The following is a 57,671-nucleotide window of genomic DNA, read 5'->3' as shown; positions in this document are numbered from 1 at the left end:
TCCATAAGGAGCACCTCCAGTTCGAGGAAGCTCATCTCGCCGTGCGCAGCTACGTCTGACCGTGCCGCCTGTCCTTAAGTCAACCTTCCAACCGTCGTTCCCCATGGCCCGCACTCTGAACCTGCATCTGAAAATCTGGCGTCAGCCCGGCCCCCAGGCTGAGGGGTGGTTTCAGGAAATTGAAGCCCCGGAGATTCCCGAGACCGCCTCCTTTCTGGAGATGCTGGACATCGTCAACCAGAAGCTCATTTCCACCACCGGGGATCCGGTCGTCTTTGACCACGACTGCCGGGAAGGCATCTGCGGCACCTGTGGCATGGTCATCAATGGGATCCCGCACGGTCCACAGGGCGGCACCACCACCTGCCAGCTGCACATGCGGACCTTCCACGATGGTGACACCATCTGGGTGGAGCCCTTTCGCGCCAGCGCCTTCCCCGTCATCAAGGATTTGATGGTGGACCGGACCGGGTTTGATCGCATCATGGCCGCAGGCGGCTTTGTAAGTGTGCGCACCGGCTCCGCGCAGGATGCCAATGCCCTGCCCATCTCAAAGGAAGTGGCGGACTCCGCCATGGACGCCGCCGAGTGCATTGGCTGCGGTGCTTGCGTGGCGTCGTGCAAGAACGCCAGTGCCATGCTCTTCACAGCGGCCAAAGCGGGCCAGTTCAACATGCTGCCCCAGGGCCAGCCCGAGAAACACCGTCGAGTGCTAGGCATGGTGAAGGCCATGGATGATGCGGGTTTCGGCAATTGTACCAACCAGTACGAGTGCGAAGCCGCGTGTCCCAAACGGATCGGCATACGATGGATCTCCAAGCTCAATCGAGACTATACGGTTGCGGTGGTGCATTCCGCCCTGCTTGCTCCGCTGACAAAGGGGGCCGGGGATGGGGCGGGGTAGGGTTCGTTTTTCTGGAGAGTGTGATCCCCTGACCTTCATGCTTTCGAAGTACGAAACAAGAGATGCATTTAAGAAGCGGCCAAGGCGGCCTGACAGTGGGCAGCGGGCGGTAATCACGGCAGATCTGCCTGAGCCCAAGATGCGTCCCCAGAAGAGGCCGTGCAGAGGTTGGCCAGAATTGCGGATTCAGCCGACTCCATCGGGTACGCGCAAGGGGGCTTGATGTCGTTCGTCCACCTGACAGCGCCTGGAGGGACGTATTGTGGTGCACCCAGCAGGAATCGAACCTGCATCGGCGGTTCCGGAAACCGCTGTTCTATCCGTTGAACTATGGGTGCAAATGGTCTCTTTCCGCAGAGCGGTGGACAGGGGGGCAATTTGTACGTGAGAGGCGGCAAGTTTGCAAGCGATGTTTCGTGCGGAGTTCAGTTTGAAGGCGAACGGGGCGGGGGAGTGGCTGGCTTTGGGTTGGCAGGGGAGCTTTGCCCATTTTCTGGTAACCATGGGAGGGCCACAGTCGTCATCTTGGCTATCTGCCTTGTCATGACTTCCCGGACTGCCCCCTCCGCCAGCCTTTCCCGTCGTTCCTTTGGACTTCTCCTCGGCTGCTTTGCCAGCCTGGCCCTCTGGGGACAGGCCGTTTGCGCGGAGTCGCGGGAGGTAGTCGCCTTTGGGGACAGTCTGACAGACATGGGCAACCGTATGGCGGAGACCCGGAAGCCGGATCTCAAGTTCAAGCTGAACTGGGTGGCTCAACTGGCCGGCCCCAGCATGCTGAACGCTGCGGAGTTCAAGCCTTCCGGCATGTCCTATTTCTACGGAGGTACCAACTACGCAGTGGGTGGCGCTACCACAGAGTACACAGCGAAGATCAGCAGCGACCGGAACAAGGGGCAAAACCTCACCCAACAGGTGACGCGGCGGTATCTCAATGCCCAGTTCAACCCCGGCGGACCCAAACCCGAAGCTCTGCATGTGGTGGTGATCGGGGCCAATGATCTGATGCGGGCCTGCATCTCCCCGGAGCAGATTCTCAGTCGCTGGGCCACGCTGGATGCTGTGGGCGTAGAGGTGGCCAAGAGCACCGAGGCTCAAGTGACCGCCTTGGCCAAGGCGGGCGTGAAGCAGGTGCTGTGGGGCAACCTTTTCGATGTAGGAAAGGCTCCATCCCTCGTGGGCAAGGTCACCCTGCTCGGCGGTGCAGAGGCTCCCACTGTGCTCAAGGCGGTGTCCAAGGCGATCGACGCCCACAATCGTGAGATGGATGCCGCCATTGGCAGGCTACAGGCGGCCTACCCCCAACTCCAGATCATCAAACTGGATCTGCATGCGAAGTTCACGGACGTGGCAGCCGATCCCGGCAAATATGGCTTCGCGGACGTGAGCACCGGAGCCAACGATGACCGCCATCTGTTCTCTGCCGATGGCCTGCACCCAACTGCCAAGGGACATGAGATGCTGGCCAAGTTCGCTTATGAGACGGTGAACGCTCAGACGGCAACGGGACAGTAAGTGGGCGGCAAACAACCGGTGGGGGGCGGGACAACAGGAACGGGTTGTAGTTAACCCCTTTGCGAGTGGTCATCCTGACGCATCCACTTTCCGGATTGTCCCGATCCGGTAATGGGCGGGTGGCTGTGGCCATCGCCTGCACTTGTCGTCTCAACCCTTGTCGCTCTTTTTGCCATGCGTGCCATCTGGAAGGGATCCATCAGCTTCGGACTGGTGAACATTCCCATTGCTCTCTATCCGGCCACCCACCGCGAAGAACTTCGATTTCATCTGTTGCGATCGAAGGACCTGAGTCCGGTGAACTACAAGCGGGTGGCGCAAACCGATGGCAAAGAGGTGCCTTGGGATCAGATCGTAAAAGGCTACGAGTATGAGAAGGGGAAGTATGTGGTCATCAAGGACGATGACTTCAAACGTGTGGACGTGGAGGCAACCCAGACGGTGGACATCCAGTCCTTTGTGAATCTGGAGGAGGTAAGCCCACTGTTCTTTCACAAACCGTACTACATGGAGCCGCAGAAGGGCGGGGATCGCGCCTATGTGCTGCTGCGCGAGGCTCTGGAGGGTTCGGGCAAGATTGGCATCGCCAAAGTGGTGATCAAGACCCGGCAGCATCTGGCGGCAGTGAAGCCCCAGGATGAGGGGTTGATGCTGGAACTGATGCACTTCCCTGATGAACTTATGGACGTGGATGAGTTCAAGAAACCCCGCGAGGCCAAGATCAGCAAGAAAGAGAGCGATATGGCCCGGTCGCTCGTGGACTCGATGACCGAGAAGTGGGATCCGGCCAAGATTAAAGACGACTATCGCGAGGCTCTGGAGGAGATGATCGAGGACAAGATCGCCCATGGCGGCAAGTCGGTGGGCAAGGCACCAGTGCGCAAGCATCCGCCGAACGTGGTGGATCTGGTGGCTGTGTTGGAGCAGAGCCTGCGCCCAAGCGGAGGGGGATCCAGCAATGCCAAACGCAGTGCTGGCGCTCGTGCCAAGGCCAAGAAGCCTGCGGCAAAGAAGCGGACTTCCGTGGGAGCGAGTTCGAGGAAGAAAACCTCCCGTGCGAAGAAAGCCGCCTGATCTGACCTGAACGGATGGGCCACCTCCAGCAGCCATGCCCCTCAAGGAGTACAAGCGGAAACGCAACTTCAACGTGACCGCGGAACCTTCCGGCAACCGGAAGGCATCGGGCACTCGCAAGGCGCTACCGAAGAAGGCTGGTTCGGGGAGAAGATTCGTGATTCAACAACACGATGCTTCCCGGCTGCACTTTGACTTCCGGCTGGAACTGGGCGGTACGCTGGTGTCCTGGGCGGTGCCGAAAGGCCTTCCGTTGAAGCATGCTGAGAAGCACCTTGCCGTAAAGGTGGAGGATCATCCCTTGTCCTACTTCGACTTTGAAGGCACCATTCCGAAAGGGCAGTACGGTGGCGGCACGGTACAGGTGTGGGATGTCGGGACCTATGAGCCGCTCAGCAAGACGCCGGCCAAGGAGTTGAAAGGGGGAAAGCTTCACTTCATCTTGCATGGCACAAAGCTGAGCGGTGAGTGGTACCTCGTGAGGCTGCGGGATGAGGACAACTGGCTCATCATACGAGGTGGCCCCAATCATGCCCGGATTGCCAAAAAAACGGCCTCCAGTTCAGCCCTCACCGGGCGCACGCTGCCCCAGATCGCGAAGCATGAGAAGCCAGCCAAACGCACGAAAACCGTCTCCATCATCAGGGCTGCGGACGAAAAAGGGAAGGCTGAGGCCGAAGCGGAGGACACGGGCAGGGTTCCGCACAACCGGGCGAACGACCACAGTGAAATCTTGAAGTTGAAGGTTCTGCAGGCGGATGAAGTGAAGTTCATAGAACCCATGAAAGCGCGTCTGGTAGACGAGGCTCCACAAGGGGATTGGGAGTACGAGGTCAAGTTCGATGGATTTCGCGCCGTGGCCTATCGTCAGGGCGGCGGTATCTGCCTGCTCTCCCGAACGCGGCACGATCTGACGGGAAAGTTTCCTGAAATCGCCCATGCACTCATGGAGTTGGAGAAAACAAAATTTGTGCTGGATGGGGAAATTGTGGCGCTGGATGCCCAAGGGCGCTCTTCCTTCCAACTGCTACAGGCCTATGAATTGGGGCAGGAGAAGCCTCCGCTGTGCTACTATATTTTCGACATTCTCTCTGTAGATGGCAAATCTCAGACCGCTCTGTCTCTGCACGAACGCCGGAAGAAGCTGAAGGAGATCTTGCCCACGCGCAGCTCAATCCTGCGTCTTTCCGCCAGTCTGGGAGAGGATGCTGCACCCGTGCTAAAGGAAATACAGAGGCACGGTCTCGAGGGCATTATCGGCAAGCGCAAGGGCTCGACCTATGAGCCCGGCCGCCGGAGCGGAGAATGGATCAAGCTCAAGGTGCATCAGCAGCAGGAATTTGTGATCGGCGGCTACACCGAGCCCTCGGGGGCCCGGTCTCATCTGGGGGCTCTCTTGGTGGGAGTGCTGGAGAAAGGGAAGCTGATCTATTCAGGCAAGGTGGGCACGGGATTCACCGCTGCCACGCTGAAGGAGCTGCACCAACAAATGGCGAAGCTCAAACGAACCACCTGTCCGTTCTCCGACTTGCCCGAGGAGCGCGAAGGTCGCTACGGTCAGGGCATCACTGCGGCCGTGATGAAACGCTGCCACTGGGTGAAACCGGTGCTGGTCTGTCAGGTGAAGTTTGGCGAATGGACGCGTGACGGTCGACTCCGGCAGCCGGTGTATCTCGGCCTGCGGGAGGACAAACCAGCTCGTGAGGTCGTTCGCGAGCTGCCTGACTGAATGAATAAGCAGTAGAACCTCTTGCCAAGATGCCTTCTTCCCGACACACACAGGCCAAGATCCGGGGCAAGGTGGTCACCTTGTCCAATCTCGACAAGGTCTTTTATCCCGCCACCGGTTTCACCAAGGGGGATGTCATCGGCTACTACAGCGAGGTTGCTCCGGCCCTTTTGCCCCATTTGAAAAACCGCCCCATCACGCTGAAGCGGTATCCCGACGGGGTGGAGGGAAGCTTCTTCTATGAGAAACAGTGCCCTTCCCATGCTCCCGAGTGGATTAAGACCACGCCAGTGGAGAAGGGCAACGGAGAGATCATCAACTATTGCCTTATCCAGGACGAGCCTTCCTTGGTGTGGGCGGCGAACATCGCCAATCTGGAATTGCACCCCTTCCAGCATCGGGCCCGGGCGCTTACCCGACCCACTGCGCTCGTGTTTGACCTCGATCCCGGCCCCCCGGCGGATGTGCTCGACTGTGGACGTGTGGCGGTACGCATTCGAGGTGTCTTCAGTGGGCTGGGTCTGCAGTCCTTTGTGAAGACATCGGGCTCCAAGGGGTTGCAGTTGGTGCTGCCGCTGAACACGCCGGTCACCTATGACCGCACCAAGGAGTGGGCTCTGGCGATCGCCCAGCTGTTGGCAGCGAAGTTTCCCAAAGAGGTGGTTTCAAAGATGACCCGCAATCTGCGCAAGGGGAAGGTCTTCATCGACTGGAGCCAGAACGATGACACGAAAACGACTGTGGCCGTCTATTCCCTGCGCGCCAAAGAGCGGCCCACCGTCTCCACCCCGCTGGAGTGGGGGGAGCTCGAAAACGCCCTGCGGAAGAAGAAAGCCTCCTTGCTGGTGTTTGAGACCCAGGATGTCATCAAGCGAATCAAGGCCAAAGGAGACCTCTTTGCAGAAGTGCTGACCTTGAAGCAAAAGTTGCCCGCGCTGGGGAGGAGCGAACTGGCCTAAACAGAATTTTGTGAGAGGGGATGACTCTATAAAGTGGCACTTCAAGTGAAGTGAGGTGGAAATCTGCGAATCTCCGCACGCAGGAGAAATTGTGCCAGCCACGGCATGGATTATCTGCGCGGGCTACGTGTGGTATATAAGCATGTATCCTGAAGGAGCTAAGCAAAATGCTTGTCCACATTAGTTCTTTCTGAAACAAATGGCGTTTCGCACGTTACAGCGTGGCTGTAGTGAATCCATCGTAATTACAAACCGAGGTATCGGACTGCCTTGCGACTCGTTCTCGAGAAAGAGACAGGGTCTAGGGTCGGCTGGGAAAATTTTGTAATGATATGGAGGAAGCAACGCTTCGCACCGCGGTCTCGCGGTTACCCAAGACGCCATTTTGATCTCTTTTACCCAATCCCCAGCTGTTCCCATGAGCAAAACATCCCGCCCCCGCTCTTCCTACGCTGGAATTATCGCCGCCCTGGCCACCTGCTGGCAATTTGCTCCGCTCCCCCTTAAGGCCGCTACCTACGTGTGGGATCCAGCCGGGAATCAGAGTAATTCCGGTGGCGTTGGCAGCTGGGATCTGAGCAGCTTTTTCTGGAATGACGATGCGAGCGCGCCCAACATCATCTGGCCGAACGCAGCGGATTCGATCGCCCGGTTTCATGGGGGCGGCGGGGACGTCACCATCACTGGCGGTACCGGAGTGACTGCCAATGGCCTGGAGTTTCTGGTGGATGGATACATCATCAAGTCGGCCGTATTGGCGGATTCCCTCAACCTTGCGGGCACCGCTCCAACGCTTTCTGTAGCCAATCTGGGCCACACCGCGACCATCCAGTCCGTCATCACGGGCAACTCGGGATTGGTGAAGACTGGAGCCGGGCGTCTCGTCTTGTCGGGAGTCAATACCTATACGGGCGGCACCACAGTGAGCGCTGGTATCCTGCAGGCGGCGGTGGCCACGGGGGTCAATCCTTTGAGCACAGGGGCCATCACCCTCAGCGGTGGTACGCTGGCGCTGGATCCCACGGCCAACACCTCCACCCAGGGAGCTTCCTTCCGCATTGGTGGTGGTGGCACCAGTGCGGTCAGCTCGGTCAACTTTGGCACCCTCACCAGTGTTGTCACAGGTACTGCGGCCAACTTGAACCTGCCGTCCATGAGCACCGGTACAGCCTTGGGTCCCAATGCCTTGCCGGGCCAGGTGGCTCTGGTCAACTATGGGGTGGAGTTTCGTGGGAAAGTCAATCTGACTACGGGCGGAAGTGTGACGTTTGCCCTGGCCTCCGATGATGCATCCCGTCTCTTCATCGATGGAGTTGCTGTCATTAACAATGACATTGGCCAGGGGATCACCACCCCGGTGACAAACACCATCACCCTGAGTGCGGGTTTGCATGACATCCGGATTCTTTCGGGTCAGGGGACCGGAGGAGCGGGGGTGACGCTCACCTGGATCCCTCCAGGCGGGTCGAGCGAGGCGCTTGGTACTACGGCAGGCACCTTGTATGCGGCAGAGTCCGTCTCCGCCGGGTCCACGAGCAATGCCATCGTCTTGGGAAACAATGTGGGTCTGACCGCCTCCTCCAGCATTGACTTTGGCACCAATGCAAACTTCACCGAGGTGGCCTACGGCAGCCTCACCCGTGCCACGGGCACCACGCTCACGGTGAATGGGCTGGCGGGCAAGTTGCTCCGCTTTACCGGCACCACGCTCAATGGTGGCGGGCTGCATACCTACGACAGCCCTATGGATGTGGCGGTGGGCCAGATCTCCGACGGAGGCACGACGGCCACCATTGTGAAGACGGGCACGGGGCGCCTCGTCTTTGACCAGGTCACCGCAGTAAACAGCCTCGGTGCCACTAGCATCATCCGCATAGACCAGGGCTCCGTGGTGGGCATGGGAAGCACCGCAGCGGGTGCCAACAACCCGTTTGGCTCCGCCCAGATCCAGCTCAACGGCGGGAATCTGGTCCTCGACTCCTATGTCGGGGGCCCCACTTTCAACAACATTATCGCCGTGAACCAAAGTGGGCGCATTTCCGCCCAGGCGGTTGCGGCGCAAGTTACGATTCTTGGTGGCACTGTTTCCCTCGCCAATGGAACGGTGCTGACGCTGGATCCGGCGGGCAATACCACCACTGGCACGGGGGCTCGTGGGGCGGTGCTTCGGTTGAACGGGGTGATCTCTGGAGCTGGCTCCATCGTGCAGAACAGCAGCTCCTACGGATTGGTTGCGGGAGCTTACACCCGGGGTGAAGTGTTTCTGGCAGGGGCAAATACTTTCTCTGGCGGTTACACCGCGCTGAGCAACAGCATCATCCGGCTGGGGGTGAACAGTGCTGGAACCTATCCCACGATCACCAGCGGGGCATTTGGCACTGGGGTGCTGACGCTGGGGGCGGGTTTGGGAGGCACCACGACGATCACCTCCATCGACGCGACCGCCCGGTCCGTGGCCAACGAGATTGAATTTCTGGACAACCTAATCGCTGGATCAGGCACCACCTTTACCGGGACACTTGCTTTCAGCGGGCCTGCCGATCTCAATGGGGCGGTGCGAACGATGACGACGAATGTGCAGACCACCTTTTCCGGGGTGATCTCGAGCTCCAGCAGCAATGCGACGGCGGGCATCCTCAAGACGGGGGCTTCCATTCTCCAGCTGGATGGTGACAACACTTTTGGCGGCGGCGTCAATTTCAGCAACGCCAATAACGGAGGAGCCATCCGTGTTGGACATGACAACGCACTTGGAACTGGGACTCTGGTGTTCGACCTCAACACCAACAACTCGACCATCTTCTTCCGGGCTTCCACCGCAGCAGCGCGCGTGTTGAACAACGCCGTCACCATCACAGGTGCCAACACGAACGCCCCAATTGTCTTCGGAGCGGCTGGCAGCGGCGCATTGGAGTTCAATGGCAATTGGGATCTTGGAACGGCAGCGCGCATCTTCCAGATGGATTCGAATGTCACCATTGATGGAGTGATTTCGAATACTGCCAACTATGCGAAGCGTGGGTTCAGCACTCTCACCCTTACGGGAGCCAATACTTACACCGGGTCCACCACTGTGCATGATGGTGCCCTTGTCGTGGCAGGCAATGATGCCAGCATTTCAGGCAGCTCTTCCATCTTCGTGCAGAACCGCATCACCACCAGTGGTTCGAGCCTCGTGATCGGCAGCACTTCGGATGCTGTCGCGGGTGCATTGAACCGTCTGGGCAATGCGGCGGGCATCACCTTCAACACCACCAATGGCGGGGGCAACATGGGCAATGTGGCTCTGACCTACAATGGCCCTGCGTCAGTCGGCTCCGGCGGATTCATTGAGACTATTGGAAACCTGGCTTTCCAGGGTGGCGGTCTCGTGACTCTTACCTTGAACCCCGCATCTGGCCAGGAGCTCACCCTTTCGCAGACGGCGGGCGGTACATGGACAAACTCGGGAACTACGGTGCTGGTTCGTGGCACCAATCTCGGCTCCGCGCCCGGACCCGACACCACCCGGCTCATCCTGGGCTCCGTTCCCGTCACACGTCTAACAGGTGGCATCCTCTCCTCCGTGATCGCATCCCCGAGCGCCACGGGCACCGGGACCACCTTTGTCACCTATGACGCCGTGAATGGCTTGCGTGCTCTGACGGACGCCGAATACTCCGCCTCATTGGTCGCGGATGATGACATCAGCCTCAGCGCCAGCACCAGCCTGGCAGACGACCTTGCCATCAACTCCTTGCGTTTCACTGCTGGCGGAGTGAACCTGGATCTGGGGGGCAATCGGCTGTGGGTGAAATCTGGAAACGTACTCTTCAATGGAGCCTCCACCATCAGCAACGGGGTCCTCGACTTCGGCGTTCAGACGGGCAGTGTTTCGCTCATGGGTGGCGCTTCGGCGCTCAACCCGGTGACTCTCTCTGCTGATCTCTACGGCATGCGCGGGTTGAACTTCGCCAGCGATCTACTCACCAACCGGGCTATCCTTAGCGGGGACAATCGCCGCCTGCTGGGGGCAGTGACCGTGGCCAACCTCACTGTCACGCTCGGCAGCACCCATGCCCTCAATGACTTCCTGCCGCAAGACCTCAACATCGCCCAGTCGGGTGCCATCCTTCAGCTTGGAGGAAACAACACTCTGACCGGAAGCCTCAACCGTGGCCTCGTGGATGGAACCGGCTCTGGCGCCATCATTGAGAATGCCAGTGCCAATGCTGCGACTCTCACGCTCCAGCAGTCTGCGAATGGCACCTTTGGTGGCACCTTTCGCAATGGCGCCGGCGGCGGATCGCTGAGTCTCGTCAAAACTGGTGCGGGCACGCTCGACGTTCAGGGGGACAGCAGCCAGGGAACGGTGAATGGCATGACGGGGACCCTCTCCATCAAGCGTGGGATCCTGCAGCTCTTCCGAGCCGGGGACTTCGATGACGTCACGGCCATCAATATCATGGGAGGTGGCACTCTCCGCCTGGCGAACCGTGCCAGCCCCAACAACAACACGGACCGGCTTCTCGACAGTGCGCCGGTCAATATGAGCGGGGGCACCTTTGACTTCGACAACGACGCTGCCGCAGCCACAAACTTCGCTGAAAACGTGGGCACACTCAACATTCTAGCTGGGGCCAACACGGTCAGGTCAGATCGAGCCACCACCAACCAGACTACCACACTGACCTTCTCCCAGCTCAATGGCCCTGCTTTGTCGGGCGGGTCGACATTGAACTTCACCGGTGACGGTGCCGCCATTGGGGATGACACTCGCAACCGCATTGTATTCACCACTGCGCCGACGATTCCCACCGCCAACAACTCCCTGGTGGGCGGGTGGGCTTTTGTGAACGGCACAGACTTTGCCATCTACAACACCACCGGCACGGTTTCCATACGCTCTGCCCAGGCGGCCAACTACCAGACAGGGGCCGAAACCACCTGGACCTTTGACCAAAATGCGGCGCCGGCGGCAGACGTCACCACCACAGCCAGCAGGAACGTCAACGTGCTGAAACTGGGCGACGGCATTGACATCCTGATGGCTCCTACCCATGCACTCAATATTGAGCTGGGTGGCCTGGTGAAATCTGGCACCACCGCCAGCGTGATTCGCGGGGGCACCTTGACGGCGGGGAACACCAGTGCGCAGAACCTGTATATCTTCACCAGCACGGGCCTGACCCTGGACACCGACATCATCGACAACAGCGGCGGTGCCGTGGGCCTGGCCAAAAGTGGCGGCAGCACGCTCACCCTTACTGGAGCGAACTCGCACACCGGTGGCACCTTTTTGAATGAGGGTACCTTGATCATCAATGCCGATGCCAGGTTGGGCGCCGCCTCCAGTGCGTTGCATCTTCGTGGGGGCACATTGCAGGTAGGGGCAGGGGCCACGGGGGTGCCTTCGCTACGCCCCCTCATTCTGGCTCGCAGCGTCACCATCAACGATGCTGGTGGCACCATTGACATTGGTACGGCCAACACCGTCATCATCGACGGCACTCTTAGCGGTACCGGGGACCGTGGCACCCTGGGGCTGGTGAAGACGGGCGCGGGCACTCTGGTCCTCGCAGGAAACAACACTTTCACCGCACCGGTTACCGTCACTGCTGGCGTTCTTTCCATCAGCGCGGATGCCAATCTCGGTACCGCTCCCACCACGGAAGCAGGGGATTGGCTCACCCTGAATGGAGGAACTCTCAACACAACAGCCAGTTTCACCCTTCATGCGAACAGGGGAGTCAATGTGGCGACCAGCAGCACCCTTGATGTGGCAACTGGCACGGTCTTGAATATTGGCGGTGTGTTGACAGGAACGGCCACTCTCACCAAGGCGAACAACGGCCAGCTCAACCTTCAGCAGGGGCTGATGTATCAGGGCTCCATCATCTGGCAGCGTGGCAGCGGCAGCCTCGCTGGTGCTCGCAACGACGTCCTCGCGAGCTTCCGCGTGGGAGACAACACGGTCAACACCGCCACTGATGTTGGAGCTGCCACGGTGACTTACAATACTGCGGGCGGCATCTTGACCGTGGGCAGCGGCAGCAGTGACAACCTGGATGTCGGCGTGCGGAGCGGCAACGTGGCTGGCATCACTCAGGGCAAACTGGATCTCTCAGGAACGTCCATGCTCAACGCTAACGTTGCCCGGGTTCGCATCGGGGTGGAAGCCGGTGGCAATGGCAGTGGTGATGTCTCCGGCACCCTTCTGCTTGGCACCAATGCCACCATTGTTGCCAGCGTAGAAGTTCTGATTTCCGACAGCAATGCTGTGGGCATAGTGGCTCAGAGCGTCGTGCAAACAGGGTCGGGGAGCACGGTGATTCAGACACCGACGATGACGGTGGGGGGGCGCAAAGGATTCGCGACATTTACGGTCGCGTCAGGCGGCACCTTGACCCTGGACGCTGGTGCTGCCGGTGCGACCGACCTCTACATTGGCCGGAACCCGATCAACACCGCCACGTGGTCCCGAGGGTTGCTAGACGTCTCCGCCGGCACGTTCGTGGCCAGCCTGGACGAAGTTGTCCTCGGCGACATGGGCAGCTCTGGCAATACTGGTGTGGCAACCGGGGTGCTGTTGGCTGGCAGCAGTGCGGGGAATCAAGTTACCGCGAACTCGGTTGTGCTGGGGCGCATGGGCGCCTCTTCGTCGCGGAATCTGGCCGGTGAGACGTCCGGGACCCTGGTTTGGGGGGGCGGCAATCTGACGGTGGCGGGAGACGTGGCTCTCGGAGTCGATCTGGGAGGCAATGTCGGCGGCTATGTGAGCGGGGTGCTCACGGTCAACGGCGGGGTGGTCACGATTGGTGGCAACATTACGCACACAGCCTCCGCCTCCAGTCGCGGTCTGGTAAATCTCAACGGCGGACAACTGGACATGACTTCCGGAAGCATTGCTGCCAACACCTTTGCTCACCGGGGCGGACTGCTGTCCAATGTGAGCTCGGTCACGGTGAGCGCAGCCCATGATGCCTTCATCTTTGGGGACATAAACGTCAACTATTCCGTCAATGTGACCTCCACCGGCTCGGCCAACTACAGCTATGTAGGCACAGGGGCCGGCGCGACCTACAGCAACGGCATCGATTTTGGAAACTACTATCGTGACTTTGTGGTGGCAGATTCCGCAGGGGCGGCGGCAGACCTCACGGTTTCCGGTGTGCTGACGGGCAGCGGCGGCTTTAGCAAATTAGGAGCCGGTACGATGGTGCTGACCGCAGGCAACACTTACACAGGACGCACCCAGGTGCTCAACGGCACCCTGGTGGTGGGAGATGGCGGAACTTCCGGGAGCCTGGGCAGCTCCACCGCGCCCATCGTGGTAAATGGGCAGTTGGTTTACAACCGTACGGGCGTGGTCACCCTGGCCAATCAGGTGACTGGCTACGGTTCGCTCAACCAGACCGGTACAGGCGGCACCTTGGTGCTCACCGGGGCCAACAACTACATGGGCACCACGTTCATTGGATCCGGCTCAATCTTGCAAGTGGGCGATGGTGGAGCTGCGGGCACCTTCGGGGGTGGCAATGTGGAGAACAACGGGAGTCTCATCTTGAACCGTTCTGACAGCTTTGTGGTGGGCAACGCAATTTCAGGCTCAGGGACCCTCACGAAAAATGGGGCTGGCGTGGTAACATTGGAGCTTCCATCCACCTACACAGGGGCGACCAGTGTCACCGCAGGAACGCTGGCGATGGGGCGAGGAGCCCGGTTCTACAATGGTGCCAATGCCCTCGCCAGCAGCATGTTGTCTTCCGGTATGGCCGTCGATGTGGCCAGTGGGGCGACGTTCTCGGTGACCGACAGTCGCAATCGTGTTTTGAAAATTGGCAGTTTGACAGGCACCGGCAACGTTGTTGTCGGCGGAGCCACCGCCAGCGCAGGCGGCTTGATCGTCGAGACCAACAGCGCCAGCGCGATCACCTTCGGAGGCGTCATGCAGAACAGCGCCGCTGCCGGTTTCTTTGTCAAAGCTGGCATCGGCGAGATGATTCTCACTGGATCGAGCACCTACACCGGCTTCACACGGGTGGATGACGGCACACTTACGGTAAATGCCGCTACAGGTGCGCTTGCCGATGTTACAGCCTTGGTGATGAGCAACCGCAGCACCGCAGTTCTCAATGTCGCGTCATCTGAAACGGTAGGGGCGTTGCTTGGAGGTGGGAGAAACATGGCCTACCAAGGAGTTAACACTTTCGCTCCGACGCCCACAAGCACGGCACCACAGAGTGTGGCCTCGACCGGCGGGGGTTCCGCCACCATCAACATTGCGAGTGGACAGGCGCTGACGTCCAGCACGACCACCAACTCCACGTTTGGGGGCATCATTGCGGGAGCAGGTTCGCTGACTATCACCGGTGGCAGCCACAACCTGCTTCTCTACGGGGCCAGCACTTTTACTGGAGGTCTGCGTATTGGTACTTCGGGCGTAGATGGGGGCAATGTGTACCTTGGTGTTGCGGGACGGGCAACGGGGGCGGGGGCGATCTTCGGCTCGGACTTCCGCGGCAGTCTGGCGGACAACCTTGTCATCACCTTTGAAAACAGGGCCAACACGAGCTTCAATCTTAACAGCGCCAGCGAGACGATTGGAAACATCACAGGCGGCGGGTCGACTGGTGGGAGTGTGGGACTAGGGACAGGTCTGGCGGTGCTTACCTTGTCGGACGGCAACGGGACCTACGGTGGAGTGATCAGCGGGAATGGCGGTGTCATCAAGCAGGGCACGGGCACGCTCACCCTTGCCGGCAACAGCACCTTCACCGGTTTTCTCCGGATCAGCGGTGGCAGGCTGGACATGAATGCGACACTTTCTGATGCGCTGCAGGTGATCGTGGAATCCGGCGCCGAGTACCGTGTTCTTCAGAATGATGCCATCGCCTCACTCGAAGGGGCTGGTACTGTGAATTTGAACGGCGGCACGGCCCGCACGCTCACTCTTGCCAATCCCAATGGCAAGACGTTCACGGGCAACATTGTGGGGACGGGCGGGTTGCTCACTGTGGGTTCGGCAAACAACTGGGGCGGTTCCATCACCTTGAGCGGGGCCAACACCTACACCGGGGCCACCACCGTGACGAATGCCACTATGATACTTGACCAGAGCGGCACGGGAGGAAATAACATCCTGGGTGCCACCGCCATGACCTTCAATGGTGCCACGATCGACATGAGAGGGCTGCTGGGGACGGAGACCGCCGGGAATACTACCCTAGGGGCGGGAGCCTCCACAATTCTCCGCTGGGGAACCGCCGGCTTTGAGAATCACACGGCCCGTCTCACGCTGGGTGCCATCACACGGAATGCAGGCTCGGCCTTGTATGTGTACAACACCTCAGCGGAGACGACTCAGGCCAATGCCGCCGGGCTCAACATTGTGGGCGGCTATGCTGTATATGAAGGTAGCACCTGGGCAGTTGCGAATGGTGCGGGTGTGGCCATCTCCGGTCTTGCGTCGGGTGGTTACTCTGCCGACACCTTCGGTACAAACGTCCACACTGACATCACTCAAACCCAGGGCACGGCCGCCACACAGACGGGAACCTTGCGCTTCAACACAAATGCAGGGGGAGCCATTGAACTCACTCTCAATGCGAATATGAATGTGTCTGGCGGAGGTATTCTTGTCACCGCCAATGTGGGAGCAAACACGGTCCGAATTCTCAAAGGTGGGGCTGCCACCACGTTGGGTTCCACGGGATCGACCGACCTTGTGGTCCATCAAATGAATCCTTATGGGGACTTGGAAATCGACGCAGTCATCACGGGCGGCAGCGCGGGGCATTTCACCAAGAGCGGCAATGGCCGAGTCATCCTGACCGGGGCCAACACGTATGCAGGTACGACTTACATCCTGGGTGGGGTGCTTCAGATTGGCAATGGCACCAGCGGCTCGATCAGCGCAGCCTCACTCATCGACAACCGCGGATGGCTGGTGTTTAACACTGCGGCCGCGACAGACCAGACTGGCGTGATCAGCGGCTATGGCTGGCTGGAGAAGACGGGAACCAATATCGTCAATCTGAATGCCACCAATACTTACACGGGCCGCACCCGCGTCTTGGGCGGAACATTGCAGACGAACAACGTGGCGGGCTTCGGCAGCGCTGCAAACAATCTCACCACCGTCGCATCCGGTGCCACGCTTTCCTATGTGCTTACCGGGGCTGGCAACGTGGATGAGAACATTCATCTCCTGGGGGGCACCCTCGCGGTGGGCGGCACAGGTGATCCCACTTTTAGAACTCTGCTGGGGCTTTCTGCGGACAGCACCATCAGCGTCGCCGCCGGGCGTACGGCCTTCTTCAACACTGCCTCGTTCCTTCAGGGCGGGGTGGAGGCAGACGGCACGCTCGCTGACCTTACGGTACAAGGCGGGGGTATCGTCACCATCCAGGGGACATCCAACTTTGGCGATCTCGCCATCAAGGGGAACTCTACGGTCAACGTGGGACTCAACTCCGTGGGCAATATAGGCTCCGCAGTGTACTACAACAACGGATCAGCAGGCGCGATCTCCATCGAGGCGGGCTCCACGTTTGCCCTGCGGCGGAACTTTGACAGTGGTTTCCACCATGTGGTGAGCGGTGGGGGAACGCTCGCCTTTATCCAGAATACCAACTATGTCAGTCAGAACAACTCGGGACTCACGGGGTTCGTGACCTTGGGAGTTGCGGGATCAAACAATGCTGCCGTCCACTTGGGGATGGAAGGCTTCAGTGGTGACCTGGGCACGGCCACGGTCACCATCACATCCAACGGGGCCAACGCCTCGAGCCTGCGGGTCAACCGCATGGACAATGTGGTGCTTGCCAATAACTTCGTGCTCAATGCCGCCACCTCCAACGCCCAGTTGGTGAAGAACCTTCCGAACGTAGTGGAGTTCAGCGGGTCCATCACCGCAGGCTCCGCCACGACTACAGACGGGCAGACTGCAAGAGTGTTCTCCCAGGCCGGATACCTGCGACTCACCGGCGACTTCATTGACAGCACCAGCAATGCCCTCCGGTTCGAGAACAACTCGGTCATTGATTTTGCGGGGAGCCTCAATCGCGATCTTGCCTCAAACAGCGTGATCTCGGGCGGCGGACTGCTCATTCACAACGGCACAGGAATTACCACCCTCCAGGCCAACAACACCTACACAGGGAGTACGGTGGTGAACCGCGGCACCCTGGTGTTTGACCGCAACGGAGGAGCCATTGCGGACACCAACGCACTCTACGTCGCCGGGCAGGGGATGGCACAGTTCAACTTTGCCGAAACGCTGGGTGTTTTGGGCTCGAACCGCGGGGGACGTGTGGTCCTGAACAATGGGGCAGTTCTCACCATCAGTGGAGCTGTTGGCACCACTGCCACATCTAGCTTCTACTCCGGCACGATATCCGACGCCGGGGTTGGCACTGGGTCTCTAGTCAAGAACAACACGGGCACTACCCTCAGCCTGTATGGCACCAGCAGCTCCTTTGGTGGGGGAGTCGACATCCGACAGGGAACAGTGGAAGTGATGTCCATTGATCTGGTGGGGGCCAGCAGTTCCCTCGGCACTGGCGGCACCGTCATCTTGGGGAACGGGGCTGATACTGGCACGCTTCGCTATTTGGGTGCCGGCAACACCGCCTCACGCACCTTCCAGCTTGCAGGGGCCGCTGGAGGCGGCATCATCGAGGCCAGCGGTACGGGGGCTCTGGTCTTCAATGCGTCGTCCGCAGTCTCGGCCACTACGGCCAATGCCAAGACTTTCACCCTCGGGGGCAACACCGGTGTGTTGGCTGCGGTGGGACCCTATCCCGCAATCATCAACGTCTTCGGCGGTGTCATCAGTGACGGCTCTGCGGTTGTGAGCGTCACCAAGTCGGGCACCTCGGTTTGGGAGCTCTCCAACGCCAACACCTATACGGGTGCGACAACCATCGGGGGTGGCGGCGGACTCCGGGTCACCGCCAACAATGCGTTGGGGACTGCGGCTGGCGTCACGACACTCAACAATGCCACCCTGGATCTCGTCAATGTTGCCTACACAACGGCAGAGGCTCTGACCATGAACAACGCTGCGGCAGTTCTGCGTACGTCCAGCGGTACCAGCACCTTCGCCGGAGCCATCACGCTAAATGTCGCTGGAACCATTCAAGTGGACACTGGAGCCAGTCTGCAGCTCAATGGCGCAGTTGGAGGAAATTTCGCTCTCACGAAGAGCGGCAACGGCCTGCTCATCTTCAACAACGATCTCAACGCGTTGAACAGCGGCTTCACCATCAACAGCGGCACGGTGAGGATCAACTCAGGGAGCACCAACCGGCTCAATGACGCACTGCTGGTGACGCTGGCCAACACTCTGGGTACCGGAGCTGTGTTGGATTTCAGAAACACCTCTGAAACGATTGGTCGTATATCCGGTCAAGTGGGCACGACTGTCACTCTGGACGGCACAGCTCTGACGCTGAGTGTTGGTACGGACACCACATTCAATGGGGTCGTCCAAAATGGCACTGCCGTAGGCAGCGTCATCAAGGCGGGTGCCAATCGGCAGGACTTCAACGGTCTCAACACCTACACGGGGAGCACCACCATCAATGCGGGCACCCTGCGCATCTGGCGTCTGGCCAACAATGGATCTGCCAGTGGTCTGGGCATGGGCGGAGCTGTGCCTTCGGCTTCGGATCTGGTCATCAACGGGGGCACACTCGAATTCCTCGCGCTGGATCCTACCACCATTGGAAATACCGGATTCACCTCATTCAGCACCAATCGGGAGTTTACGGTAGGAGCAAGTGGAGCGACCATCAACAACGGCAGTGCAAGTCCGCTGGCGACTTACAGCTTCACCAACGCCACCGGCGCTGTCGCCATGGCGGGTGCCGGGTCGCGCACGCTCACCTTGGGCGGTGCCAATACGGGCGGGACCACCGGTTTGAGTGCGGGACTGAACGGGAATGACAACTTCTTCAGGCTCTCAATCGGCGACGGGCCAACGCCAGCCTCCGACATTACCTCACTGACCAAGGCCAATGCTGGCACATGGGTGTTGACCCGGTCCAATACCTACTCCGGAATCACCACCATCACCGATGGCATCCTGGTGGTGACCCAGAACAACGGCCTGGGCAATGCCACGGGCGGTACCACGATCAATGGCACCAATGCCAACCTTGAATTCCGCAACGTGACCTATTCCACCGCGGAGGCGCTCACCGTCACCAACGGCAGCATCCGTGGCACCGGCATCAGCACCTTTGCGGGCGACGTCGCGCTGGCCGCGTCCAGCCATGTGGTAAACGTGCTTTCATCTGCTGACTCCCTTACGCTCACGGGTGTGATCAGCGGAAACGCGGCGAGTGGAAACCCGCTGCTGATGAAGCGCGGTCTGGGCACCCTGGTGCTGGCGGGGCAGAACACCTTCCTAAACGCGACTGCCGCCAGCGACAGCATTCGCGTGGAGGGCGGCACCCTGGCTCTGGACTACACGCTGGGCACCCCGAACACCTCGCGCATAGCAGATACGGCCATCATTCGCCTGGGCGGTAACCGCAGTCCGGGGGCCACGCTTGAACTCCGGGGCGGTTCTCATACAGAGATCATCGGCGGTTTGTCGATGTTTGAAGGGGCCCACCGCATCATTCGCACCGGAGTGGGTGCCACCTCGAAGATCAATCTCAATACCATTGGCCGCGCCACTGGTGCCACCCTCAATATTGGAGAGAACGACATCGCCACCACCGACAACACCAACACCAACGGCATCATTGGTGGATGGATCACGGTGAATGGAAAAGACTGGGCCTATAATTCCGGTGTTGCAGATGGGGATATCAAGGCCTTTACCGGCTATTCCAATGATGTCTGGTTGCACAACAGCAACGTCAACATCACCGCAAATGCCACGGAGTCCGGGCAGATCAACTCACTTCGCTTTGCCGCAGCCACCAACATCACCTTGAATTTGGGGGCGGTGATCCTCGACTCCGGCGGACTTCTCGTCTCGTCCGATGCAGGGGCCAGCAACATCTTGCTCAGCGGCGGGACAATCACAGTGAACGCTGGTGCGCCGAACGTGAGCAACTTCACGGTCATTCACAATGGAACGGGCATCCTGGAAATTAACTCCAGCATCATCAACAATGCCGGGACCGCCATTGCCCTGACCAAGGCCGGGACTGGGACGCTGGTGCTCTCCGGTGACAACACCTTCTCGGCCCGCTCCTTTATCACTGCGGGGACCGTTCAGATCGGCAATGGCGGGGCCACGGGTACGCTCGGAAGCAACGCGATGCAGGTCGATCTCTTCACTGGGGCGACCCTCCGCTGGAACACCACCACCGACCAGACTTATTCCGGCGCTTTGGTCAGCCTCGCCACGGTGGATCTCGACGCCAACACGCCTGGAGGCGGCCTTGTAATCAAGGACAACACCAACGCCCTCACCTTCAGCGGAGACAATAGCACCTACTCGGGAGTGATTCGTGTCAATGCTGGCAGGCTGGTGGCCAATCACAACAGCGCGCTCGGTGCTGCCGGCAGCTTTTACACCAACACTGGCTACACCGAAGTCAATGCAGGCGGCGCTGTCGAGATCTTGAACACACGGAACTCTGGTGAATCCATCCTCATGAACAATGGTGGACGCCTTCTCATCAGTACCACCACCACGGCGGTCAGTGGAACCTTCTCCGGTGCGATCAAGTTTGCGGGTGCCAACAACCTCATCGAGGCGCAGACAAACACCACGCTCACGATGTCGGGCGCGCTTCTTGGCTCTGGAGGATTTACGAAGTCAGGGAATGGCATCCTCGTTCTCAGCGGCAGCTATCTTGACGCCAACACCCTCGGCAGCCCTCTGACCGGAAAAATCATTGCGGCCGCGGGCATTTTGCGGGCTGGCACTGTCCGCGGTTTTGGTGCAGGTGGGGTGGGCAACGAAACGGTCATCCAGGCCGGAGCCACCTTCGACCTCAATGACCAGGATCTGAATGTGGCGGATGAGACTGCGACGACGCGGGAGATCTTCCAGATCAGTGGTACGGGTATTGCCTCGAACTACGGGGCGATCACCAACTTTGGCGCGGGTTCGGCCTTCTTGTCCCACATCGAGCTGGTGGGTCATGCCACGGTAGGTGGCAGCTATTTGGGAACCACCGACGGCCGTCTCGATGGTCGTGCGACCGTGCTCTCGGCCTTCGACATCGATCCCAATGCAAACTGGCACAACTGGCAGCAGGCCACCCTCAATGGTGGAGGTTTTAATCTCACCAAAATCGGGGCGAACGCGTGGATCTTGCGCAATGTGGATATCACGAACCTGGGCACGCTCACGATCGCAGAAGGGAGAATCTTCCTTGATGAAATGCGGGTGGTGGATGCTGCGGCATCCGATGCCCAGCTCTATGCGCCCACCTTGTTGAAAGCCTCCCAGATTCAGCGCGTGGTCGTAGCCTATGGCGGTCCAACCGTTGATGCCGTCACCAACACTCTCAACCCGATCTTCGGCGCCAAGCTGGTGTTCAACAACCAGAGCAACACCGTAGGCCAGACCAATGACGTTCCCATTACCTTGAACGATGGCTACATCGAGGTGCGCGGCGACACTGTCGGTCATTCCGATGTGGCTTCCGGCCGGGCCCCCGTCATCACCCGTCTTTCAGGGGAGATCACCTTGGCGGGAGATGCCACGAAGAACTTCTTCAACATTGAAGGCGGCAACTTCACGACTTCAGGAGCGGGTCCAACTGCGCTGGGTGGCACGCTGAGCGAAGTGCCCAACAAACTCGTCATCAGTGGAACGCTGGTTGGGAGCAGCGGCTTCGCCAAAGTTGGCGGACGTGAACTGCGCCTGACAGGAAACAACACTTACACTGGTGCAACCTATCTCACTCGGTCTGCATCAGCCGTGATTCCCTTCTATGATCCAAGCCAGGGCTATGCAGACAACTGGGGTACGGTTATCTCGGGTCCCAATGGTGCATTGACGGCCACTTCAAAGGTCCAGTTTGAGCGGAATGCGCACCTGATGTTGGACAACTCCAACACGTTGGACGCCAGCTCGGGAACCGTCACTGTCGGACCGAACGGTAATCGCATCAACGATTCCGCCGACCTTGTCATGAACGGCGGATTTCTTGAAATTCGGCCCTTCAATTCGGGGGCAACCACCGAGAGCCTTGCCACGACCGGCGGAGCTGCGCTCAGACTGAACAGCGGGACGAACTTCATCGACTTCGACCTGTTTGACCAGGCGTCTGATCTCGCACAGAGCCTCACGCTCACCGTGGGCAGCATCAGTCGCAGCCAGGGGGCGGTGCTCAAGTTCCGAAGCTTCGATGCCACTTCCACCTTCAGCACCAACACGACCGGTGACAATGTGCGCGTGGTGGTGAGCAACACGGCCGGGCTATCCCTTGTCGGCACCGGCAGCGGGCTCACGGATAAGGCGGTCGCACGTGGCATTTTCGGTGGGATTGCGCCCTATTCGCCGGACTTCCGGCTTTCCGACTACCTCACTCAGGAGCGCAACCGTCAGTTCTTCACGGGCACACATTTCATGACCCTGGATGCTGGCAACGTCCTGCGTCCGCTCAATAGCAACGAATATGCGACGAGCCTGATCTCCGGCCAGAACGTGAATCTGAATGAGATGTACACCGTGGCCCGCACGTCCATGTCCATCAACGCCCTGCGCTTCGGTAACCTGCAGGACCACAACTTCACCGGCGCCTACGGCCAGGATCAAAGCAACTTGCTGGAGCAGGAGAACACGACCACCACCCTGGCCATTGACGATGGCGCGACGCTCACCATTGCCTCTGGCATGATCGTGGGGGCAAACATGGGGTCGGCGAACAATGGTACGACCATGGTGATCTTCGGGGAGGGGACCCTGGACTTCGGCACCAATGAGGCCATCATTCAGAGCAATGGCGGGTTCTTCCGTCCTACTGACGGAACCTTCCAGGGACAGAACATGGAGATCCGGGCTCGCATCGCGGGCAGTGGGGGACTGACCAAGACCGGACTCCAGAACCTGGTGCTGCACGGTGCCAGCGCCTACACAGGAAACACCTATGTTTCAGAGGGCACCTTGATCAGCGCCAACAACAAAGGCATCGGCAACTCCCAGCAGGTCTTTGTGGACGGCTCAGGCAGCTTCATTCTGGCTGGCGGCACGAATCAGGGTGCGGGTGCGAAGGTGACTGCGAGGATTTTGAATGGCGACCAGATCGTACTGCGCAGCTTAAGTGGGAACGGCCAGCTCAACACGTGGGCCGGAGATGTGGAGATCGACAACGTGGATGCTCTCGGACATGCCCTCTTCACCCCGCGTCTCCGCGCGGAAACCAATTCGGTCCTGCGGATTGAGGGCAACATCTATGGAGGCAACACGGCCATCACCAACGACCTGTACTTTAGTGACTCGCGCATCCTTTCCACTGCCTCTGACCAGACCGGCAACATCTTCCTGTTCCGTGGGCAGATTCGTGACAAATCGACGGGCGCGGTGAGTGGAACGGTGACGCTTCAACCCACTGGGGCCGGGCTCGTCAATGAAAACGAGGTCTTCCGCCTTCATCTGGGCGGCAGGGACGACACCAATGCCGTGATGTACAGCCAGTACAATGCAGCGGGACGGCTCATCCTCGACCGCGGCTACCTGCGCATTGCATACGATCCCACTGCTGTGGGCAATGATGGCACGGGCTTCTGGACGGACACCGCCCTCTCACGCATTCCGAACGGCAACTCCAACGCTCTCCTGCAAAATGCCGCAGATCCCACCTCAGGGATGACAGGCTTCATCTTGGGGACGAACATTACCGAAGCAGGCGGCACCTCACGGCTGAGTTTGCTGCTCACCCAGGATCAGCAACGCTTCAACATGGGCTTGTGGCGGGTGAACAACAGTTCGAGCGGCACTTTCGTCATTGGGGGCGAGAATACCTCCGGCACCGTATTCTATGGCAATGGCTCCGCGCAGAGCACGATCGAGCTGAACTCTCGTGGCATCCACGTTTTCGCGGGAGCTGGCGGAACGGTGGATTTTCAGACTCGCTTCAACCGTGTGGCGGGGAATGGCGGTTTCACCAAGGTGGGCCGCGGGACGGTGATCATGTCTGGCAGCCTGGCGGGTGCCAGCAGTGCAGATCGTCTCGCAGTCCGGTCTGGGCGTCTTGTGTTTGACTACGGCACTGGTTCCACCGCCCTGAACAACAATCGTGTGGATGCAGCGACGCAGTTGACCTTGGGCGGCGGTACCTTGCATCTCCTTGGGAACGACCAGGCGACCACGACGCAGACCATGACTGGCACTATCGCCATTGCCCGGGGGGGCAGTGAGGTGGCCGTGGAGTCCCGCTCTAGCACAGGCGCTTTCAATACAACGCTGACCATTGGTGGCGGCAGTACCGGCCTCAGCCGGGCAGTCGGGGGCACCGTCAACTTTGTGGAGATCGATCCTCTGGCGGGAGGCTCTGCAATACTCACCCTCCAGACGAACACTGCGGGATTCATGGATTCCTTCCTGGGTTGGGCCACTTATGGGGACGCCCTGGGGCAGGCCAATGACTTTGCGATCTTCAATTCCACGGGTTCCGTGCGAGTGGTTTCCTATGCACGCCCCGCTGGCAGTGAGAAGAACGATGTCTCCACCTGGCTGGCGGCTGAGAACGTGTCCGAGCAGAATACTGCTGGCTCCAACGGCTTTTCCGGCACCTTGGGCGCTTCGCTCGCCGTGAACTCCATCCACTTCGATGTGGCGGCGGACAGCACCATCAATCTGGGCGCGAACAACCTGACGGTCAGCTCAGGAGGCATCCTTGTTTCCACCCAGGTTGGCGGAGCCAACAAGACCATCACCGGCTCTGGCAGCCTCACCGGTACGGCCACCGAGCTCATTCTGCACCACTATGGCACTGGAACGCTGGACATCGCGGCCCCCATTTCGGGTGCGAGTTACAATCTGGTGATCAACGGGGCCAAGGCAACCTCCGGGGATCCTGCTGAGGTCAACTCCGCAGGTGTGGTGCGGCTCAGCGCCGCCAACACCTTCTCCGGCAAGACGCTGCTGAATGGGGCCATCCTGGCAGTGGACAATATCGTCTCTCGGCTCGGCGCTGATCCCGGATCAGTGGTGGCAGACCAGCTCTACTTCAATGGCGGTGCCTTGCGGTTTACCGGCACGACGAGCAACAATTCCATCAACCTCAATCGCGGCATCACCTTGGGAAGCAGCGGAGGTGTTTTGGAGGTCTCTGATCCCAATGGGATCTTGGTGCTGCGCTCTGTCATCGCTCCAGAAAATGGCAGCAGCCAGGGCGACGGGGACTTGATCATCCGGGCCAATGGGGCTGTGCAGTTTGGCGTAGCGACTTCAGCGGCGGACACTCAGGATCTGACTGGGGTTTCCAACACGTATTCCGGTCTGACAGTGGTGGAGAAGGGAACGGTGATTGTCGAAGGCACGCCCAATGATGGCTCAACCATCACTCCCTTCGGCACCAGTGAAAGCTACATCGACAGCACTGTCTTCAAGTCCGGAACCAACTTGATCATCCGCCCGCACGTCGGTGACGGCAGCCGTGACAGCGAAGTCAAGACAGAGGAATGGTTCGTGTTTGAAGGAAACAACGTTCTGACGACTGGCGGGATCGATTCCAATGGCGTCAATTCCACGCGTCAGATCCGGCTCAATGGCGTGCTGGATGTGCGTGGTACACTGACACTCAACACCATCAGTGAACTGGTTCTGAATTTTGACGGGGCAAATGGATTCTTGACCGGCAACGGTACCATCATCAAGCAGGGTGCCAGCACCGTGCAGTTCCGTGAGAACTCACCTGATTGGAAAGGCCAGTTGATCATCAACGAGGGGCGCGTCCTTGCCGGCAGCCAGGGCAATCCCTTGGGCACTGGCACGCTCCCCATCCTCATGGGAAATGACAGCATGCCTGCCGGCGGATCCGTTCAGCTCATGCTGCACCCCGAGAACGGATGGGGGAACTACGAGATCAATCAGAACATTGTCGTTCGCTACAGCCCGCTCCAGGAGAAGCGAATCGGGGCCATCAGCATCAGCGATAGCCACGCCTATTCGAACTTCGCATTTAACGGCAACATCGAGTTGAACGACAACGTGACGTTCATGCTGGAGGATTCGACGACAGCGCCGGGGGGGAACTATGTGCACATTGCCTACAATGGAAACATCACGGACGGGGCTGCTACTTCCGGCAACATCCTGTTCCGTGTGACCGCCTCGGACAGCACGGCCGGGGAGATGTGGAGCTACTTCTATCTGAATGGCAACAACTCCGGTTGGACGGGAGACGCGATCATCAGCGGGAACACCAGCTATGATGATGATCAAAACGCCATTGTCCGCCTCGGGAACATCAATGCTCTCAGCGCTGCCAACGACGTGATCATGAACTTCAACTCCCGCCTGCAGATTGCCGGATTCAACACCACGATTGGCTCCCTCTGGACCCAGGCTGGCACCGGGGTGCTGAGCACGGAGGTTATCGAGAACGGATCCAACACCTCAGCCTCGCTCACCATCACCCAGACAACGCCTTCCACCTACGAGGCGCAATGGGATGCCCTCTTCCAAGACGGCAATCTTGCCAGCCATCTGGTGCGCCCTGATGAGGCCCAGGCGGGCACGGGCAAGTTCAACCTGGTGAAGGCCGGCGACGGCTGGGCCACGCTGACGGTGAACAATGGCTACACCGGCACCACGACAGTGGCTGCGGGCGTTCTCCAGGTCGGACGCGGTGGGATTGGCGATACCGGTGCGGACAACAATGCAGGCGGAATTGTCGTGCAAACGGGAGCCACCCTGGCTGGCACAGGCGTCGTTCAAGGCAAGGGCACTGGCTTCACCCAGCACCTTGTGTCAGGCAACCTGAAGCCGGGTGACCTCGCGGGAGAGTCAACGGGAACGCTCACGTTCAACGGCAACACGAAGTTTGAGAACGCCACCGTGTCCCTTCAGATCTTCCGCGCCTCGTTTGTGGACTACGGTCTGACCGCCTACGACCTGAACAACGACGGTCTCGTCGATTCAACCTATGACAGCCGTGTGGTTGGGTTGCCCAGCACTTACAGCAGTCTGTTGGCGGAGCCAGTCACGCCGAACGCCCACGATCATCTGGAGATCAACGGCACTTTGACGGTAACCGGCACAAAGTTCTCAATCGTGAACACCGGCTACAGCGCGCAGATTGGCGACGTCTTCAATCTGATGGATTGGGTGGGGACTTTGGCCGGATCGCTTAACGTGGGGGATCGCATCCGTGTGGGCGGTGAAACTGGCACCGATCTTGATCTGCCCACCTTGGGTGGCGGCTATCGTTGGGACACATCCCTGTTTGCATCGCAAGGGATCTTGATCGTGACCGCTGTGCCAGAGCCTGGCCGGGCATTGCTGATACTGCTCGGGCTGTTGATGATCACGCGCCGCCGCCGTCGGTAATCTGTAAAATGGCAGGGTAGGGCTGCAACGAGTTCACCACTCTTTGTTGTTTCCTACCTTCCCATCGCTCCCAGCAGTGGCCAGCCCAGCAGGCCATCGACGGCGACGGCCTGATAGCCCACAACAATGATCCAAAAGACGGCTTGAAAGAAGGTCTTGGCCGTCTTGTGGCGAAAACGTCTCTGCGCCAGGTAGGCACCGGGCCAGCCACCCAGCAGGGAGAACAAGTGAAGCCGGGACTCCGGAATGCGCCACTTGCCGGCCTGGGCGCGCTGCTTGTCATAAGCAAAAAGCCCGTAGGACGCCACGCTCATGGTGAGGAAGTAGCTGGCCGCCACCCATGGGCGAGGCATGGCCAGGGCAATCATGAGCACCGGCAGAAGAAGCAGCCCGGCGAGCAGACCCCACTGGCGGAGGGTGAGGGGGCTGGTGGAAAGCGGTGGCATCTGGCACCGCATAGCCCCGGTTTCTCAAGATGCAAGGCCTTCAGCCTGATGTCTTCGGGTCTGGAGTCTGCCGTCCTCCAGCCTGGTGCCTGCGCGAAGCAGGCTTCAGATCCCCATGTTCCCCAGAACGGTCGCGATCCGGTTCACCGTTGCGGTGATCTCGGGGTGTGACGCCTCAAGTTCCTCAACCGAGGAGACCAGGCGGTCGATGCCTTGAGGCTCTTCTGCCGGGGCAGCACTGTCATCGGGCTCTTCCAGTGCGATGTTGGCGTGGCTGGCCTCCATGGCTTCCACGTGTTCTAGGAGATCGGCACGCGTTTCCTCGGGGAGGTTGTCGGCGCGCTCCACCTGCTTGCGAAGTTCGGCCAGAAGGTTTTCGATCATGAATCTAGGTTAACGAGGGGGAGCGGTGGAGACAAGGAAATATGGCACTTCAGTCATGCAAACGATGTGTCACTCGCGCGATCAGTTCCCGGTGGAAACAAAAAAGGCGGCCCGATGAGGGGCCGCCAGAGAGAGTCTGTCTGCTATGAGAGTATCACAGCTTCTTGAGGCTGATCTCCCGGAAGCTCACCGGATCGCTGTGACCGGCGAAGCCGAAGAACCCGTTGGTACGGTCTTTTCCGGGGTGGGCGGAGTTGGCCATCACGGTGCTCATGTCCACCTTGCTCAGGTCGGCGTTGAGGATCACGGTGCCATTCAGTTCTACGGTGATCGTAGATCCCTTCACGGTCACTTCCTCAAAGTTCCAAGTGCCAGCCGGGCGGGTGTAGCCACGCTGGGCGGCCACCATGCCGTAGACGCTACCGTGGAACTGACGCACGTCCAGTTTGGCGTATTTGGGGGCGTCATTGTCCAGCACTTGGAGTTCCGTCATGCCCACGTAGGCGGTGTTGCCTTCGCCGGGGTAGCGGATGGCCAGGCCATTGTTGCCGCCAGGGGGCACATTGTACTCAAGACGGGCTTGGAAATCCTTCAGGTCCTCGTTGAAGTAGATGGTGCCACCTTTCTTCTCCTTGCAGCGGATGGCGCCACTCACCACTTCATAGTTCTCCACCGGGCCTGCCCATCCGGTGAAATCCTTGCCGTTGAAGGCGGACTTGAAGCCTGCGCCACCCTTGCTGGAGAGGATCTTGTTGCCTTCTTCAGCGCCGATCTCACGGAGGAAAATGTTGCGCCAGCGGATCTCTCCGCCGTGGGTCTGGAGCTGGATGGGGCCCTTGGCGGGCACCGGGCGTTGCTGGTCAGCAGGGAGTTTCTTGTCGTAGTAGTTTTCCAGGATGGCGTGGTCCACCACGAGCTGGTCGTTGAGCCAGACGCTCACGCGGCTGCCCACCATCACGATGCGGAACTTGTTCCACTCGCCGAAGGCCTTGTCCGCCTTCACCAGCGGATCCCGTCCGGGTGCGGTCGCCGCGTTGTTCCAGAGTCCGCCGGAGCCCTTGGGCTTGCCCAGTTGCACGGCCTTCTCATCGTTCTCGGTCGAGTCCCAGATCTGCACTTGGGGCACGCCGCGCAGGTAGATCCCGCTGTCTGCTTTGGGAACGGTTTTGTATTCCACCAGCAGCTCAAAGTCGCCGTAGTCCTTCTCCGTGGTGGCGTAGTCACCAAATCCGTCGTTGACCAGTTCTTCGCCTTCCACATACCAGTGGGGCTTGCCAGTCTTGTCGCTCTTCGCGGTCATCGTGGTCGTCCACTTGGCGATCTGGGCTGCTCGGGCATCTTCCGGCATTTCCAGCAGCTTGCGATGGTCAAAGGTGCTGCCACCGCGCCATCCGGTGAGATCCTTTTCATTGAACAGCGACTTGAATCCAGCCGGAGGAGCGCCGGCAAAGGCGGAGCCGGCGACAAACAGCAGGGTGGTGAGGGCGGGGAGCAATTTCATGTTGGGATGATGAAACAAGGGTATCGGGAACAAATACGGAATGTGATAAATGGTGTTTCAGCAATCTCGTGCATCACTGATCACAAAAGTATCAGAACACGACAAGACCCATCAGCCAATGTCCCTCCATGGCGATGCGTAACGCAAAATGTTGAACTTTTCTGCCGCGCGAGATCGAATGCTCACGGGGCACTGCGGACGGCATTGATGAAGGCTTGCACCTTGGCCAGATCCTTCACGCCCGGTGTGCCGCTCTCCACGCCGCTCGCCACATCGACGGCATAGGGGTGCAGGCCGCTTACCGCCGTAGCCACATTCTCTGGAGTGAGGCCGCCCGCCAGGTAGAGCCGGTGGTGGGGATGGCGTTGCTGGAACAGCGTGGCCAGTTCCCACGGAAAAGTGTGGCCCAGTCCGCCCCGTTCCTGCGGGTGGTAGGCATCCAGCAAGATGTCCTGCAGAGGATGCTGGCTGATCGGGGCCAGCATGGCTTCATCCTGCACCTGAAATGCCTTGATCACCGGCAGGCCCAGTAGCTGCGCTTCCGCGCAGAACTCCGGCGTCTCATCGCCGTGCAACTGCAGCGCAGAGAGCACGTTCAATTCCACCACTTCCTCGAGATAGCTCAGGTCCGGGTTCACAAACACTCCCACGAGCCGGGAGGTCCGGGGGACCTCCGCCAGCCAGCTTGCTGCCGCGAGAGGCAGGTAACGTTTCGACTTTGGCCAGAAGTTGATGCCGATGAAGTCAGCACCCATGGCGGCAATCTCCCGGGCCTGATCGGGCTGGGTGACACCGCAAATTTTGATCAACGTGGAAGGCACGGAATGGTAAGGTAAGAAAGGGTAAAGTGTGATTGGCTCAGAGCGCGGGGCCTCTGGGAGGGAGGAGTGGGCCTGCTACTTGCATGAGTACGTCCAGACTCAGGGGCAGGGGTACTGCACCCCGCACCCGGGCATCGCGTTTCACAGCTTGGAATTCCGCGCTCTCGTCCGGCCGAATGAGAAAAATCACGGGTGGTGCCGACAAGATTGCCGGGTGGCAGCGGGAGTATACCCTGGCGATCATCCGGTCCAGCAAGGCTCCATTGATGTCGGGGAGGGTGAAAGCCACCAAAAAGAGAGCGTACTCCCGCTGGGTGATCCGCTCAAACGCATGCTCTCCGCTGGCGGCGTCGTCCACCTCGCAGGCGCAGAAAGCGGTTAGCAGTTCCCGGATGAGGCGCCGGTTGGGCAGGCTCTCATCAGCTACCAGCACGCGGAGGGGGGTCGGCTCAGGCATGGGACGCATGATGTATGGGGGTTCTGGCAAAATCCAGTCCAGACGGACTCCCTCAGGCAGTTTTGTACGTACCTCTCTATGACGACCGATTCTGCACAGAGAATGACGCATGGGTCCCATTTTCCTCTTGCGTTCCCCTGTAGCGTTTCCGAAACTGCCAGTCATGGCGCGCAGCACCCTTGATTTGAGCAACGCAAGACCCAGCACTGACGAGCGGAAGCAACGCGCCCTCTGTGAGAAGACTCGTAAGAGCCTGATCGAGAAGCTCGATAACTGGGAAGACCACAAGGTCTGGGACGAGTTCTACCAGACCTACTGGCGTCTCATTTTCAGCGTGGCAACGAAGTCCGGCCTCACACGTGAAGAGGCCTTTGACGTGGTGCAGGAAACCACGCTCGCCATTGCCCGGCAGGTGAAAAAGGGGCAGTACGACCCCCGCGCAGGGTCTTTCAAGGCCTGGCTCCTGCAGATGACCCGCTGGCGCATTCTGGACGTCTTTCGCGCTCGCAAGCGCCAGCCGTCCCTGGCCGATCAGGGAAACGAGAGCTCCGACAGCGCCGATCTGGCCATGGAGCGCCTCAGCCACGAGAAGGACAACATTCTGGAAAAGGTATGGGACAAGGAGTGGCGCGACAACATCACCTCCGCTGCCCTGGAGCGGGTGAAGTCCCGTGTCTCCCCCCGTCAGTATCAAATTTTTGACTGTTACGTGCTCAAGGGCTGGGGGGTGAAGAAGACCTCTGAGGTGCTGGGTATCAACGCTGCCCAAGTTTATCTCGCCAAGCACCGAGTCGGTGCGCTGGTCAAAAAAGAGGTTCAGGCTCTGGAATCCACGATGCTCTAGGCATTCTGTGGTTGGCGTGAGGATCTTTTCCCGGATCGACGGGGCGGTTCAGGTGCTGCCGTCTTTTTTCTTGCATCGTTCACTGGATGGTAGGGATCATCCTTGCTAGGTTTGCTGCAATCAATGCCCGCCCCTGACGAGCCCAAAGCCCCGACCCCCAACGCTGGCGACAAGTCATCGGAGAAGGGTGGTCGCGCTTCGGCCCTGCCACCGCCGCCGGGCGACGTGAAGCAGGGAGTGAAGATCGAGCCTCGCGGCCAGGTAAAGGCGGATACCCGCATCCCTCCCGAGGAGCCCGTCAGCACTCGGGACAACGACATCCCAATTCCCGACTTCAAGCTGATCCGGCGCATCGGGTCTGGAGCCTACGGGGAGGTGTGGCTTGCTCAGGCCATCACCGGTGCTCTCCGCGCCGTGAAGATCGTCTGGCGGGAGGATTTCGAATACGAAAAGACCTTCCGGCGTGAGTTTGAGGGGATTCAGCAGTTTGAACCCATCTCCCGCGGTCATCCTGGACTGGTGAACGTCCTTCATGTGGGCTGGAATGACGCCAACGGTTTCTATTACTACGTGATGGAGCTGGCTGATGACGCCCAGAGTGGGCGTGATGTCGATATCACCACGTACGTGCCACGCACGCTCACCACGGACTTTCGAAACCGGGGTCGTATCGGCCTCCAGGAGTGCAAGGAGACCGGGATTTTCCTCGCGGACGCCCTTGGCTACATGCACAGCCATGGCTTGACCCACCGGGACATCAAGCCGTCCAACATCATCTATGTAAAGGGAGCCTGGAAGCTCGCGGATATCGGCCTGGTCGCTGTCCACGGGGAGCGTTCCTACGTCGGCACAGAGGGATTTGTGCCCCCGGAGGGCCCTGGCACGTTCGCTTCTGATATCTATAGTCTGGGCAAGGTGCTCTATGAGATCAGTTCCGGGAAGGATCGTATGGAGTTCCCGGAGGTGCCGGAGGATCTGGGGGCGGCAGAGTGGAACTTGTGGCGGGAGTGGAACACCGTCATCTGCCGGGCTTGTGCACCCAGTCTCAAGGAACGCTACGCCAGCTCTGCTGACTTTGCCGCCGCATTGCGCATGGTGGGTGTGCCTCGTCCCGTGCCCCTTTCCCGACGCTTGGTGAATGCCACCTGGCATCTGGCGGTGGGCTCCGTGTTGAGCGGGGCGTTGCTCGCCGTGGTGCAGCGGGAGACTGCCTGGAGCTACCAGATTCAGGCCCCCGAGGCGAAGAAACTCACCCCAGAGGAGATCGCCCAGGCCAAGCTGCCCAATCCGGGGCGCATGTGGCTCAACAGCTTCGACATGCGCTTCACCTGGCAGAAGGATCGCCACGTGGCGGACCGGCCCGTCACTCTAGAACTGTTCAATCAGTTCCTGGAGTCCACCATGCAGTCCTTTGAAGGCGAGGTGGTGCCCAGCTTCCAGAAGGGGGGCAAACCTGAATACTCCGTGGTGGTACCCCGGGCAGATGCGACTGGATTCTGCAACTGGTTGACCGATCAAGACCGCGCGGCTGGTGCTCTTGGCTTGGACATGGAGTACGGCTGGCGGCCAGACACCACGCTCAAGCGCAGCCCGGGCTCGCAGAAGAACTGGTTTGCCATGCGTCTCTCGCTGGAGAAGCTGCAATTCGGCCAGGTACTGGTGGAGAGCCTGCCACCTCATGCTGAGGTCATCAACAACGGCGAAGTGCTCGGCACCACCCCGTTGTCCCTCTCGCGGATGCGGGTGGGGGAGGCCTCATTTGTGATGAGCCTGCCTGGCTACAAACGGGAGATCCTAAAAGGCAAGGTGGAGGAGGGCAAGCTGCTCACGCTGACGGCCAAGATGAAGCCCACCGACGCGGTGGCATTCGGTCGTAAGTGGAAGAACTCTCTGGGCATGGATTTCGTCCCACTGGGAGCGGTCCTCATGTCCGCCACGGAGATTCGCAGGGCGGACTACGCCAGCTATCTGCGATCCGTCCCCATCACCAATCCACCGCCAATTGACCCGGCGGAGGACAGCACCCTGCCCATGACCTTTGTCAGCCGGGAGGATGCCATTCACTATGCCAGGTGGCTCACCCGCACCGAGCAGGCCAAGGGGCTGCTGGAGGAGAATCAAAGCTACCGACTGCCTACAGACGATGAGTGGAGCATGGCCGCCGGGCTGCCTCGAGAGCGCGGCGATACTCCGGCAGATCGCAATCGCCGGATCGAGGGGTTCTATCCTTGGGGGTTCATCTGGGTGCCGCCAGTTGTGCCGGGCAACCTCTGGGACCAGAGTGCGGCAGATGACGCCAAACAGAAGAATGGCATCCCGGGGCTGAATGATGGCTTCGTCGGGCTCGCCCCGGCAGGCTCCTTCACGCCGGATGCGCGCACCGGCCTCAGAGACCTTTCGGGTAACGTCTGGGAATGGGTAGCGGAAGACTTTGGCGGGCCTGAGCCCAAGCAGCAGCGTATGGGCGTGGTGCGTGGCGGCAGCTGGCGTACTCGCGAGCGGGAAGAATTGCTGGCTTCTTATCGGCGACCCATGCCCACCGGCACTCGCAATGATGAAATCGGGTTCCGCCTGGTTCTGGGAGAGAATGGAGTCCTCGCCCGAATGGATGAGTAGTTTCGCAGCCAAGCTGTGAATCCTGGTGAGTCTCTCTGTCAGTCTGCCGGAATGGAATGCGCAACGCAATCCGGCCAGACGGAGCCCTCGAAGGCAGTGGTGGCTGAAAGACGCTTCTATCAGGCCTAAAATTTTCAGGCCTTCTCGTAGTTCGAAAGGTGGATGGGGCTCTCCTAGGGATGTGTGCTCTCAAATGAGAGAAACTAGAACAACGCCTCTTCTTTGTTGTCCAAGTTATCTGGAGAGCCAAATGATTATTCTTGCCATTGGAGAAAATTGTCCCAATCCCGTCGCGCTTGCATGAGAATTGCGGTTTTGTCACATTCCTCGATCGTGTAATGAGATCAGTAATGACTCGCAAATTTGATGCTTAATTCCACTTAACCTTAATTTTCTCAGTATTCCGGGCAGTTTCTCCTTGTCATTTTTTTGAACTTATAGTAATTGTGTGTCACATCGCTGCTAACCAGAAGCGCAGATTTTCCTGCTCATTCCTACGACACGATTTCTCAATCTCCATCCACCCTTTCTCTTGAACACTATGGCTGAAACCTCACCCGAATTGATGACGGTCAAGGAAACCGCGGAGTATCTGCGGATTCCTCTTCCGACCGTCTATTACCTCGTGCAACGGGGCCAGCTTCCCGCTGTGCAGATCGGAGGACGTTGGCGCATCAAGCGCAGCCTGCTTGACCGTGATGTGCTTCGCAAGGAAGAGGAGTCGGGTCAGCCAACTGTGTTGGTCGTGGATGATGACCCTGCTTTGCAGGCGCTGTTCAAGCAGTTCCTCAAGAAGGCCGGCTTCGGTCGTCTTGTCGTCGGCTCTGGTGCTGAAGCCATCTCTCTGGCCAAGAAACAGAAGTTTGACTTCGTGTTCCTCGACCTCAAGCTCCCTGACATTCCTGGAGATGAAGTTTACATCCAGCTGAAGGACATCCATCCGGACCTCCCTATTGTGGTGATTACCGGTTACCCTGACAGTGAGATTCTCAGCAAGATCCTGTCGACGGGGCCAGTCACCGTGATCAAGAAGCCCATCGAGTTCGATCAGCTCAACAAGGCTGTGAAGCAGCTCGGCCACAAGGGCGCTGAGATCGGTCTTTGACCCGATCCCGTGGTCGGCAGAAGCCGTCCTAGATGATTGACTTTTGCAACGGCCAGTCGGGAAATCCGGCTGGCCGTTGTTTTTGTGACGGATCGGAATGTGGATGAAATTACTTCCGTCTGGTTCTTGGTGCACACGATTGCAGAAGAGGGCATATTGACCAAGGCCCCAGTATCGTGCGTCATCCATTTCTCCATTGAACTGCCATGGTTGAATCCTCCCTGCCGATCTCTGTGGACGACGTGGCGCGGCACTATGATCAGCTGGACGGTTTTTATCGCGAAATATGGGGGGAGCATGTTCACCATGGCTTGTGGGAGACGGGGAGGGAAAGCTCTGATGAGGCCGTTCGGGCAATGTCTCATCTGGTAGCGGCCAAGGCAGCGCTGGTGCCGGGGGCGGAAGTATGTGATCTGGGGTGCGGCTATGGTGGGACTTCCCGCCTGCTGGCAGATGAGTATGGGGCTCGGGTCACGGGATTGACAGTCTCTCCCGCCCAGCAGTGTTATGCCGCTGAGGTCACGCATACGCCCGGGAATCCCTCGTATTTGGTGGAGGATTGGATGCGCAATCGGCGTCCTGATGAAGCCTTTGATGCCTTGGTGGCGATCGAGAGCACGGAGCATATGGCGGACAAACCAAGGGTGTTTTCTGAAGCTGCTCGCGTCTTGAAACCCGGCGGTCGGTTGGTGGTTTGCGCTTGGCTGGCAGGGGACGCGCTCAAGCCCTGGCAGGTGCGGCATCTGGTGGAGCCAGTGTGTCGTGAGGGCAGGCTTCCTGCGATGGGGACTGAGGAAGACTATGTGGCATGGATGGAGCAAGCGGGCTTTGCCATGAAGGAGCGGCTGGATGTGACCCGGAAGGTCTCCCGTACCTGGCCCATCTGCGCATGGCGCTTTGTTGTAGGGCTGATCCGGCGGCCGGGCTACCTTCGGTTTCTCCTTGATGCCCGCAATGACAACCGCATTTTTGCGATCACCATGGTGAGAATTTGGGTGGCTTATCGCACGAAAGCGATGCGTTACGTGGTGTTCGTGGCGGAGAAGCCGACTCGCTGACTCTTTCTTGCCCTGGGCTCAACGTCCTCATGGCGACCGTTGTCGAACCGTCGCGGACCAAGGGGGCGTATCTGACACAGAGATTAATCGCTTTCGTCCTCGTGCTCTGTATCGTTCCCAATTGTTTTGTCAGAGTAGAAATATCCCAATCCCCAGGAGATGAGAGAACGCGAAGCTGATCCCCCCATGCCCCGCGCCATGAAGGCCGGACGCGCTTTGCTGACGCTGGCATGCGTCATTGTCGTCATCGCCGGGCTGAAGGCCGGGGCGGGATTTCTCGTGCCTATCGTGGTCGCCTTTTTCTTGAGCGTGTTGAGCTTTCCGCTCATGCACTGGCTCATGTCCAAGAAGCTGCCTCATATGGTGGCGCTTTTTATCACGGTGGGGGCCATCGTGCTTACGCTTGGGCTCACCGTGTATGCCGGAGCCAGCCTGTTGCGCAAGTTTCAGAGTGAGGTGCCTGGTTATGTCCACAAACTCAAGACCTACGTGGATCAGACGGGTGCCTGGCTGGAAGAACGCGGTGTGGAAGGGGCCAAGGATACGGCCAATCAGGTCTTTGACGTGCCCACCATCATCTCGCTGGCGACGAATCAGGATGTGGTGAAGAACGTCGCCTCCATGGTGGGGACCACTTTCGGAACGGTGGCCACCTGGCTGGGGTCGACGATCATCGTCCTCGTAGTAATGATGTTCATCCTCATGGAGGCTCCCGGCACCACGAGTCGCGCCTCTGTGGTGGAGCAGGCGGGCGGGCCGAATCTTGCCGTCCTCTTGCAATCTGCCACGGACATCCAGAAGTATCTAGGAGTCAAAACGCTCATCAGTGCCGCCACCGGAGTGGCGGCCTTCATCCTTTGTTGGAGCTTCAATCTGAAGTACCCCTTGCTGTGGGGCATCCTGGCGTTTGCCTTCAACTACATCCCGGCTGTGGGCTCCACGGCGGCGGGCATCCCGGCGGTCATTGAGGCGCTTGTGCAGCACGGCGTGGGTCCTGCGGTAGGGGTGGCCATTGGCTATGCGGTCATCAACTTCTGCCTGGACAGCCTCTGGCAGCCCATGCTCATGGGGCGGCGTTTTGGCATCTCCGGGCTGGTCATTGTACTCAGCGTCATCTTCTGGGGTTGGTTATGGGGGCCTGCGGGCATGTTCCTGGCGGTGCCGCTCACCATGATGATGAAGGTTATTCTGGAGAATACTGAGGAGTTTCGGTGGATCTCCGTGGCCATGGCCAAGAAGAAGGTTCGCCATGGGGAAGTGGTGCTGGAAGTCCCGGAACTGGAAGACGACGAGGACACCATGGGTGGCGGGGCCGCCACAGAGCCTCCGGCAAACATCCCGCGCACGCGTGTGGAGAGCATCAACCGCACTCGCTGATCGAGGGTTGGCCGTGCACAAAAAAGCCGGCAGAATGTTCTGCCGGCTGGCGGGAGAGAGGTCCCTGTGATTGGGTGTCGGACTACGCGGCCGCCTGGCGACGGGCGCGTTCCTCATCCAGCAGCTTCATCCAGGCACCCATGTAGTAGCCGTGGTCATGGAAGGTGCGCCCGCTCACGAGGTTGCCATCCACCACGCAGGCTTCGTTGACGAAGATGCCGCCACAGACTTCCAGGTCGAACTGGCACTTGGGCACGGTGGCCATGCGGCGACCGCGAACGCAGTCGGCCCGGGCGGGAATCTCCACGCCGTGGCAGACACTGGCGATGGGCAGGTTCTTCTCAAAGAAGTACTTGGTGACCTTCAGCAGATCCCGGTCCTCACGGATGTATTCCGGGGCGCGACCGCCGCTGAAGAAGATGCCGGCGTACTCCTCGGCCTTGATTTCGACAAAGGTCACGTCGGCATTGATGGTGTAGCCCTCCCATTCCTTGGTGATGGTCCAGCCAGGCTTCACCTCATGCATCACCATCTGGTAGCGCCGCTTTTCGTGGGCTGCGACGACGGGTTGGTAGCCGCCTTCGATCAGGCGGTAGAAGGGGTAGAGGGTGTCCACCGTTTCTGTGGCGTCGCCGATAATGATGAGAACTTTTTCCATGGTGAGGGAGCGGAAGGGTAGGTTGTGTTCTTGCGCGCCGGTATGATGGCAGGGAGGAAAACGCGTGACAATGTGTCGGTTGTGCACGTCGTTGCACGCTGTGGATCCAGCGAGTGAAAAGCGCGAGTCTGAACGCCCGGTCACCATGGAGGAAGTGGCCCGCGCGGCAGGCGTGTCCCGGTCCACGGTCTCTCGTGCCTTGAGCAATCATCCGCGGCTTCCCGCAGAGCGATGTGAAGCCATCCAGAAGCTGGCGGGTGAAATGGGCTATCGTCGCAATGCCATGGTGTCAGCCTTGATGGCGGACCTCAAATCCCACCGTCAGCCCCGCACGGTCAATACACTGGCCTATATCACGGCGCACCCGACCCGTGAGGGGTGGCGATACCCCAATCCGAGCTTCGTCGAGTACTATGAAGGCGCGCGTGATCGTGCGGCTGAGCAGGGTTATTTGCTGGAAACCTTCTGGATTCAGGATCCCGTGCTGGAGGTGGAGCGCTTCAACAAGATGCTGCACACCCGCCACATCCGGGGCGTCTTGATTGCCCGTTGCCTGAGCCAAACGGCACCGTGCCGCTGTGCTGGGAGAATCATGCGGCCATTGCCATTGGTCATACGCTGCTGGAACCGTCCGTCTCCAGGGTGGTCCCCAACTTTTACCAGGGGAACCTCGTTACACTGGAGCATCTGCACGCACATGGTGCCCGGCGCGTCGGGTTTGCCACGGATGCCAAGACTCATGAGCGGGTGCAGCTTTCCTGGCTGGCGGCCTATCTGGTCTTCCAGCAACGGCTGCCCGCCAGTCGTCGGCTACCGCCCTTCATCTGTCCCGATACCGAAGGGACAGGCATGGCCGGGTGGATGCACACGCATCGTCCCGATGCCGTGGTGGGGGCGCAGAACCAGATTCTCGGTTGGATCAGAGCTGCGGGCATGATTGTTAACAGTCCTGGAGGGCTCATCTTCGCCAGTCTCAATACCGGGCGTTCTCCAGAGGATCCACCGGGGATCAATCAACAGTCACGGCTGGTAGGGGCGACCGGGGTGGATTTAGTGATCGGCCAGATCCATCGCAACGAGCAGGGGATTCCGGGTCAGCCGATGCTCACCCTGGTGCCGGGTGTCTGGCAGGGGGCGCTGCCGTAAGTGGTGTGGATCACGCGACCTCCCTGCTAGTTGGGTATCAGTACGAGCACCGTGGCGGAACGTACTTTCTCGATGATGGCGTCGGTATCCTCAGGGTTCGAGGCAACGGGAACGTCGAGCAGCGACTTGGCATCCGGGATGGATTCAATGAAACTTCGCAGGGCCTTGCTCTTGACGGCATAGTTGACGTTCTGCAGGGCCTCGCCCTGAGAGTTGGAGGTGAGCTTGGAGCGGATCACGCCCACTACCCAGCCGCTTTTCTGGTGCACCAGGGCTCCGCCTGAGTTTCCACCCTGTACGGGGACGGAGATCTGGTAGGAGTTTTCGTCATCGCGCAAACCCCGGGTGCTGCTGATGGTGCCCTCGGTGAACTTTGGCTCGATGCCCTGGAGCGTGGGCTGGGGGAAACCCACGGTGAAAACATTCGTGCCCAGGGAGGGCTCACCCATGGTGATGGGCAGCCAGGCCCCAGGTGTCACCTCCACTTTGAGCAGGGCCAGATCCCGTTCTTCATCACTCTTGACCACCCGGGCGTTGACAATCTTGCCTCCCGAGGTCCTGACCTCGACATTGATCGCTCCTCGAACCACGTGATGATTCGTGACCAGCCATCCGCTCTGGGCCACGAAAAAGCCCGTCCCCATGGAGCGGTATTTCTGATCTGTGAACAGAGGTGAAACAGCCCCGGGAAGGGCGGGCTGAGTTGTTTGGATGTTGCTGCGGGGATCCGCCAGACCATAGATGGCGCGTACAAACTCTGAGGGGGATCCCTGAGCTCCAAACCACTTCCGCAGCACTGTGTTCTCGGTCATCTTGGCGAGCAGCGCCTGTTCCATGTGCAGTTGCACGTTGGTGCGGAGACTGCCATTTTGCAGGGCGAGTTCCGTCTCGGTATTCACTTCCTCCAGCGCCGTCAGAAGGGCGTCGGCCACGGCATCGTTGCCTCCCGTGACGTGCAGGCTGAGCTGGGCGCGGATGCTCTTCCTCTCCGCTTCGCGTCGGGCATTCGCGGCCTCGGCGTCTTTTCGTTTCACTTCATCGTCGGCCTTCTTCTGAGCCGCTTCAATCATGGCCACCTGATGGCTGCTGGAGTTCTCAATGCGGCGCTTCTCTACCCAACCCATGCCCCAGCGAATCACAAAGATGAGGGCGATGAAGGACACGATGCCAATGCCGATCATCGCGTACAGGGCATTGGTCTCGGCCTTTTCTTGTGCAGCCTTGGCGGCGGCCGCTTCGGGAGATTGGGGTGGCCTTGGAAGCCCCGGGCTGTGCGGGCGGGGTGGGCCGGGACGTGTCGGAGCCTTATGAGGCGGCGGATTGGGGTGAAAGGCTTGGTCAGTTGGGGTGGCTTGAACGGGAGCGGCCGCGTGACTGATGGGCGGTGGCGTGGGCGGGCTTGCCAGGATGGCAACGGGAATCACGGGTTGCGGGGGTGGTGGCTCCACGGCAAACACCTGACCGCAACTGGGGCAGCGAATGTGCCCTTGTAGGAGGGTGGTGTCCATCTTCAGACTGACCTGGCAATGCGGGCAGGCAAAATTGGCAATCATGGGAAGGCTCCTTGGCGGAGTTTACGCCATGTGCTCGTGGACGAACAGATGTTTCTTTGCGCGATGGAAAATTACAGGGTGTCGGATAACGACGTGAGTTGCCGCCATGCGTTGAACACGATGCCGCGGAGGAGTCTGACGGTCCTCGTCGTTTCGGGAGCGGAGAGGTTGGAGGTGCAATGTGCCAACTGTGCAGGCCGCCCTTCTCAGACCGCTGAAACTCTTTTGGAGTGAGTGCTCATCTCTCCTCAACCCAACGTAGAGTCGCCGGAAGCTCGTCAACGTTGGGCTTGTAGCCACATCCTCTTCGAGGAAAAATTTCAGTCTGTTTGCTTTCATGCCGACGATCGTCACCACGCACTCGAACCTGGAGGGTTCACCATGAAAAGCTATGCGGTGGAACGAACGAGCGAGGAAACCCATCGAAAACGTGGAGCGGTAGGCCATCAACGCGGGCAAATATTCCCAAGCGGGCACTGCCCGTCCAAGGCCTACCACTCCGCGGTAGCGCTGTGCTCATGCTTTTCATGGGTTTGGCTTGTGGTGAACCCTTCGGGTTCGAACTTCCCGAACACAGAGGGAAGGGGATCAGCCGGTGCTGCCAAGGAACCTCGCGGTTCGAAAGGCAGTCAGACCATCACCATTCCCCCTTAGCAACGGATTGGCGAAGGGGAGCGCAGGCGGCTGGAACAAAAAGAGGGCCTCCACCGGATAACGATGTCCTACGCGGGCGGGGCCGCCCTTGTGGCAGGCGAGCCGCCTGCGCTCCCCACAAACACCCATGTGCAGGTCGGTTCCTTGGTGACCACCCCAAACGCGCGCGGTTGGTGCGTTCTCCTCAGGAGAACACTACTGTCTTGTTGTGGTACACCAGGACCTTGTCTCTCACGTGCCACCAGAGGGCCTTGGACAGTACGGTCTTCTCCAGGTCTTTTCCCAACCGGACCAAATCGGCAACGCTGTCCTCATGGGTCACCCGCATCACGTCCTGATGGATGATGGGGCCCTCGTCCAGAGCTGCCGTCACATAGTGACTGGTGGCTCCGATGATCTTGACCCCTCTTTCATAGGCCTGATGGTAGGGCTTGGCTCCCACAAAAGCGGGGAGGAAGGAGTGGTGAATATTGAGGATCTGATTGGGGAACTCGCGGATGAGATCCTCGCTCAGGATTTGCATGTAGCGGGCCAGCACCACGGTATCCACCGCATGCTCGCGCAGCAGATCGATTTGCGCCCTCTCCTGCACAGCCTTGGTGGCAGGGCTCATGGGAAAACAGTGGAAGGGGATGCCAAATCTCTCTGCCGCCGGCCGCAGGTGTTCATGGTTGCTCACGACCACCGGGATCTCCACGGGAAGTTCGCCCGCCTCATGCCGGGACAACAGGTCGTAGAGGCAGTGGCTTTCCTTGGAGACGAAGAGGGCCACCCGCTTGCGCTCGCTGGAGAAGTGGAGTGTCCAGCCCATGCGGTACTTCTCACCCAAGGGAGCGAAGGCGGCTGCGATATCGTCCTTGGCCAAGGTGAAGTTTTCCACGGCCCATTCCACCCTCATGAAAAAGAGATTCTCCGGGGGGTCAATGTGCTGCTCCAGATCCAGGATGTTTCCTTGATGGGCAAAGATGAATCCCGTCACGGCATGAACCAGACCCGGTTGATCCGGGCAGTGGATGAGGAGAGTGGCGGTATCTGATGAAGACATGGGCAACGGGGCGGGAGATCGCCCGGATTGCCGGTCTCAACTCCACATGGTTAGGGAGAAAGTGCGCGGGAAGGGACTCGAACCCTTAAGCCTTTCGGCACAAGATCCTTAGTCTTGCGCGTATACCAATTCCGCCACCCGCGCTGGTCGAGAGGGGCTTTCTATGTACGCCAGACCTGAAAATGTGCAAGCATCTTTTGCAAAGTTTCTGCGAAGTTTTTTGTGAGCCCAAGAGGAGGGGAGGGACGCTCAAGTGGAAGAGGATGAGTAGAGTGCAACTTGGGGCCAAGCCCTGGTCCCACAGACACGATGACGGGGCCCATCAATCGCTGCGTAACGATTGGGTCTGCAAAAACGGCAGTCGTTGCGGGCAGTCGATGGAAGGGCAGCGTGACCTCGCGACCTGCAACCAAACATTCGTGCTGCATCGCATGCGAGCGACGTGGAGGCGTTGATGGCGGTGGGGCGAAAGCGGATGATCATCCTCCGCGGAGGTACCCAACGTTGACTCGCTTAGGGCTCGTCCAACGTTGGGCTGTGTTAGAGATCCCGCTGGGATCAACTTCGGACTGTGGCGAGCGCTTCAAAGACCCGGTGCCATCCACTCGCTCAGTCGAAGTTCTTCCTCGAAGAGGATGGGGCTACAAGCCCAACGTTGACGAGCTCCAGCGAGTCTACGTTGGGTACGGGTGTTGGAGGTTTTTACTCCGAAGGAGTTGTGGCGGTCTGAGAGCCTTTCGCATCCAAGGTTCCTTGGCTGGCACTAACTGAAGCGTCTGCGAGCTTCGCCTTCTCGCCAATGTCACCCAGTTTCGACAGGCTCTTGTCCTCCACGCGCTGAACGCTGGACCATGCCACTTGCCAAGATCACTACTCCGATTTAGATCGGTTACCGATGCTGTAGGGCAATCCCTGAATGGCAGAACGTTATCGCGTTGAACCCTTCCACCTCACGTCCCGCTCCTCTCCCTAAGGCGGTTGGGAAAACCGGCCTCCTCAGCAAGCGGCAGCCGAGATCAGTCCAGATCAGCAGTCGCACAATCGACATTCCTGAAATGTTATCCCTTGGGTTGCATTGGCGGTGTGAGGCGAAAAATTCACCGCAGTTTTTCGGAATCTGGATAGACGTTTATTCAAGTATTTGCGACGATAAGCATGCTTTAAGGGAAGGGGAGGCAAGTCGTGATCTGTCGTGTGCTAAGGGGCACGTGGGGCCTTGGTGAGCTGTTCGCGACCTCGAGTGGAGAGAGTCGTGAAGATGCGTTTTTACAATCAACTGGCAGTCACGATGTGTTTCCACGGCCTGCAAGCACCTCGATGCCTCCTACCGGCTGCCGACAGTGAAACGTGCGGAATAGCAGCCTGATGCCCACACCATAAGTCTTATGCGTACACTGCTCAATGCCCCAAAGCGGTTTCTCTCTTGCACCTCGATCTCTTTGGCCCTGGTGGCCATGGTGGGGTGCAACACCTACTCCACCGCCACCAAAAAACGGCTGAGCCACCATTCGAGCACGGTTGCTGGACAATACATTGACCAGGCTGGCAAGCGGGGGCACGCCGGTCCCGAGGCGCAGATTGGTACCTATCTGGACGCCACTGCGGCTGCCATTGCGACCGCCAGCTCGGCGCTCGCGAAAAATCCCGCCAAGGCGCAGGCACTTGCCGACTACAACTTCGCCGTGGCGCGGATCTTTGAGATTGTTGATACCGCCGGACTACAGCCCTGGTCGGCTCCGGTGCGCTGCCCGGGAGCCAAAAAGGAATGGCTTCTCTCGCTGAAGTCCAACTCACACCCGGAGCAGAACCCTGCCAATTACCAGCTCATGCCGGCAGACCGCTATGCATTCAAAGGCAGGCTGGTGGTGGAGCAGGCGGACAAGGAAGGGCTGGGGGCGGCACTCGTGGCCAAGAGCAAGGTGCCTGATGCCACGAAGATCGATCCCTTCGCGCAAGGGAAACACGTCTACTATGGCATCACCGGTCTGGTGGACATCCAGGGATCGCACGCCACGCTCAGGGTCCAGGACCCGCTGTCTGCGGAGACGGTGGTCATGCAGGGGCGCTCGTATCCTCTGGCTGCAAACTTCACCGCGCCCATCGCTCTCGCTTTGGCGGAGTTGAAGCCCCGCAGGCGTGAGCTGGGAAGCCTTTTCAAACCGGATGAGTTCGCCAGCGGCCCACGGCTGGCGAGGCTCCAGCCGTACGATCCGAAGAAGATTCCCATCCTCTGCATCCACGGGCTCGGTGATTCCCAGGCCACTTGGGCGCCGATGATCGAGTCACTGCGCGCTGACCCGGTCATCCGGCAGAACTATCAGATTTGGTTCTTCAGCTATGCGTCGGGCTATCCCTATCCCGCCAGCGCGGCCTTTCTGAGGAGGCAGCTTGACCTTATCAACGCCCGCTATCCGGACCACAAGCCCATCGTCGTCATCGGCCACAGCATGGGAGGCATGATCAGCCGTACGCTCATGACGGACAGCGGCATGAAACTCTGGTACGCCATCTATGAGAAGCCGCCGGCGGAGACGCCTTTCGCAGAGGAGACCACACGCCAGTTCATGAAGGAGGCGCTCATCTTCGAACACCGCCCCGAGATCTCACGCGTCATCTATGCTTCGCCCTCGCACCGTGGGGCAGACATGGCCACCACTTTCTTTGGCCGTCTCGGTTCAAAGATCATCGGTGGGCCCAAGAACCTACTGAAGGGGGACAGCAGCGCGCTTGACCTCGCCAAGCCAGGCTCCTCCGGCACGCACTTGAAGAAGATGCCCAACAGCATTGATTTCCTCGATCCTGAGAACCGCTTTGTGAAGAACCTCGCCGAGCTGCCTCTCGCACCAGGCATTCCCTATCACACCATCATCGGTGATCGCGGCAAGGGCGGGAACAAGGATCACACCCCGCCGGTAAGCTCCGATGGCATCGTGCCCTACTGGAGCAGCCACCTGGATGGCGCTCAGAGCGAGATCATCATCCCCAGTGGTCATTGGACCAACCAACACCCTCAGGGCATCGCCGAGGTGAATCGCATTTTGCATCTGCACCTGAGGGAGGGGCCACAAGTCATCACGTCCCGATGACACCGCAGCACATGGCGGGATAAGGGGTCCTGCTGACTGAGAGGCTAAAAAGGCAGGTCCCTCCCGGGGCCTGCCTTTTAGAATCTCGTGATGGAAGGGCCTAGCGGGGATCGCGACCGGTCATTTCCACGAACTGCTGGCGGAGGCTGTGGCAGCGTTCCGACCAGGCGCCTACCTCACGCTGCAACTCCATGACCTGCTTTTCCAGCCACAGGCAGCGCTGCTTGAGGTTCGCATTGGCTTCGCCCGTGCCGAACTCCTCGCCATAGCCGAGGGAAATCTCCTGCGTGCCGCGCACCCGGTGGGGGCTGGCCTTGAAGAAGGGGAGGTCGCTGAGACGGGTCTTGGTGCCTTCCAGGGTATTGATGACGGAGACGTTCTCGTCAATCTCACCGGTGGCCAGAAATTCTTGAAGCGTGCCGACGCTGGTAGGACCATAGAGGAAGTTGTCAGACATCTCCACCAGCCAGTCCATCTGAAGGGCTGTGACCATCGGAGCCCGCATCCATGTCCGGCGCTCATCATTGGAGACTCGGTCCATGGGGGAGATCTTGGCTTCCGCCGCCCAGATCCTCAACTGGTCCAAAGGGGCGGGTCCAAAGATCTCGTTGCCTGCCACTTTAAGGAGATACCAGTGATTGCCATCCATAAAAAATATCCTAACGGAAACGAGGTTCGTGAGCCAAGACAAAAATGTGGCCGGACGAGAGGCGTATTATTTTCATGATGGTTTTACGCGCAGTTTTTGACTATGCTTCAGTCATGGTCGAGCAGCTTCTTCAGGTAACACGGCAGAGGGCAGGGACGGCGGCGCTGTGTGTCGCCTTCCTGACTGGCTGCAAGGGGGTACCCATGTCCGACGCTCCCACGGGCTCCCACATCAGTGGCCTGCCGCAGAAGGAAGAGAAGGTGGATCCGGCCTCGGTGCTCTCCATGACCTTTGAGGAGGCCAAGAAGGTCAGTCCGAAAAGCCTGGAAATCCCTCTCTTTTACAAGGTGGCTGCTGATGAAATTACTGTGTTGAAGTCTGACGCAGCGGGCCAACCGCTTCGGGTGAGGGCACGGGGCAAGGTGTATATGCAGGTGGACTTTCGTGAACAACTTCGGACGCTGGGCCAGGAGGCCTACATCGAGAGCGGCGGCGAGCTGATTGTGCGAGGCAAGCCCTTGTTGCAGCGAGGTCGCACGGTGGTGGAAGGGCTGAGTGATTACACCGTCTTCTACATCAAAGGGCTGCGTCTGCAGGTGATCGGCAGTCATCGCAAGACGACGCAGGATGCCACGGGCACCCCCGTGGTGATGCCGGAGTGGAAGCGTTCATGGAAAGAAGGGCCCAATCCGCTGCTGCCCGCCCTGTCACCCGAGGATGTGCCTAGAGAAATCCGGTCCAGTCCGCTGCTCCCTCCAGTGGAAGGGGCCAGCGACATTCCGCAGATGCTCCCGCCAGAGACCATGCCCCCGCCGCCCCGGAAGTCTGGGAGTGCGCCGACAGATGCGGTGGATGCACCGGAGGACAAGCCTGCCGCAAATGGCAGTCCGTAGGGCTGGGCCGGAGGGGACGGCGGGTTATTTCCGGCCTCCCGGCAAGATTGCGCCCTCATGGCACGCATTGGTGCCATGACACGTCGTGTTCTTTTCCTGTTGGGATGGATGTTGTGTGCCGCGGGTGGGACCGTCTGGGCCCAAGAGGGTGCTGGCTGGAAGGCGGCCGCTGCCTCCGTCAAGATCACGCCCAAAGAGCCCATGTGGATGGCTGGGTACGCCTCCCGCACTACCCCATCTGACGGGGTGGCCCAGGATCTCTACGCCAAGGCGCTGGTGCTGGAGGATGGGCAGGGTGGCCGTTTCGTAACATTGACGATGGATCTCATCGGCATTCCCAGCTCACTGCGGAGTACGGTGGTGGAGGCATTGCGGAAACAACATCAGCTATCACCAGAGCGGGTGTTCATGAACTGCTCCCACACGCACTGTGGGCCGGAGTTCCGGGTGGGGAGGTCCCTCTACCTGGAGGTGATGGATCACGGAGACGAACGTGGAGCCCAGTATGGGGCCTGGCTGGCGGAGGAACTGGTGCGGCTCACGGGAGATGCCATAGGCAGGCTCGCCCCGGCGAAGTTGAGCGCGACCCATGCCCGATGCGGTTTTGCCATGAACCGGCGGCAGCCCACCCGACTGGGTTTCAAGAACAGCCCGTACCCGGACGGTCCGGTAGATCACTCGGTGCCGGTGCTGGAGGTGCGGGGCGCGGAGGGGGAAAAGCTGATGGCGGTGATGTTTGGCTACGCCTGCCACAATACGACCCTGAGCTTTCAGCAGTTCTGCGGCGACTACGCTGGCTATGCCCAGGAGTACCTGGAGGCGGCGCATCCCGGTGCGGTGGCGCTCTTTGTGATGGGTTGCGGCGGGGACCAGAATCCCTACCCACGGGGAAAGCTGGAGCTCGCCCAGCAGCACGGCCGCACCCTTGCCAATGCGGTGGAGACAGCCCTCACTGTCACACAAAAGCAGCCGGTAGGCGGGACGGTGAAAGCGGCCTTGGGCACGGTGGCGTTGCCTTTTGCCCCACCGCCTTCCAAAGCCGACCTGGAGAAGATGGCGGGATCCACGAATCGCTGGGAGGCCGCCCATGCAACCATGCAGCTTAAGAAACTGGAGGCCGAAGGCAAACTGGCCTCCAGCTATGACTATCCTGTCCAAGTCGTGAAACTGGGGGCGGACTTCACACTGGTCGCCCTGGCGGGTGAAGTGGTGGTGGACTACGCATTGCGGCTCAAGAAGGAAATGCCCAAGCAAGCCACGGTCTGGGTGGCAGGCTATTCCAACGATGTGATGGGCTACATCCCCAGCCGTCGTGTGCTGGAAGAAGGCGGGTATGAAGCCGGCGGCGCCATGCTCTACACAGCCCATCCTGGTCCCTGGAAGCCTGAGGTGGAAGAGCTGATCATGGGCAAAGTTCACGAACTGCACCGGCAGTTGGCTGAGTGATCTTCTCTGAGCCTCCGTTAATCTATACGCACTCTTTTGCGCCCTATCACCCATGCACAATCGTCGCGACTTTCTTCTTACCACCCTTCAAGGAGCCGGGGCCCTGGCTCTGCCCTTTGCCACCGCTGCTGCTGCGCCTGCTACAAGCGCAGGTGCCAAGCACAAGTTTTGCTTCTTCACCAAGCACCTGCAGGGGCTCAGCTTTGAGGAGATTGCCTCCCATGCCGCCCAGCTCGGTGTGGACGGGATCGAGGCACCTGTACGACCCAAAGGACACGTGGAACCTGAGCGGGTGGAAGAAGATCTGCCCAAGCTCATGGAGCAACTCAAGAAGCACAGTCTGGAGATGACGATCCTCACCTCCGGCATCAATGAGGTATCTGCTGCACAGAACACAGAGAAGGTGCTGCGGACGGCCAAGGCTCTTGGCATCGCCCGGTACCGCATGAACTACTGGAAGTATGACTTGAAGCAGCCGATCTGGCCCCAGTTGGACAAGATCAAAGCAGGAGTGAAGGACCTGATTGTCCTGAGCAAAGAGATCGGAATCCAGCCTCTCTTCCAGAATCACCACGGCAAAGACTATGTGGGAGCTCCGATCTGGGATGTGGCGACGCTGATGCGCGACTATCCGACAGAAGACTGGGCCTTTGCCTTCGACATCCTGCATGCTTCAGTGGAAGGCGGAACGTCCTGGCCCATTGAGCTGAGGCTGGTACAGGACCGGATTGGCGCGGCTTATTTCAAAGACTACCAGTGGGCCAATGGCAAGGCGGAGGTGGTGCCGCTGGGAGAGGGGATGGCACCGGGCAAGGAGTATGCGAAGCTGCTGAAAGCGGGCGGTTATGCTGGACCTGTGAGCTTGCATGTGGAGTATATTAAAGACAAACTCGATACCAAGGAGGAAGTGCAGAAGGCGTTTGAGGCCACGCGCCGCGATCTGGCCGTATTGAGAGAATGGTGGGCGTAGCGCAAACACGCGGGAGGCACGACTGATGTTCATGAAGAAGGCAAGCAAGCGAGTTCTGAAGGCCGGCTTTTTCTTCATGAGCACCATTTTGATGGTGGGAAGTGTTCCTGCTGCGGACTGGCCCCAGTTCCTGGGGCCCAACCGGGATGGCGCGGCCGCTGATAGTGAGCAAGTGATCAAGGGCTTCGCTTTTTCGGGCGTGAAGTTCCGCTGGAAGCATCCCGTGGGCACTGGATTTGCCGGGCCCGTGGTGGTGGGAGACAGGGTGATCCTTTTCCATCGAATAAACGACCAGGCCATCGTGGTGTGCGTGGACGCCGCCACAGGCACCGAGGAATGGCGCTACACCTACGCCAATGCCTTCAAAGACAGCTTCGGATTCGACAACGGCCCGCGGGCCTGCCCAACGGTGGCGCAGGGCAAGGTGATCATCCATGGAGCCGAAGGCACGGTGCAGGCACTGGATCTCACGACGGGGAAGCGACTTTGGGGATTTGATACCGTGAAGGAACTCAACTCGCCTCAAGGCTTCTTTGGCCGCGTGTGCGCACCTCTGGTGACGGATGGGAAGGTGATCATGGAGGCAGGAGGAGCCAACGGCAAAGGAGCGGCCGGAATGATCGCACTCAGCCTCGATGATGGCCGCATCCTATGGCAATGTCTCAAGGATGAAGCCAGCTATGCGGCTCCCATTCTCAAGCTCGGAGGCGGGGCGACGTTTCCCGCGATCATCGCCTGGATGCGCAATGATCTGGTGGTGGTCAATGCTTTGGATGGCGGCGTGAAATTTCAGCAGCGGCTGCGTTCCGATGCAGACGCCTCTGTGAACGCTGCCACGCCCCTCTGGTGTGGTGAAGACAAGCTCTTCCTCACCGCCTGCTATGACGTGGGAGCGAGTCTCTGGCAATGGAAGCCGGAGGGGAAGTTCACGCGTCTTTGGCAAAAAGAGGATGTGCTGGACGCCCACTACAGCACTCCGGTGTACTACGATGGATACCTCTACGGGTTCCATGGACGCCAGGAATTTGGCCAGTCCTTGCGGTGCGTCCGTGTGCAAGATGGCAAGGTGATGTGGGAGTCCGGTCGGGTCGCAGGCGGCACCCTGCTGCGTGTCCATGACACCTTGCTCGTGCTGACGGAGGCGGGCGAACTTTGGTTGGTCGATGCCTCACCTGCGAAGTTCAACCGCCGGGGGCAGGAACAGATCCTGCGCGGGGGCCACCGTTCACACGGGGCGTTCTCCAACGGTGTGTTCTTTGCCCGGGATGACCGACAGGTAGTGGCGGTGGATTTGAGACTGCGTGAGGAGTAGCAGGCTGATGGACTCGCAGGGAGTGGCTACTTCTGTTCTGCGGGAGGAGGGGACTCTGATTTGGGAGCGTCCGCCTTTGCGGGGGCCTCAGGTGTTTTGCCTTTTTGCGCCTGATCTTCAGCCTGAATCTTTTCGAAAAGTTCCCGCGCCAGCTTCATCCTGTCTTCAGGCGTCGAATTAGCGAGAGTCTCGCGCTTGTCCCGCATGCCCTCGATGAATTTACGGCGCCCTTCGTCGGACAGGGAGTTGAAACGCTTGCGCTGCTCGCTTTGAAACTCGCGTTGCTCTGCAGTCATGGTACGGCGCTCTCCAGGACTGGAAGAGTTTTGCTCCCGCTTCAACTGGGCGAGAGAGTCCTCCAAGGAGGTGACTTTTTTCTCCAGAGCCGCCAGACGGTCCGTCAGCAACTTGATCGTCTCCTTGTCTGAAGCTACTGGCTCTTGGGCAACCAAAGTGGCCGTCAGAGAACTCCACCCAAGGGCGAGTCCCATTCCCATCAATCGCAGGCAAGGGGCTTTCATTCCCTCCAGCATAGGCAAAGTGGCATCGTCCCGTCAAGCCGGGTGTCTAGAGACCCGGAATGTGACGCACGACGCAGCCCTTGGTGGGGCGGGGGCGGGTGGTCCATTTAGGGCCCTCGTTCTCGCCGTTGTAGCCTGTGTCCAGACGCAGTCCGGCGATCGTGCAGAACACATGCCCCTTGCGGGCATAGATCGTGATCCATTTGCCCGGCCCGGGTTTGCCAAATGAGCGGAACTCGTTGGAAGCCATGGGTGTCTTCAACAGACCAGCATGATGGAGGACGTACGAAAGGGTGCCGGAGCAGTCATAGCCTGCGTCCTCGATGCGCCGGTGACCCCCACCATAGATGTACGGTTTGCCCTGGAGTCGGTTCCCCGCTGCCACCGCACGTTTCACTGGCTCAGGGGCGTTCGTGGGGATCAGAGCGTATTTGCCCTGAAGGACGGCAGATTTTCCGGGGACGAACTTGTAGGTATAAGACTCGGGCGTACTGCTGCAACTGGCGAGCAGTACGAGGCAGAGGGTGGCCGCGATGGGGAGGAGGCGATGCACGAGATTGGTTAAGATATCTTAAGGGTTTTAGAGGCGAGTGGCGAGAGCAATTTCAGGCGCATTTCCCAGTCGTATGCTAGCTATGAAGGGACATGCGGATTTCAGAGACAATTTTTTTCTGTGCAGGGTGAAGGGAAGCTGACCGGGGTCCCTTCCGTATTCATCCGCACGTCGGGGTGCAACCTGAGGTGTCGTTGGTGTGATACCCCCTATGCCTCATGGAAACCCGAGGGGGATGATGTCTCCGTGGAAGATATTCTGGCAGAAGTGAACCGCCACCCCACTCGGTACGTGGTAGTGACCGGGGGGGAGCCCACCATTGCCGCGGGCATCCGGGAGCTGCTCCAGGGCCTCCGGGATGCCGGCAAGCACATCACGATCGAAACCGCCGGCACGGTGATGCCAACTGGTCTGGCATGCGACCTAGCTTCTCTCAGTCCGAAGCTGGCGAACTCCACACCCAGTGTGGAAGAGGCAGGGCAGGGCTGGCATGACCGCCACGAGAAGACGCGTTTACAGCCAGATGTGCTCCGTGCCTGGACGGAGAAGTACGAACATCAGCTCAAGTTTGTGGTGTCTGCAGAGGAGGACTTGGCCGAAATCGAAAGCCTGCTGGCCGAGGCAAAGATCGAAACTGCTCCCGAAAACATCCTCCTCATGCCCGAGGGACGAGAGCAAACTCGACTCCACGCTGTGGCCCCCCAAGTCGTGGAGTGGTGCAAAGAACGCGGCTGGCGCTTTTGCGCGAGATTGCACATCGACTTGTTCGGCAATAAGCGGGGGACGTAAGCCCGCTTCGCGGGCAGACAGAAGACTGGAAGACGAAAGACAGAAGACCTGAGGTCGGGAGCGGATTGGGGCGACGTCTGTTGTGGTGAGTGCTTTCATTCCCACATCCAAGGGCGTGTTTCCGTCTGATCATCCCTTTGATGATCTGAGATGAGGTTGGAGTGCCGCCTTCCGTCGGCGCATTTGCAAGGGCTGTTGTTGAACCTATTCAGAATGCCGTGCGGTGAATCGCGCATGCCGTCACAAGTCTCTTCGGTTATCTACTCCTCTGCCTGCACAGTCGGCGTGCCCCTCTAAGAAGATGCGGCTTTGAGGCCATGCCATCAGAGGAGAAGAGTTAGGCTACCAATGCGTGTTTGAAATGATGATTTGGGCCTTTCAGCCCCTCGGCTGGCGATGGCGTGCAAATCAAACACGCCCCTAACGCCCCTTAAGTAACCTCTCTTCGTGACCGAGGTGAGGCCGAACCTTCGATCCTTTTGAGTGCTGTGGTCCCGCCTATTGGCATCAGGGTTCTCGTCGATTCCCCTGTCGCGAATGGCCAAACTCAACGGGCAATCGAGCCGATTGGGATCAGTGGTCTTCGCCCGCGGGGCCGGAGACCCCGGCTTTCTTTAACCTGGTGGCCGCGCACGGGAGAAGGTAGAAGAGTCGTCCCGGCTCTTGGGTAACACTGGGCGATGAGAGAACAAGAACCGAGACGGTTCTTCTGCACTCTTCCATCCCACAAAAAAAAGCCCCGACTCGCATCGCGAATCGGGGCCTTAACATCTCTTGCCGCTACTGCTGGGCGGGCTTCTTGGCTTCGCCAGCGTTGGCGGTCTGGGGCTGGTGGGAGGAGACCTCGATGAGGTCGCGCATCACATTCACCGTCTCCAGTTTGACCGGCTCCACGCCGAAGGGGAACTGGCTGTCATCGGAGGCGTCATCGTCGTCATTGCTAGAGGCCATGCGCATGCCGGTGGTCTGCTCCTTGGTGAAGCTGGACTCTTTGACGAGTTCGGTGGCGTCCACGTTGTCCAGAGTCAGGCGATAGCGCTCAAAGCCCTGCTTGTACTGCTTGGCCACCTCTTCGGTGCGGCGTTTGCGCTCTTCCTTGCGGACCTCAAAGCGGGCCTTGTTCTCATCCAACTCCTTCTGGCGGTCCTTCTCATTGAGGCTGACCGTGTTCTTGTCGAGACGCTCTTTGATGCGCTTGGTGTCCTCGATCACGAACTGGAACTCTGGATTGGAATCCAAGCGGGACTTCACGCGGGTGTTCAGCTCCTGCAGAGGCAGGGGAGTCTTGGTCGCGTAGGTGAAGGTCCGCGGTGGGATCGTGTCGTAGGGAAGGGCCTGGGGCAGGGAGTCTTCACCGATCTCCATCACGTCGCGGATGCTGGGCAGCACCACGTCCGGAATCACGCCACGAAGCTGAGTGGAACCACCGGCAATGCGGTAGAACTTCTGGATCGTGACCTTGAGGGAGCCGGCGCGGCTCTTGTCGCTGAAGAAGGGCATATAGCGCTCCACAGGCAGGATGGTCTGCACGGTGCCTTTGCCGAAGGTGGATTTTTCACCCACGATGACGGCGCGGCGGTAGTCCTGCAGGGCTGCGGCGAAAATCTCGCTGGCAGAAGCGCTGGCCTTGTCGGTCAGCACAATGAGGGGTCCTTCATACACCGGACGCTCGTTGTCACAGTCGCGCCAGGTGATGTTGTTGCGCCAGTCTTTAGCCTGCACCACTGGGCCTTTCGGGACGAAGAGGCCGGTCAGCTTGATGGCTTCCTCCAAGGAGCCGCCACCGTCGCCGCGGAGGTCAACCACGAGGCCTTCGATGCGCTCGGCCATGAGGCGCTTGAGCAGGCGGGTCACATCAGCCGTGCAGCTAACCGTGCCGTCTTCCATGTCGGCATAGAAGGAGGGGAGGGTAATCCAGCCGATCTTCGTGCTCTTCCCGTTCACGGGAGGAGTGAGGAGCAGTTCGGCGTTGGCAAGCTTTTCCTTCAGCTCCACTTCACCGCGCACGATGGAGATGATTTTCACTTCGGAGGGGTCCTCGGCAGCGGCGGGGTTCACCTTCAGGCGGACCACGGTGCCAGACTTGCCGCGGATCATTTCCACGACCTTCTGAAGTTTCATGTACTTGATGTCCACCCAGTCGCTGTTGGGACCGGTGCCATCGCCTTGAGCCACGGCCAGGATCTTGTCACTGATTTTCAGCTCGCTCTGCTTGTCAGCTGGGCCGCCCACCACGATGCCCTGGATCTCGGCCACGTTGTCCTTCGTGCTCAGCAGCGCGCCAATCCCCACGAGGGAGTGGTTCATCTGAATCTTGAAGTTGTCGGACTCCTGCTGGCTCATGTACTCCGTGTGAGGGTCATAGCTGCCCGCAAGGCAGGAGAGGAAGTAGTTCACGATGTCTTCCTGCTCGTTCTCAGCGAGCTGTTCCAGGAGGCGCTCATAGCGCTTGAGCACACGCTTGTCCGGCGGATCTTCCTCACCGGGGTCTGCTTTCACGGCCTTATCAGCCTTGGCCGCGGCTTTGGCGGCTTCTTCGGGATTCTCGGCAGCCTTCTTGGCTCTTTCCTCAGCCTTTTTCTTCTTGGCCTCTTCGCGGGCCTTGTCGCTCAGTCGCTCGGCGAGCAGGTCACCTTCAATCAGGTCGTTCCAGAGCGCGTCGGAGGCCGCTTCATTGGCAGGCCAGGGAGCCTTCTCACGCTTGACCTCAAGGGACCGGTTGGAGTCGAACGTGAACTTTTTGGTTTCCAGCACCTTCTTCGCGTAGGCGACACGCTGCTTCACCCGCTCTTCGTACTTGTAGTAGATGTCGAGCGCTGGACTGATGTTCCGGGTCAGGATGTGCTCGTCCAGGCTGGTGGCGTAGTCGGTCTTGAATTTGTCCACATCCTCCTGGGTGAGGTAGATGTGAGAGAAGTCGAGAAAGTTGAGGTAGCTGTCGAGCAGACGCTTCGAGATCTCATCGTCAAACTCCTTTCGGGAGTAGTGATGATTCTGAAGCATGTAGGCCACATGCATGGCCACCTGCCCATAATTGGTTTCGGCGCGGACCTTTGGTCCTGCAAGGAGCAGTGAACCGAGGACCGCCGTAGAAAAGAGCGTGGAGGCGTAGCGCATGGACACTAGAGGTCTTATTTATAATCAAAACGTCGCTCGAAAGCACTTGATCTCCAAGAATTTGCTTTTCCGCATTGAAATGTCCACCTCTTTCCCGCTGATTACCCGCCCATGCTGAAGATTTCGTCTTTTACCGGCGGCATTGCCGCCACCAACGGCTACCTTGTAGAAACCGGAGAATCAGCGTTTGCGGTGGACGCACCCGATGGTATGGCCGCCTGGCTCAGGGCACAAGGTAAATCCACGTTGCCCACCCTCTTGCTAACACATCTTCATTTTGACCACGTGCAGGATGCGGCGGCCATTCAGCGGGACCTTGGGGCGAAGGTGTATGCCTATGCCGACTTCTCCAAGGAGCTGACGCTGGAGTTTTTGATGGCTTTCGTCAGCGGCACGCGCTTCGAAGTGGCTCCGTTCAAGGTGGATCAGCTTCTGAAAGACGTGCCAGCCGTGATGGCGGGGGGGCTGGCCTGGCAGGTGGCCCATGTGCCGGGGCACTCGGCGGACAGCATCACCTTCTACAACCCGAAGTCGGGCGTGATCTTCGACGGGGATGTGCTGATGGCGGGTGGCATGGGGAGATGCGATTTCCCAGGGGGCAGTGAGGAAGTGCTGCTGGCGGGCATTGAGAAGCACCTCATGAGTCTGCCAGATGAGACGGTGGTTTATTCCGGGCATGGCCCTGAGACCACTATCGGCACCGAAAGGGAGACCAACCCCTACCTGTGATTCAGGGTGGGGCAGGTGACCGAGGGTTCAGTCTTTAGGGCGCTTTTTGGCTCCGGCAGTTCGCGGCGCACTCAGCTCTTGGGCTCGATCCGGATTCATTGCCTCCAACTCCGCAGGAGTGGGGCCTCCGCCGAATTGTTTCCAGTAGAGCTCTTTGAAAGGGTTCACGGCAGGTAGCGGTGCGTTTTCATTGACCATCTGTGGCCTGACCGACTGCCACCAGGCTTCATAGGAGCTGGCCAGTTTCTTGACCACCTCCGGCTTCCCACTGGCGAGGTCGTGTTCTTGAGCAGGATCGGATTTCACATC

The 57,671-nt window shown here is 59.4% G+C and carries 32 protein-coding genes, 2 tRNA genes and 1 pseudogene (1 of these 35 running past the window's edge); 20 read left to right on the top strand and 15 right to left on the bottom strand.

Annotation, left to right across the window (positions count from 1 at the left end):
• Together BV034_RS19800 and BV034_RS19795 are read left to right on the top strand one after the other, a co-directional pair.
• A protein-coding gene (locus BV034_RS19800; RefSeq protein WP_050028726.1) for a fumarate reductase/succinate dehydrogenase flavoprotein subunit crosses the window boundary here: on the top strand, positions 1-59 show its 3' end. Its footprint begins 1,942 nt before the window's first position; 59 of the gene's 2,001 nt are visible here — the last part of the coding sequence; its start codon lies off the left edge, out of view; the stop codon is at positions 57-59.
• Positions 60-103: 44 nt separating this feature from the next.
• Entirely contained in the window at positions 104-904 is an 801-nt protein-coding gene (locus BV034_RS19795) for a succinate dehydrogenase/fumarate reductase iron-sulfur subunit (RefSeq protein ID WP_050028720.1), read from the top strand.
• Between the two features lie 263 nt (positions 905-1,167).
• Here BV034_RS19795 and BV034_RS19790 read toward each other — a convergent pair.
• A tRNA-Arg gene (locus tag BV034_RS19790) sits at positions 1,168-1,242 on the bottom strand.
• A 205-nt stretch (positions 1,243-1,447) separates the two neighbouring features.
• Here BV034_RS19790 and BV034_RS19785 point away from each other — a divergent pair.
• The 5 genes from BV034_RS19785 (at position 1,448) to BV034_RS36230 (ending at position 27,632) form a co-directional block, all read left to right on the top strand.
• On the top strand, positions 1,448-2,416 hold the full coding sequence (locus tag BV034_RS19785) for an SGNH/GDSL hydrolase family protein (protein ID WP_050028719.1): 969 nt from the start codon (positions 1,448-1,450) through the stop codon (positions 2,414-2,416).
• A gap of 174 nt (positions 2,417-2,590) precedes the next feature.
• A complete protein-coding gene (locus tag BV034_RS19780) occupies positions 2,591-3,490 on the top strand; it encodes a Ku protein (RefSeq protein ID WP_050028718.1) in 900 nt (299 codons plus the stop codon).
• Positions 3,491-3,524: 34 nt separating this feature from the next.
• Positions 3,525-5,219, top strand: a complete 1,695-nt coding sequence (gene ligD, locus BV034_RS19775; protein WP_050028717.1) for a non-homologous end-joining DNA ligase — start codon at positions 3,525-3,527, stop codon at positions 5,217-5,219.
• 29 nt (positions 5,220-5,248) lie between these two features.
• Positions 5,249-6,178 carry a non-homologous end-joining DNA ligase gene (gene ligD / locus BV034_RS19770; RefSeq protein WP_050028716.1) on the top strand — a complete coding sequence of 310 codons (930 nt, stop codon included), beginning with the start codon at positions 5,249-5,251 and terminating at the stop codon, positions 6,176-6,178.
• 418 nt (positions 6,179-6,596) lie between these two features.
• On the top strand, positions 6,597-27,632 hold the full coding sequence (locus BV034_RS36230; protein ID WP_050028715.1) for an autotransporter-associated beta strand repeat-containing protein: 21,036 nt from the start codon (positions 6,597-6,599) through the stop codon (positions 27,630-27,632).
• Between the two features lie 53 nt (positions 27,633-27,685).
• Here BV034_RS36230 and BV034_RS19760 read toward each other — a convergent pair whose 3' ends face one another.
• From BV034_RS19760 to BV034_RS36225, 5 genes are all read right to left on the bottom strand, one after another.
• Positions 27,686-28,078: a DUF1294 domain-containing protein gene (locus BV034_RS19760; RefSeq protein ID WP_050028714.1), complete on the bottom strand. Its 393-nt coding sequence runs from the start codon at positions 28,076-28,078 to the stop codon at positions 27,686-27,688.
• 105 nt (positions 28,079-28,183) lie between these two features.
• The gene (locus tag BV034_RS19755; RefSeq protein WP_050028713.1) at positions 28,184-28,462 is read right to left on the bottom strand and encodes a DUF4404 family protein; all 279 of its coding nucleotides are present in this window, start codon (positions 28,460-28,462) and stop codon (positions 28,184-28,186) included.
• A gap of 154 nt (positions 28,463-28,616) precedes the next feature.
• The gene (locus BV034_RS19750) at positions 28,617-29,963 is read right to left on the bottom strand and encodes a DUF1080 domain-containing protein (protein WP_050028712.1); all 1,347 of its coding nucleotides are present in this window, start codon (positions 29,961-29,963) and stop codon (positions 28,617-28,619) included.
• A gap of 182 nt (positions 29,964-30,145) precedes the next feature.
• Complete coding sequence (locus tag BV034_RS19745) at positions 30,146-30,784, bottom strand: phosphoribosylanthranilate isomerase (RefSeq protein WP_265593210.1); 639 nt, start codon at positions 30,782-30,784, stop codon at positions 30,146-30,148.
• Between the two features lie 37 nt (positions 30,785-30,821).
• A complete protein-coding gene (locus BV034_RS36225; RefSeq protein ID WP_265593209.1) occupies positions 30,822-31,241 on the bottom strand; it encodes a hypothetical protein in 420 nt (139 codons plus the stop codon).
• Between the two features lie 163 nt (positions 31,242-31,404).
• On the opposite strand from BV034_RS36225, the gene BV034_RS19735 reads away from it, so the two are divergent.
• The 5 genes from BV034_RS19735 (at position 31,405) to BV034_RS19715 (ending at position 38,241) form a co-directional block, all read left to right on the top strand.
• Positions 31,405-32,085: a sigma-70 family RNA polymerase sigma factor gene (locus BV034_RS19735; RefSeq protein WP_051946106.1), complete on the top strand. Its 681-nt coding sequence runs from the start codon at positions 31,405-31,407 to the stop codon at positions 32,083-32,085.
• Between the two features lie 123 nt (positions 32,086-32,208).
• Entirely contained in the window at positions 32,209-34,701 is a 2,493-nt protein-coding gene (locus BV034_RS19730; protein WP_050028708.1) for a bifunctional serine/threonine-protein kinase/formylglycine-generating enzyme family protein, read from the top strand.
• A 541-nt stretch (positions 34,702-35,242) separates the two neighbouring features.
• Positions 35,243-35,806 carry a response regulator gene (locus BV034_RS19725; protein ID WP_050028707.1) on the top strand — a complete coding sequence of 188 codons (564 nt, stop codon included), beginning with the start codon at positions 35,243-35,245 and terminating at the stop codon, positions 35,804-35,806.
• Between the two features lie 206 nt (positions 35,807-36,012).
• Positions 36,013-36,864, top strand: a complete 852-nt coding sequence (locus BV034_RS19720) for a class I SAM-dependent methyltransferase (RefSeq protein WP_050028706.1) — start codon at positions 36,013-36,015, stop codon at positions 36,862-36,864.
• A gap of 186 nt (positions 36,865-37,050) precedes the next feature.
• A complete protein-coding gene (locus BV034_RS19715; protein ID WP_265593208.1) occupies positions 37,051-38,241 on the top strand; it encodes an AI-2E family transporter in 1,191 nt (396 codons plus the stop codon).
• 82 nt (positions 38,242-38,323) lie between these two features.
• Here BV034_RS19715 and BV034_RS19710 read toward each other — a convergent pair whose 3' ends face one another.
• Positions 38,324-38,899 (bottom strand): DJ-1/PfpI family protein, encoded by a 576-nt coding sequence (locus tag BV034_RS19710; RefSeq protein WP_050028725.1) that lies wholly within the window; start codon positions 38,897-38,899, stop codon positions 38,324-38,326.
• A 549-nt stretch (positions 38,900-39,448) separates the two neighbouring features.
• Between BV034_RS19710 and BV034_RS36220 the strand changes: the two genes are divergently transcribed.
• The gene (locus BV034_RS36220) at positions 39,449-40,045 is read left to right on the top strand and encodes a hypothetical protein (protein ID WP_265593207.1); all 597 of its coding nucleotides are present in this window, start codon (positions 39,449-39,451) and stop codon (positions 40,043-40,045) included.
• 26 nt (positions 40,046-40,071) lie between these two features.
• On the opposite strand, the gene BV034_RS19695 is transcribed toward BV034_RS36220, so the two are convergent.
• The 3 genes from BV034_RS19695 to BV034_RS19680 all read right to left on the bottom strand — a co-directional run bounded on the left by BV034_RS19695 (position 40,072) and on the right by BV034_RS19680 (position 43,441).
• A complete protein-coding gene (locus BV034_RS19695) occupies positions 40,072-41,598 on the bottom strand; it encodes a trypsin-like peptidase domain-containing protein (RefSeq protein ID WP_081887953.1) in 1,527 nt (508 codons plus the stop codon).
• An 838-nt stretch (positions 41,599-42,436) separates the two neighbouring features.
• On the bottom strand, positions 42,437-43,297 hold the full coding sequence (purU, locus tag BV034_RS19685; RefSeq protein WP_050028700.1) for a formyltetrahydrofolate deformylase: 861 nt from the start codon (positions 43,295-43,297) through the stop codon (positions 42,437-42,439).
• Between the two features lie 62 nt (positions 43,298-43,359).
• Positions 43,360-43,441, bottom strand: a tRNA-Leu gene (locus BV034_RS19680).
• A 1,241-nt stretch (positions 43,442-44,682) separates the two neighbouring features.
• Here BV034_RS19680 and BV034_RS19675 point away from each other — a divergent pair.
• Complete coding sequence (locus tag BV034_RS19675) at positions 44,683-46,383, top strand: alpha/beta fold hydrolase (protein WP_050028699.1); 1,701 nt, start codon at positions 44,683-44,685, stop codon at positions 46,381-46,383.
• A gap of 100 nt (positions 46,384-46,483) precedes the next feature.
• Here the strand turns inward: BV034_RS19675 and BV034_RS19670 are convergent, their stop codons facing one another.
• On the bottom strand, positions 46,484-47,032 hold the full coding sequence (locus BV034_RS19670; RefSeq protein WP_050028698.1) for a hypothetical protein: 549 nt from the start codon (positions 47,030-47,032) through the stop codon (positions 46,484-46,486).
• Between the two features lie 203 nt (positions 47,033-47,235).
• Here BV034_RS19670 and BV034_RS19665 point away from each other — a divergent pair, with 203 nt between their 5' ends.
• From BV034_RS19665 to BV034_RS19650, 4 genes are all read left to right on the top strand, one after another.
• Positions 47,236-47,925, top strand: coding sequence for a hypothetical protein (locus BV034_RS19665; RefSeq protein WP_050028697.1), 690 nt, complete (start codon positions 47,236-47,238; stop codon positions 47,923-47,925).
• A gap of 75 nt (positions 47,926-48,000) precedes the next feature.
• The gene (locus BV034_RS19660) at positions 48,001-49,371 is read left to right on the top strand and encodes a neutral/alkaline non-lysosomal ceramidase N-terminal domain-containing protein (RefSeq protein WP_265593206.1); all 1,371 of its coding nucleotides are present in this window, start codon (positions 48,001-48,003) and stop codon (positions 49,369-49,371) included.
• A 52-nt stretch (positions 49,372-49,423) separates the two neighbouring features.
• Positions 49,424-50,341, top strand: a complete 918-nt coding sequence (locus tag BV034_RS19655; protein ID WP_050028695.1) for a TIM barrel protein — start codon at positions 49,424-49,426, stop codon at positions 50,339-50,341.
• A gap of 76 nt (positions 50,342-50,417) precedes the next feature.
• Complete coding sequence (locus BV034_RS19650) at positions 50,418-51,653, top strand: PQQ-binding-like beta-propeller repeat protein (protein ID WP_265593205.1); 1,236 nt, start codon at positions 50,418-50,420, stop codon at positions 51,651-51,653.
• A gap of 26 nt (positions 51,654-51,679) precedes the next feature.
• Here the strand turns inward: BV034_RS19650 and BV034_RS19645 are convergent, their stop codons facing one another.
• Together BV034_RS19645 and BV034_RS19640 are read right to left on the bottom strand one after the other, a co-directional pair.
• The gene (locus BV034_RS19645; RefSeq protein WP_265593204.1) at positions 51,680-52,144 is read right to left on the bottom strand and encodes a hypothetical protein; all 465 of its coding nucleotides are present in this window, start codon (positions 52,142-52,144) and stop codon (positions 51,680-51,682) included.
• Between the two features lie 76 nt (positions 52,145-52,220).
• Positions 52,221-52,727: a hypothetical protein gene (locus BV034_RS19640; RefSeq protein WP_050028692.1), complete on the bottom strand. Its 507-nt coding sequence runs from the start codon at positions 52,725-52,727 to the stop codon at positions 52,221-52,223.
• Between the two features lie 120 nt (positions 52,728-52,847).
• Between BV034_RS19640 and BV034_RS19635 the strand changes: the two genes are divergently transcribed.
• Positions 52,848-53,516, top strand: a complete 669-nt coding sequence (locus tag BV034_RS19635) for a 7-carboxy-7-deazaguanine synthase QueE (protein ID WP_265593203.1) — start codon at positions 52,848-52,850, stop codon at positions 53,514-53,516.
• A 780-nt stretch (positions 53,517-54,296) separates the two neighbouring features.
• On the opposite strand, the gene BV034_RS19630 is transcribed toward BV034_RS19635, so the two are convergent.
• The gene (locus BV034_RS19630) at positions 54,297-56,633 is read right to left on the bottom strand and encodes a carboxy terminal-processing peptidase (RefSeq protein ID WP_050028690.1); all 2,337 of its coding nucleotides are present in this window, start codon (positions 56,631-56,633) and stop codon (positions 54,297-54,299) included.
• Positions 56,634-56,744: 111 nt separating this feature from the next.
• Here BV034_RS19630 and BV034_RS19625 point away from each other — a divergent pair, with 111 nt between their 5' ends.
• The gene (locus BV034_RS19625) at positions 56,745-57,362 is read left to right on the top strand and encodes an MBL fold metallo-hydrolase (protein WP_050028689.1); all 618 of its coding nucleotides are present in this window, start codon (positions 56,745-56,747) and stop codon (positions 57,360-57,362) included.
• 27 nt (positions 57,363-57,389) lie between these two features.
• Here BV034_RS19625 and BV034_RS19620 read toward each other — a convergent pair.
• Positions 57,390-57,671, bottom strand: a pseudogene (locus BV034_RS19620) (arylsulfatase); the annotation flags it as partial.

This window comes from Verrucomicrobium sp. BvORR034 (assembly GCF_000739635.1).
Lineage (GTDB): Bacteria > Verrucomicrobiota > Verrucomicrobiia > Verrucomicrobiales > Verrucomicrobiaceae > Verrucomicrobium.
Note: the sequence above shows the minus strand (reverse complement) of the source record. Positions and strands in the feature narration are given on the sequence as shown.

What these genes read in the sequence shown, in the direction of transcription:
- BV034_RS36230 (WP_050028715.1), top strand. Translation starts at nt 6,597, where the DNA reads ATGAGCAAAACATCCCGCCCCCGCTCTTCCTACGCTGGAATTATCGCC.
- BV034_RS19720 (WP_050028706.1), top strand. Translation starts at nt 36,013, where the DNA reads ATGGTTGAATCCTCCCTGCCGATCTCTGTGGACGACGTGGCGCGGCAC.
- BV034_RS19710 (WP_050028725.1), bottom strand. Translation starts at nt 38,899, where the DNA reads ATGGAAAAAGTTCTCATCATTATCGGCGACGCCACAGAAACGGTGGAC.
- ligD (WP_050028716.1), top strand. Translation starts at nt 5,249, where the DNA reads ATGCCTTCTTCCCGACACACACAGGCCAAGATCCGGGGCAAGGTGGTC.
- purU (WP_050028700.1), bottom strand. Translation starts at nt 43,297, where the DNA reads ATGTCTTCATCAGATACCGCCACTCTCCTCATCCACTGCCCGGATCAA.
- BV034_RS19755 (WP_050028713.1), bottom strand. Translation starts at nt 28,462, where the DNA reads ATGATCGAAAACCTTCTGGCCGAACTTCGCAAGCAGGTGGAGCGCGCC.
- BV034_RS19695 (WP_081887953.1), bottom strand. Translation starts at nt 41,598, where the DNA reads ATGATTGCCAATTTTGCCTGCCCGCATTGCCAGGTCAGTCTGAAGATG.
- BV034_RS19795 (WP_050028720.1), top strand. Translation starts at nt 104, where the DNA reads ATGGCCCGCACTCTGAACCTGCATCTGAAAATCTGGCGTCAGCCCGGC.
- BV034_RS19670 (WP_050028698.1), bottom strand. Translation starts at nt 47,032, where the DNA reads ATGGATGGCAATCACTGGTATCTCCTTAAAGTGGCAGGCAACGAGATC.
- BV034_RS19735 (WP_051946106.1), top strand. Translation starts at nt 31,405, where the DNA reads ATGGCGCGCAGCACCCTTGATTTGAGCAACGCAAGACCCAGCACTGAC.
- BV034_RS19785 (WP_050028719.1), top strand. Translation starts at nt 1,448, where the DNA reads ATGACTTCCCGGACTGCCCCCTCCGCCAGCCTTTCCCGTCGTTCCTTT.
- BV034_RS19650 (WP_265593205.1), top strand. Translation starts at nt 50,418, where the DNA reads ATGAGCACCATTTTGATGGTGGGAAGTGTTCCTGCTGCGGACTGGCCC.
- BV034_RS19730 (WP_050028708.1), top strand. Translation starts at nt 32,209, where the DNA reads ATGCCCGCCCCTGACGAGCCCAAAGCCCCGACCCCCAACGCTGGCGAC.
- BV034_RS19760 (WP_050028714.1), bottom strand. Translation starts at nt 28,078, where the DNA reads ATGCCACCGCTTTCCACCAGCCCCCTCACCCTCCGCCAGTGGGGTCTG.
- BV034_RS19715 (WP_265593208.1), top strand. Translation starts at nt 37,051, where the DNA reads ATGCCCCGCGCCATGAAGGCCGGACGCGCTTTGCTGACGCTGGCATGC.
- BV034_RS19780 (WP_050028718.1), top strand. Translation starts at nt 2,591, where the DNA reads ATGCGTGCCATCTGGAAGGGATCCATCAGCTTCGGACTGGTGAACATT.
- BV034_RS19655 (WP_050028695.1), top strand. Translation starts at nt 49,424, where the DNA reads ATGCACAATCGTCGCGACTTTCTTCTTACCACCCTTCAAGGAGCCGGG.
- BV034_RS19750 (WP_050028712.1), bottom strand. Translation starts at nt 29,963, where the DNA reads ATGAAATTGCTCCCCGCCCTCACCACCCTGCTGTTTGTCGCCGGCTCC.
- BV034_RS19645 (WP_265593204.1), bottom strand. Translation starts at nt 52,144, where the DNA reads ATGGGACTCGCCCTTGGGTGGAGTTCTCTGACGGCCACTTTGGTTGCC.
- BV034_RS19630 (WP_050028690.1), bottom strand. Translation starts at nt 56,633, where the DNA reads ATGCGCTACGCCTCCACGCTCTTTTCTACGGCGGTCCTCGGTTCACTG.
- BV034_RS19725 (WP_050028707.1), top strand. Translation starts at nt 35,243, where the DNA reads ATGGCTGAAACCTCACCCGAATTGATGACGGTCAAGGAAACCGCGGAG.
- BV034_RS36225 (WP_265593209.1), bottom strand. Translation starts at nt 31,241, where the DNA reads ATGCCTGAGCCGACCCCCCTCCGCGTGCTGGTAGCTGATGAGAGCCTG.
- BV034_RS19675 (WP_050028699.1), top strand. Translation starts at nt 44,683, where the DNA reads ATGCGTACACTGCTCAATGCCCCAAAGCGGTTTCTCTCTTGCACCTCG.
- BV034_RS19625 (WP_050028689.1), top strand. Translation starts at nt 56,745, where the DNA reads ATGCTGAAGATTTCGTCTTTTACCGGCGGCATTGCCGCCACCAACGGC.
- ligD (WP_050028717.1), top strand. Translation starts at nt 3,525, where the DNA reads ATGCCCCTCAAGGAGTACAAGCGGAAACGCAACTTCAACGTGACCGCG.
- BV034_RS19660 (WP_265593206.1), top strand. Translation starts at nt 48,001, where the DNA reads ATGACACGTCGTGTTCTTTTCCTGTTGGGATGGATGTTGTGTGCCGCG.
- BV034_RS19665 (WP_050028697.1), top strand. Translation starts at nt 47,236, where the DNA reads ATGTCCGACGCTCCCACGGGCTCCCACATCAGTGGCCTGCCGCAGAAG.